General features: G+C 29.3%; 60 protein-coding genes and 1 pseudogene (2 of these 61 cut by a window edge). 5 read left to right on the top strand and 56 right to left on the bottom strand.

The genetic code is table 11. The features are described from left to right. On the bottom strand, nucleotides 1–1,190 hold the 5' portion of the coding sequence (locus T514_RS0109380) for a penicillin-binding transpeptidase domain-containing protein (protein WP_027624541.1). 874 nt of this gene lie to the left of the window's left edge; 1,190 of the gene's 2,064 nt are visible here — the first part of the coding sequence; its start codon is at nucleotides 1,188–1,190; its stop codon lies off the left edge, out of view. A gap of 349 nt (nucleotides 1,191–1,539) precedes the next feature. Between T514_RS0109380 and T514_RS0109375 the strand changes: the two genes are divergently transcribed. Beyond that, a complete protein-coding gene (locus tag T514_RS0109375; RefSeq protein ID WP_027624540.1) occupies nucleotides 1,540–3,567 on the top strand; it encodes an oxidoreductase in 2,028 nt (675 codons plus the stop codon). A gap of 147 nt (nucleotides 3,568–3,714) precedes the next feature. Here T514_RS0109375 and T514_RS0109370 read toward each other — a convergent pair whose 3' ends face one another. From T514_RS0109370 to T514_RS0109265, 21 genes and pseudogenes are all read right to left on the bottom strand, one after another. Beyond that, nucleotides 3,715–4,275: a TVP38/TMEM64 family protein gene (locus T514_RS0109370; RefSeq protein ID WP_027624539.1), complete on the bottom strand. Its 561-nt coding sequence runs from the start codon at nucleotides 4,273–4,275 to the stop codon at nucleotides 3,715–3,717. Nucleotides 4,276–4,398: 123 nt separating this feature from the next. Further along, nucleotides 4,399–4,572, bottom strand: a complete 174-nt coding sequence (locus tag T514_RS26575) for a hypothetical protein (RefSeq protein ID WP_156939862.1) — start codon at nucleotides 4,570–4,572, stop codon at nucleotides 4,399–4,401. Nucleotides 4,573–4,649: 77 nt separating this feature from the next. Continuing rightward, the gene (locus T514_RS0109355; protein ID WP_027624538.1) at nucleotides 4,650–5,375 is read right to left on the bottom strand and encodes a phosphatase; all 726 of its coding nucleotides are present in this window, start codon (nucleotides 5,373–5,375) and stop codon (nucleotides 4,650–4,652) included. Between the two features lie 66 nt (nucleotides 5,376–5,441). Beyond that, complete coding sequence (locus T514_RS0109345) at nucleotides 5,442–5,999, bottom strand: hypothetical protein (protein ID WP_027624537.1); 558 nt, start codon at nucleotides 5,997–5,999, stop codon at nucleotides 5,442–5,444. Further along, nucleotides 5,986–6,327 carry a DUF5643 domain-containing protein gene (locus tag T514_RS27305; protein WP_278246520.1) on the bottom strand — a complete coding sequence of 114 codons (342 nt, stop codon included), beginning with the start codon at nucleotides 6,325–6,327 and terminating at the stop codon, nucleotides 5,986–5,988. Before T514_RS27305 ends, T514_RS0109345 begins: the two co-directional genes overlap by 14 nt. Before the next feature lie 211 nt (nucleotides 6,328–6,538). Next, nucleotides 6,539–7,438 carry a transglutaminase domain-containing protein gene (locus T514_RS0109340; protein WP_027624536.1) on the bottom strand — a complete coding sequence of 300 codons (900 nt, stop codon included), beginning with the start codon at nucleotides 7,436–7,438 and terminating at the stop codon, nucleotides 6,539–6,541. A 79-nt stretch (nucleotides 7,439–7,517) separates the two neighbouring features. Next, complete coding sequence (locus T514_RS0109335; protein WP_027624535.1) at nucleotides 7,518–8,060, bottom strand: GNAT family N-acetyltransferase; 543 nt, start codon at nucleotides 8,058–8,060, stop codon at nucleotides 7,518–7,520. Nucleotides 8,061–8,135: 75 nt separating this feature from the next. After that, nucleotides 8,136–8,441, bottom strand: a complete 306-nt coding sequence (locus T514_RS0109330; protein ID WP_027624534.1) for a DUF6506 family protein — start codon at nucleotides 8,439–8,441, stop codon at nucleotides 8,136–8,138. 11 nt (nucleotides 8,442–8,452) lie between these two features. Further along, nucleotides 8,453–8,977 carry a hypothetical protein gene (locus tag T514_RS0109325; RefSeq protein ID WP_027624533.1) on the bottom strand — a complete coding sequence of 175 codons (525 nt, stop codon included), beginning with the start codon at nucleotides 8,975–8,977 and terminating at the stop codon, nucleotides 8,453–8,455. 123 nt (nucleotides 8,978–9,100) lie between these two features. Next, complete coding sequence (locus tag T514_RS26090) at nucleotides 9,101–9,328, bottom strand: WecB/TagA/CpsF family glycosyltransferase (protein ID WP_084284457.1); 228 nt, start codon at nucleotides 9,326–9,328, stop codon at nucleotides 9,101–9,103. Continuing rightward, nucleotides 9,321–9,707 carry a hypothetical protein gene (locus T514_RS0109315; protein WP_027624532.1) on the bottom strand — a complete coding sequence of 129 codons (387 nt, stop codon included), beginning with the start codon at nucleotides 9,705–9,707 and terminating at the stop codon, nucleotides 9,321–9,323. The genes T514_RS26090 and T514_RS0109315 overlap by 8 nt, the downstream gene beginning before the upstream one ends. 40 nt (nucleotides 9,708–9,747) lie before the next feature. Further along, entirely contained in the window at nucleotides 9,748–10,701 is a 954-nt protein-coding gene (gene fmt, locus T514_RS0109310) for a methionyl-tRNA formyltransferase (RefSeq protein ID WP_027624531.1), read from the bottom strand. 164 nt (nucleotides 10,702–10,865) lie between these two features. Beyond that, entirely contained in the window at nucleotides 10,866–11,132 is a 267-nt protein-coding gene (locus T514_RS0109305; RefSeq protein ID WP_051541977.1) for a hypothetical protein, read from the bottom strand. 144 nt (nucleotides 11,133–11,276) lie between these two features. Next, nucleotides 11,277–11,762, bottom strand: a complete 486-nt coding sequence (locus tag T514_RS0109300) for a hypothetical protein (RefSeq protein ID WP_027624529.1) — start codon at nucleotides 11,760–11,762, stop codon at nucleotides 11,277–11,279. A 280-nt stretch (nucleotides 11,763–12,042) separates the two neighbouring features. Further along, the gene (locus T514_RS0109295; RefSeq protein WP_027624528.1) at nucleotides 12,043–12,492 is read right to left on the bottom strand and encodes a DUF6557 family protein; all 450 of its coding nucleotides are present in this window, start codon (nucleotides 12,490–12,492) and stop codon (nucleotides 12,043–12,045) included. Between the two features lie 293 nt (nucleotides 12,493–12,785). Continuing rightward, on the bottom strand, nucleotides 12,786–13,337 hold the full coding sequence (locus T514_RS0109290; protein WP_027624527.1) for a VanZ family protein: 552 nt from the start codon (nucleotides 13,335–13,337) through the stop codon (nucleotides 12,786–12,788). A gap of 91 nt (nucleotides 13,338–13,428) precedes the next feature. Continuing rightward, on the bottom strand, nucleotides 13,429–14,775 hold the full coding sequence (locus tag T514_RS0109285; RefSeq protein WP_027624526.1) for a B12-binding domain-containing radical SAM protein: 1,347 nt from the start codon (nucleotides 14,773–14,775) through the stop codon (nucleotides 13,429–13,431). 67 nt (nucleotides 14,776–14,842) lie between these two features. Continuing rightward, nucleotides 14,843–15,052 carry a helix-turn-helix domain-containing protein gene (locus T514_RS0109280; protein ID WP_027624525.1) on the bottom strand — a complete coding sequence of 70 codons (210 nt, stop codon included), beginning with the start codon at nucleotides 15,050–15,052 and terminating at the stop codon, nucleotides 14,843–14,845. 10 nt (nucleotides 15,053–15,062) lie between these two features. Further along, nucleotides 15,063–15,515, bottom strand: a complete 453-nt coding sequence (locus T514_RS0109275; protein ID WP_027624524.1) for a DUF2975 domain-containing protein — start codon at nucleotides 15,513–15,515, stop codon at nucleotides 15,063–15,065. 490 nt (nucleotides 15,516–16,005) lie between these two features. Then, a pseudogene (locus tag T514_RS27685) lies at nucleotides 16,006–16,770 on the bottom strand (helix-turn-helix domain-containing protein); the annotation flags it as partial. A gap of 313 nt (nucleotides 16,771–17,083) precedes the next feature. Then, nucleotides 17,084–17,635, bottom strand: a complete 552-nt coding sequence (locus T514_RS0109265) for a helix-turn-helix domain-containing protein (protein ID WP_027624522.1) — start codon at nucleotides 17,633–17,635, stop codon at nucleotides 17,084–17,086. 173 nt (nucleotides 17,636–17,808) lie between these two features. Here T514_RS0109265 and T514_RS0109260 point away from each other — a divergent pair, with 173 nt between their 5' ends. Beyond that, a complete protein-coding gene (locus T514_RS0109260; protein ID WP_027624521.1) occupies nucleotides 17,809–18,636 on the top strand; it encodes a hypothetical protein in 828 nt (275 codons plus the stop codon). Nucleotides 18,637–18,745: 109 nt separating this feature from the next. On the opposite strand, the gene T514_RS0109255 is transcribed toward T514_RS0109260, so the two are convergent. The 6 genes from T514_RS0109255 to T514_RS0109230 form a co-directional block, all read right to left on the bottom strand. After that, on the bottom strand, nucleotides 18,746–19,099 hold the full coding sequence (locus T514_RS0109255; RefSeq protein WP_027624520.1) for a DUF2185 domain-containing protein: 354 nt from the start codon (nucleotides 19,097–19,099) through the stop codon (nucleotides 18,746–18,748). 148 nt (nucleotides 19,100–19,247) lie between these two features. After that, complete coding sequence (locus T514_RS0109250; protein ID WP_027624519.1) at nucleotides 19,248–20,123, bottom strand: AraC family transcriptional regulator; 876 nt, start codon at nucleotides 20,121–20,123, stop codon at nucleotides 19,248–19,250. 18 nt (nucleotides 20,124–20,141) lie between these two features. Next, entirely contained in the window at nucleotides 20,142–21,257 is a 1,116-nt protein-coding gene (locus tag T514_RS0109245; RefSeq protein ID WP_027624518.1) for a C45 family autoproteolytic acyltransferase/hydrolase, read from the bottom strand. Between the two features lie 84 nt (nucleotides 21,258–21,341). After that, nucleotides 21,342–23,225 (bottom strand): MutS family DNA mismatch repair protein, encoded by a 1,884-nt coding sequence (locus T514_RS0109240; protein ID WP_027624517.1) that lies wholly within the window; start codon nucleotides 23,223–23,225, stop codon nucleotides 21,342–21,344. Nucleotides 23,226–23,259: 34 nt separating this feature from the next. Next, on the bottom strand, nucleotides 23,260–23,754 hold the full coding sequence (locus T514_RS0109235) for a GNAT family N-acetyltransferase (protein ID WP_027624516.1): 495 nt from the start codon (nucleotides 23,752–23,754) through the stop codon (nucleotides 23,260–23,262). A 16-nt stretch (nucleotides 23,755–23,770) separates the two neighbouring features. Beyond that, nucleotides 23,771–24,364, bottom strand: coding sequence for a GrpB family protein (locus T514_RS0109230; protein WP_027624515.1), 594 nt, complete (start codon nucleotides 24,362–24,364; stop codon nucleotides 23,771–23,773). Nucleotides 24,365–24,752: 388 nt separating this feature from the next. On the opposite strand from T514_RS0109230, the gene T514_RS0109225 reads away from it, so the two are divergent. Further along, a complete protein-coding gene (locus tag T514_RS0109225; RefSeq protein ID WP_027624514.1) occupies nucleotides 24,753–25,121 on the top strand; it encodes a hypothetical protein in 369 nt (122 codons plus the stop codon). Between the two features lie 156 nt (nucleotides 25,122–25,277). On the opposite strand, the gene T514_RS0109220 is transcribed toward T514_RS0109225, so the two are convergent. From T514_RS0109220 to T514_RS25670, 4 genes are all read right to left on the bottom strand, one after another. Further along, nucleotides 25,278–26,021 (bottom strand): hypothetical protein, encoded by a 744-nt coding sequence (locus T514_RS0109220; RefSeq protein WP_027624513.1) that lies wholly within the window; start codon nucleotides 26,019–26,021, stop codon nucleotides 25,278–25,280. Nucleotides 26,022–26,057: 36 nt separating this feature from the next. Continuing rightward, nucleotides 26,058–27,128, bottom strand: a complete 1,071-nt coding sequence (locus T514_RS0109215; RefSeq protein WP_027624512.1) for a suppressor of fused domain protein — start codon at nucleotides 27,126–27,128, stop codon at nucleotides 26,058–26,060. 82 nt (nucleotides 27,129–27,210) lie between these two features. Beyond that, nucleotides 27,211–28,506 (bottom strand): DUF4272 domain-containing protein, encoded by a 1,296-nt coding sequence (locus T514_RS0109210; protein WP_034868688.1) that lies wholly within the window; start codon nucleotides 28,504–28,506, stop codon nucleotides 27,211–27,213. 19 nt (nucleotides 28,507–28,525) lie between these two features. Then, complete coding sequence (locus tag T514_RS25670) at nucleotides 28,526–29,908, bottom strand: hypothetical protein (RefSeq protein WP_051541976.1); 1,383 nt, start codon at nucleotides 29,906–29,908, stop codon at nucleotides 28,526–28,528. Nucleotides 29,909–30,383: 475 nt separating this feature from the next. On the opposite strand from T514_RS25670, the gene T514_RS0109200 reads away from it, so the two are divergent. Together T514_RS0109200 and T514_RS26940 are read left to right on the top strand one after the other, a co-directional pair. Next, nucleotides 30,384–31,865, top strand: a complete 1,482-nt coding sequence (locus T514_RS0109200; RefSeq protein WP_027624509.1) for an ISLre2 family transposase — start codon at nucleotides 30,384–30,386, stop codon at nucleotides 31,863–31,865. 299 nt (nucleotides 31,866–32,164) lie between these two features. Continuing rightward, entirely contained in the window at nucleotides 32,165–32,305 is a 141-nt protein-coding gene (locus T514_RS26940) for a hypothetical protein (protein WP_169735814.1), read from the top strand. Nucleotides 32,306–32,402: 97 nt separating this feature from the next. Here the strand turns inward: T514_RS26940 and ltrA are convergent, their stop codons facing one another. The 24 genes from ltrA to T514_RS0109065 form a co-directional block, all read right to left on the bottom strand. Further along, a complete protein-coding gene (gene ltrA / locus T514_RS0109185) occupies nucleotides 32,403–33,692 on the bottom strand; it encodes a group II intron reverse transcriptase/maturase (RefSeq protein WP_027624507.1) in 1,290 nt (429 codons plus the stop codon). A gap of 782 nt (nucleotides 33,693–34,474) precedes the next feature. Then, entirely contained in the window at nucleotides 34,475–34,873 is a 399-nt protein-coding gene (locus T514_RS25665; RefSeq protein ID WP_156939861.1) for a DUF3592 domain-containing protein, read from the bottom strand. 13 nt (nucleotides 34,874–34,886) lie between these two features. Then, the gene (locus T514_RS0109170) at nucleotides 34,887–35,543 is read right to left on the bottom strand and encodes an ABC-2 transporter permease (protein WP_027624505.1); all 657 of its coding nucleotides are present in this window, start codon (nucleotides 35,541–35,543) and stop codon (nucleotides 34,887–34,889) included. 5 nt (nucleotides 35,544–35,548) lie between these two features. Then, nucleotides 35,549–36,400 (bottom strand): ABC transporter ATP-binding protein, encoded by an 852-nt coding sequence (locus T514_RS0109165; protein ID WP_027624504.1) that lies wholly within the window; start codon nucleotides 36,398–36,400, stop codon nucleotides 35,549–35,551. Nucleotides 36,401–36,403: 3 nt separating this feature from the next. After that, the gene (locus T514_RS0109160) at nucleotides 36,404–36,778 is read right to left on the bottom strand and encodes a GntR family transcriptional regulator (protein ID WP_027624503.1); all 375 of its coding nucleotides are present in this window, start codon (nucleotides 36,776–36,778) and stop codon (nucleotides 36,404–36,406) included. Nucleotides 36,779–37,016: 238 nt separating this feature from the next. Then, complete coding sequence (locus tag T514_RS0109155; RefSeq protein ID WP_027624502.1) at nucleotides 37,017–37,670, bottom strand: hypothetical protein; 654 nt, start codon at nucleotides 37,668–37,670, stop codon at nucleotides 37,017–37,019. 133 nt (nucleotides 37,671–37,803) lie between these two features. Continuing rightward, a complete protein-coding gene (locus tag T514_RS26565; protein WP_156939859.1) occupies nucleotides 37,804–37,962 on the bottom strand; it encodes a hypothetical protein in 159 nt (52 codons plus the stop codon). Nucleotides 37,963–38,006: 44 nt separating this feature from the next. Then, a complete protein-coding gene (locus T514_RS0109145; RefSeq protein WP_027624501.1) occupies nucleotides 38,007–38,348 on the bottom strand; it encodes a hypothetical protein in 342 nt (113 codons plus the stop codon). A 388-nt stretch (nucleotides 38,349–38,736) separates the two neighbouring features. Continuing rightward, entirely contained in the window at nucleotides 38,737–39,012 is a 276-nt protein-coding gene (locus T514_RS0109140; protein WP_027624500.1) for a hypothetical protein, read from the bottom strand. A gap of 366 nt (nucleotides 39,013–39,378) precedes the next feature. Continuing rightward, entirely contained in the window at nucleotides 39,379–41,145 is a 1,767-nt protein-coding gene (locus tag T514_RS0109135; RefSeq protein WP_051541974.1) for a diadenylate cyclase, read from the bottom strand. 571 nt (nucleotides 41,146–41,716) lie between these two features. After that, nucleotides 41,717–44,920, bottom strand: coding sequence for a tetratricopeptide repeat protein (locus tag T514_RS0109130; RefSeq protein ID WP_027624498.1), 3,204 nt, complete (start codon nucleotides 44,918–44,920; stop codon nucleotides 41,717–41,719). 9 nt (nucleotides 44,921–44,929) lie between these two features. Next, nucleotides 44,930–45,355, bottom strand: coding sequence for a hypothetical protein (locus tag T514_RS0109125; protein ID WP_027624497.1), 426 nt, complete (start codon nucleotides 45,353–45,355; stop codon nucleotides 44,930–44,932). Nucleotide 45,356: 1 nt separating this feature from the next. Beyond that, nucleotides 45,357–46,358 (bottom strand): hypothetical protein, encoded by a 1,002-nt coding sequence (locus tag T514_RS0109120; protein WP_169735813.1) that lies wholly within the window; start codon nucleotides 46,356–46,358, stop codon nucleotides 45,357–45,359. A 54-nt stretch (nucleotides 46,359–46,412) separates the two neighbouring features. Beyond that, the gene (locus T514_RS24290) at nucleotides 46,413–47,162 is read right to left on the bottom strand and encodes a hypothetical protein (protein ID WP_051541973.1); all 750 of its coding nucleotides are present in this window, start codon (nucleotides 47,160–47,162) and stop codon (nucleotides 46,413–46,415) included. Nucleotides 47,163–47,753: 591 nt separating this feature from the next. After that, entirely contained in the window at nucleotides 47,754–48,083 is a 330-nt protein-coding gene (locus T514_RS24285; protein WP_341350168.1) for a phosphorylase family protein, read from the bottom strand. A gap of 521 nt (nucleotides 48,084–48,604) precedes the next feature. Then, complete coding sequence (locus T514_RS27155; protein ID WP_207640930.1) at nucleotides 48,605–49,423, bottom strand: hypothetical protein; 819 nt, start codon at nucleotides 49,421–49,423, stop codon at nucleotides 48,605–48,607. A gap of 206 nt (nucleotides 49,424–49,629) precedes the next feature. Further along, nucleotides 49,630–49,788: a hypothetical protein gene (locus T514_RS26555; RefSeq protein WP_156939855.1), complete on the bottom strand. Its 159-nt coding sequence runs from the start codon at nucleotides 49,786–49,788 to the stop codon at nucleotides 49,630–49,632. A 172-nt stretch (nucleotides 49,789–49,960) separates the two neighbouring features. After that, a complete protein-coding gene (locus T514_RS0109095) occupies nucleotides 49,961–50,761 on the bottom strand; it encodes a hypothetical protein (RefSeq protein ID WP_027624495.1) in 801 nt (266 codons plus the stop codon). A gap of 324 nt (nucleotides 50,762–51,085) precedes the next feature. Beyond that, complete coding sequence (locus T514_RS0109090; RefSeq protein WP_027624494.1) at nucleotides 51,086–52,051, bottom strand: hypothetical protein; 966 nt, start codon at nucleotides 52,049–52,051, stop codon at nucleotides 51,086–51,088. Further along, a complete protein-coding gene (locus tag T514_RS0109085; protein WP_027624493.1) occupies nucleotides 52,038–54,047 on the bottom strand; it encodes an AAA family ATPase in 2,010 nt (669 codons plus the stop codon). The genes T514_RS0109090 and T514_RS0109085 overlap by 14 nt, the downstream gene beginning before the upstream one ends. A gap of 637 nt (nucleotides 54,048–54,684) precedes the next feature. Beyond that, nucleotides 54,685–55,572, bottom strand: coding sequence for an AraC family transcriptional regulator (locus T514_RS0109080; protein WP_027624492.1), 888 nt, complete (start codon nucleotides 55,570–55,572; stop codon nucleotides 54,685–54,687). A 286-nt stretch (nucleotides 55,573–55,858) separates the two neighbouring features. Beyond that, nucleotides 55,859–56,353, bottom strand: coding sequence for a DUF7832 domain-containing protein (locus T514_RS24275; RefSeq protein WP_051541971.1), 495 nt, complete (start codon nucleotides 56,351–56,353; stop codon nucleotides 55,859–55,861). A gap of 85 nt (nucleotides 56,354–56,438) precedes the next feature. Beyond that, nucleotides 56,439–57,266, bottom strand: coding sequence for an NADAR family protein (locus T514_RS0109070; RefSeq protein ID WP_027624491.1), 828 nt, complete (start codon nucleotides 57,264–57,266; stop codon nucleotides 56,439–56,441). A 106-nt stretch (nucleotides 57,267–57,372) separates the two neighbouring features. Further along, nucleotides 57,373–57,671, bottom strand: partial view of a peptide deformylase gene (locus tag T514_RS0109065; protein ID WP_027624490.1) — the 3' portion only. The gene runs 112 nt beyond the window's last position; only the last 299 of its 411 coding nucleotides appear in the window; its start codon lies beyond the right edge, outside the window — the gene reads right to left on this strand; its stop codon occupies nucleotides 57,373–57,375.

Here is a 57,671-nt window from a genome sequence, read left to right as displayed (position 1 = left end):
TTAATGCTTTCAGGGACATATGTAGTAAATAGATTTGGATCAAAAGACGGTGAACTTACCATAGCTAAAACCTCTCCAGTCTTAGGATTTATAGCTGTAGACGCTCCTTTTTCTCCATTCATGCTTTCATATATTTCCTTTTGAAGTTCTGTATCTATGGAAAGAGTTATGTCCTCTCCATTTTTAGGTTGTGTTTTTGCTATTTGTATTTTTTCTGATTCTACTCCATCTTTTTGTTTGGATATATAAATAAACTTACCATCTTTAGCTCTTAATTTACTTTCATAAACTTGTTCTAATCCTCTTTTTCCTATTTTGCTTGTGGAACTATATCCTTGCCCCTCTAATTTTTTAAGTTCTTCTGCTGTTATATCTCCCACATAACCTATTAATGAACCTATAGCTTCTCCACCTTGATAGATTCTACTTTCCGATTCTTTTTGCATCACTCCAGGGATTCCCTTAGATTCTCCAATTATGTCACCTCTATCTATAGATACATTAACAATAGGTACAAAATATTCAGGATTACTATTAGCTTTTAATTTGTTTTCTATTACTGAAGGCTTTATATCTAAAATTTTTGCTAACTTTTTAATATTCTCCTCTTTATTTATGTTAAAGTCCACAGGTTTAACACCAATAGTTATTACCATATCATTTAAAGCAAGACCATATCTAGTTCTATCATAAATTTGACCTCTTTTAGCTGGAATGGTTTCTACCCTAACCTTATCTCCAGATTCCATCTTAGGAAATATCATTTTTTCACTCCAATTAATAGTCCAAACTTTTTTATTATCTACCTTTTCTTTAATCATAGGTGCCTCATAATCCTTAACAGTTATATCTCCTGCTACAGTTTTCATAGTTAAAGAAAAAGGTATCTTTTCTGAATTTTTATTAGTACTTTCTACATTTATAGAAATATTATTTGCTTCTATTCCACTATAAATCTTGGAATATCTATCTATAAAATCCTTCTCAGAAATCTTATCTTTTGCTTCCTTACATAACATGCTATACATATTTTTATAATCTTTTTTCTGCCAATAATCTTTATATACATTAAAAGTTTCTAGGGAGCTTTTACCTTTAAAAGAGCATCCTCCTAAACTAAAAGTTACTGAAACCAGTATCATTATTGCAATTAATACAGTAAATGGTCTTTTAAATTTTACTTTTACCATAATTAACTTTAGTGAAAGTCATATGACAATTAATAAGCCCTCACTAAAATCCACCTCTTTTCTATATAATTTTTGCATTTAAACTTGCTTACTTTGAAACCTTACAAAGTAATTATCGTATGTAAAAAACTTTTTTTCATTGTAATAATCTTCAAATAATAGATTTAATCATAATGTAATTATACCACAATAAGTAATACTTTAAATTTATAGTTAGTATTTTCATAGTGAAACCTAAGCCAAAATTCCCATATCTAATTAGGTATATTATGGTTTATATTTTATTTGATTATTCTTTTGCAATTATGTAAAATAATACTAAATAAAGGATTTGGAGGGTGATATGTATATGAGTACAGAAAACAAGTATGCCAAATTATTTGAACCTATGAAAATTGGTAAACTAACCATCAAAAATAGAATTTCAATGGCACCTCTTGGATTGGTATCTATGTGTGGTCCTCAGGGTGAATTTACTAAACGTGCTCAAGATTATTATGTAGAACGTGCTCGAGGTGGCACAGGCCTTATTATCACAGGTGTTACTACTGTAGACTATAATGAGATGGCACCTTTAGGACAACCTTGTCCTACACATGATCCACATGCATTCTCTTTGGCTGCATCTTTAATGAATGAGCGTATTCATTCCTATGATGCAAAGATATTTTTACAACTAAGCGGAGGATTTGGACGTGCTGCTATGCCTCATTTGATGCAAAATGCCATTGCACCATCACGAATCAGCAATCGTTGGGATCCAAATATAATTCAAGAAGAGATGACTGTTGAGCAGATACATACTCTTATTGATTCCTTTGTTAAGTCTGCTGTAATTGCTAAAAAAAGCGGATTTGATGGAGTTGAAATCCATGCTGTTCATGAAGGATATCTCCTAGATCAGTTTGCCATCTCCTTCTATAATCATCGTACAGACGAATATGGTGGAAACTTAAAGAATCGTTTACGTCTTGCCTGTGAAGTAGTTCAGGGTATTAAGAAAGCCTGTGGAGAAGACTTTCCTGTTTCTCTTCGTTATAGTTTAAAGAGCTTTGTTAAAGACTATCGTCAAGGTGCTGTTCCTGGAGAAGAATTTGAGGAAAAGGGTAAAGATATTGATGAAGGTATTGAAGGAGCTAAAATTTTAGTAGCCGCAGGTTACGATTCCCTTAATGTGGACGTTGGAACCTATGACTCCTGGTATTGGAATCATCCACCAATGTACTTTAAAAAAGGAATGTATAGACCTTTTGGCGAAATCCTTAAGAAAGAAGTAGATGTACCAATTATTCTTGCTGGAAGGATGGACAATCCTCATATTGCTGTTGATGCTATTGGTAAATCATGTGACATGATCAGCCTAGGTAGACCGCTTCTTGCTGATCCTTACTGGCCAAATAAAGTTCGTACTGAAAATATTAAAGATATTCGTCCATGTCTATCCTGTCATCAGGGATGTATTGGTCGTTTCTTCTATGGATTACCACTATCCTGTGCAGTAAATCCTGCTTGTGGTAGAGAAGAAGATTATGCATTAAAACCTGTTCATGAGAAAAAACGTCTTCTCATAATTGGTGGAGGATTAGCAGGTATGGAAACAGCCCGTGTAGCAGCAATACGAGGCCATGAAGTAGAATTATGGGAGAAGTCTGACAAACTTGGTGGTGTTGTTATCCCAGGAGGAATGCCTGATTTTAAAGAAGACGATCATGCTCTTATTCGTTGGTATGAACATCAGCTAAGTAAACTTCCTATAACTATTAGAATGAACAAAACTGCTACAATTGAAGATATCAAGGCTCATGAGGCAGACATAATTGTAATTGCTACAGGAGCTAATCCTATTAATCTTAATTTTGCAGATAACGGAAGTGAAGCCGCAAAATCAAAGACTCTATGCCAAGCAGTAGATGTATTAAACGGTGAAGTTATTCCAGGGCAAAAAGTTGCAATCATCGGAGCTGGTCTAGTTGGATGTGAACTTGCACTTTGGCTCAATAAAAAGAATTTGGATGTAACTATTGTAGAATCTACACCAGATATCTGTGGTGGTGGAAAAGATATGTGCTTTGCTAACTACGATATGTTAAGGGACTTATTGAAGTTTAATAAGATAAGAGTTATGACAAATACCAAAGCATCTCAGATTACATTTGAAGGACTTTTAGTAAAATGTACTGATGATAAAGGTATTGAAAAAGAAGAAAACCTATCTGTAGATACAATAGTAACTGCAGTTGGATATAAATCAGAAAATAAATTATACAAGGAACTACAAAATGAACCTCGTCTTGTTTATCAGGTAGGAGATGCTCGTAATGTTCATAACATCATGGCAGCTATATGGGATGCCTATGAATTGGGACGCAGTCTTTAATTAATAATTACAATATATAGAACAAATTTAAATAGATTATATAAATATGGGATATAGGCATAATGTAAATGCTTATATCCCATATTCTATTGTATATTTAAGAAGATTTATAGCTTGGAATATCAGTATACACAAGCAAATTAGTAATTAATCCTCTCTTTTTTCTTTTCCAATTGTAAGTTTTATAAGTATTAATGCAATAACTGTTATAGTAAGCCTTATCCAATTATCATAAATATTAATTATGTCATAGCTAACCAGTGCCTCTAAAGCTATAGAAGGAGCCTTTCCTATAAAGGTTGCTACAGTAAATATAGTACTATTAACATTACTTATTGAAGCCGCTAATGTTATAATCCCTGATGGTATAAATGGAATTATTCTTCCTTGAAGTATTAGAAATCCTGCCTTTTTGCCATCACTACTTACTATTCTAGAGAGTAATTTATGTTTATATGTTAGTTTTTCTATTCTCTTCTTAAAACCTAATCTATAAACAGTAAAAGTAATATATGCTCCTATTGTCTCACCTAACAGTGATATTATAAAACCCTTAACAGGACCAAAGAAAATTATGTTAGCTCCCGTTACAAATACTGATGGTAATATTCCTGCTAATGAAATACCTATACTTATCAAAAGACTTATAGGAATCGCCATGGAACTGTTGTTTCTTAAAATCTCCAATACGTTATTTATATTGAACATTTATTTCTCCTTTGCATTTTACTATTTAATCCATTAACTGGTTTTAAACATAGTGTAATTATATCATTATGTAATAAAAAAAACATATCCTCCCACATGGAGAGAACATGTTTTTTTATTTTTTTATTTACAACAAGCTGATTTTTCTATGCAACATTGTGCATTTTGTGTGCAGCATGATTTAACTTTATTATTAGCTGCATTGTTAGCATCTGTTCCACTTGAAGCAAATACCGCAAAGGATGATGCCCCTACTATTCCAACTCCAACGATTAATGCCAAAATCTTGTTCTTCATTTTACTTCCTCCTCAATTTATTGTTTATTAAATTTACAAATTTATAATATCAAAATGTTTTGAAGATTCTATGAAGATCATTTAGCACATCGTGTATTTTTAATTTTATTCTTAAAATCTATTACTGACCTATTAATAATAAGTTCTTCAGGAAAATGGACTTCTTGTAGTATTTCATAAGCGAGATTAAATCTACCAACATCTGTATCTATATGTGCGTCACTTGAAATGATAATTTGTACATTATATTCTTTGCATAACTTTAACATATGAATATTATTTTCAATTGCGTTTTTGCGACAATTTACTGGGTTTATGGAATTATTGTTTAATTCTAATAATGTATTGTATTTTTTTGCAGCCTGTACAATTGCATCATAATCCAATGGACATAAACCATCATCTGGATGACTAATTATATCAATTTTAGGATTCTTAATAACCTCTATAACAGCATTTGTATTTTGTTCTATTGTTCCAGGTGTATAGCAATGATTATGGATTCCTGCAATTCTAACATCCAATTTATCTATTATTCTATCTTCTAAACTAAGTTTTCCATTATAATCTAAAATATTAATCTCTGCACCTAACATTAATTCTACTCCATACATTTCTCTTGGAACTACTCTGAGGTTTTCAAAATAGATATCAGCACAGGTTCCTGGAATACCTTTGGCATGTTCTGTGATACCTAATAGTTTTAAACCTTTTTTTGAGGCTTCTTTAGCCATTTCACGAATAGTACTATATGCATGCCCACTTACTATAGTGTGTGTATGGATGTCTAATTCAATATTCATATTATCCCTCCATTTACCCATCCATATTTTTTGTTATGGAAAATTACCTTTCTCATATTCACTATATTAATAAATCTTTTCTTCATAAATAATTTTTCCTTCTTTATTTAAACCTCTTAAATATTTTATTTCATGTTTTTCTTTATCTTCATTCCAGTAAAAAATAAACATTCTACTTTCATCTAAATCATCCCTTGATGTATTTGTTGTATTATCTTCTATTAACATTGTAGTTATATTAGAGTCATTTACATAACCATAGATTTTCATTATGCTTGTGTCTCCTTTTGCATGTGAATTTCCCCAGCTATATGACACTTGCTTTGAATAATCTATAGGAGTTCCGGCTACTTGATCACCAGGATACCATTTGATTACACCTTTTTTAACAGTATTTGCTGAAAACCACTCTTTATATCTACATAAATATATCTTTCCTCCATTTAAATCTATTGTTTTAATTATTTTAGAGGGCCCATAATGATAAGTTCTCTCTGATAGTTCATGAGCTTTTATAGGTGAAAAACTTCCATAGGACAAAATAGAATACTTGAAGCATATTACTATAAGCACTATAGCCATAATCCATTCTATAATAGCTCTATTCTTATCATTTATTTTCATTAATTCCACTCTCTTTCCCAAGTGAAATTTTCAATTCATTCTCCCTGTCATACCATTCAACCTTAAGTTTTATATACTTTGCATCTTTCTTAAGTTTATCAAAATGAATTAGTCCATCTTGTCCCCATACCTTACCTGAACTCCCTCCTCCATGATTTCTATATTGTTTTCCTTTATCATCAAATATCTTTATTATCCCTCCAGGAAAAGACCATCCTTGCTCTTTTGTTATAACGGCATATCTAATATATGTTTTATCTTCAGTATTAATAATTCTCTTAATAAAGATAGTGTCTTCATCTATTTTAAACCCTTTCCCTACTTCAATTACTTGTGCTTTTTTCCCCTTAACTAATGCCTTAATATCTTTATCATAATATTTACTCTCTGGTAAGCTATTAACTCCACTTACAATCAGTATAATTAAACAAATAACTATTATTCCTCTCCTTAATCCCTTTATTTTTCTCCCTCCTTAACCCTATAATAAAAATTTTATTAAACACCTTAGCATACCTAACACTTTCTTCTATATCTAATCAAGGTTTTTGAATAAAAGTATTTAAGTCCACTATAATATGTTTTCCTTTGGTTTCTTTTAAGAAATTAAGGTATTCCAAATTTTCTGTATTTTCTCCCTGGACTTTTATACGATACAAAGTGTTTTCAATACGGCGCTCATATGGATTAAATCCATTTGGAGCCAGATAAATATTTCTTTGCTCTTTCAAATATCCAAATTTACAAGGAACCATTTGTGAATTAAAGGTATTTATCAGATTTGTACTCATACAAAACATATTCCTAGCCATATATTGAATGCGCTGGTTATTTAAGTCTTCAAATGATATAGATAAATCATTATATCCAACCTCTTTGTTACATACCAAATACCCTTGATTCCCAAGAATTTCTCTTATCTCCCAAGGAGAAAGAATATTTTTATTTTCATCCATAAAGTAACAATTACAAGTAGGATCAAGCATAATCCATTTATTTAACTTATTAATATATGCAATAGTTACAACATGGCTATCAATGTCATATGGATTAAATGATAACAAGTGAAGAATTCTAGATTTAATTCCTATAGATAAAAGACATTCTGATAAAATAATAGCTAGTCCAAAACAAGAAATTCCTTTCTCTTTTCCATTTTTATATGAATAATTAAGTAAATTCAATGAATTAAATGGCTGTGGCCCATTAAATCTTCCATTATGATAATTGTTTTCAAACACCCAGTTAAGCAAATTAATAGCCTTCGATAGTTCATCATCATTACCTGCAACCTGCTCTATCATATACTTTTCTTTTAATAATTCATATTGGGGTTGATCATGTATATATTGAAATTGTATCTTATCCGCTCTTTCTCTAGTAAAATCATTAAAAGATTTTAACGCACCGCAATTCATATTAAAAATAAATTCTTCCAATCTTAATTTCCACCTCACAGTACATATTAAGCATATGTAGAATCAAAAAATCTTAAAATATCTCTTCTATAACATAATCTTAACTATTTTCTGTCTTCCACCCATCTTTTGAAATAGCCATTTCATATAAGCCCCAATACCCATTTGATGATTTTCTTGCATTTTCAATTAATTTTACTTTTGTAAATCCTACATTTTCGTAACATTTAATTGCACTTTTATTAAAATCAAATACTCCTAGTGTTATCTTTTCAAATTTTAAGTCTTCAAAGCCAATTCTTAATATTTCTTTTAAAACCTTAGCTCCAACGCCTCTTCCTCTAATATTTTCTTGTCCAATTAAGAATCTGCAAACTCTACCTATTTTATTATTTTTATCTGTTTCACGCAATTCAACAGTTCCAATAATTTCCCCTGTATTAACAAGTTCTATTTTATAAAGAAAAATATTTGAATACTCCTTTTTAATTTCATCTAAAAAGTAATTTTCAAGTTGTACAAGTGTTAAAGGATAGTTGTACATAGGTCCGGCCCACTGTAATAATTCATCAGCAGATTTGTCTATGTTCCATTCTATAATTTTTTTCAAATCTTCTCTTTGCATCAATTGGAGTCTTATCATTTTTATACCTCTTGTTTTCATTTTGATTTATACTTTTCCTCAATGTTTTAATATAATAAACTTAGGATTCTAATATCATCCAAAATTTGAAAAGAAACTATCAAATAAATTATCCTGTTCAGATTTATGGGTAACATAACCAATAGCTATTTTATTATGAGTTAACTCTATGATCTTTTCAGCATTTTTCTCACCAAATGCTCCACATAATTCAATTGCACCAACACCATCTCTTTCTAAAAAAGAGATTTTATCACATGCTTCCTCAAAGCTTCTCACTGTGAAGATATAAGTAATCTGTTTCTCTGTTTCAAAACAAGCCTTATGTTCTTCTGGATTATAATGACTCCCCATAAGCAAAAATGCAAATTTTTTCTTCATATAAATTCCCCCTATAAAACATTTACTTCCCTCATTTTAAATGCTTTTTCAGCAATCTCTCTTGCAGTTGGTTCATGTCCATATTCTTCTACATCATACCAATATATTAGATCTGAAATATCCTTATTTGGTATACTTTTTCCCATTAATTCCAAGTAATATTCTATATATATATCTACTTCTTCTACCTCGTCTATTTCTTGTGGCCATTCTAAATTAGCAATGATTTCTATTATTTCAGTAGTTTCTTCAATAGTTATATCCTTAATTATTGGTGGATTAGGTAATGCCACCATCTTAGATATCTCCTCAAGAGATGTGCTTGCCAAATAATTCGCAAAATCCATAGGTTCATATTCTTTTTCAACTTTCGAATTAAGACAATCTATCTTTTCATTTAAAATTGTCTTTTCCTTTTTAATATAATACTCTTCATAATACTCATCAAATAACTCTGATATTTCATCAATAAGTTGCATTAATTCTTTTACTAATTCATTATTAATTTTAGGTGGTTGTAACTCTTTTCTTAACATAATTCATTTATCCTTCCCTCGATTTCGATTGAATTTAATATTTAATAAATTATTAATTCTCTTTTATTATTTTCGACTATTAATGTGAAATCTTGGGTATTTTTGTGTTTTAATTTATTATTTTCACTTTTCATTTTTACTCAACGCTTCAACAATTGCCCTATATGCAAAAATCTTTAGCTTTTTCTGTCTTTCCTTTCGTGAAGGCTGATTAATTCTTCTATATAGCCATTCTAAATTTAATTTTTTCCAAACTTCTGGTGTACGCTTCACTTTTCCTGCAATTACATCAAGGCTTCCCCCTACACCAAAAACTACTTTAGCATTAAGTTGATGTTTATTTCTATATATCCATTAGGTGCATACTATCCCTAGGAGTAAAACTTATGTGTGAAGAATCAATATTTTTAAGTAAAATTTGTATTTTACTTTGGTTGCCAAAAAAATTACATAATCCCTCACTCTCCATTAAGGTAAAATAAATTGGATGATGAGTCTTCGGCTGTCCTTTTAAAGATACAAACGTATCATATAGCCACTCTTCTGTTCGCAACCTTTTATGATAATATGTATTAAAGTAATTAGCATATCTATCATTCTTTGAAACACTTTTTTCTGATAATGTTTTTGCAAAAGCATATGCCTCTTCTTTTGGTAATCTTGTTATGCTGTGGAGCGGTAAGCCTCCAGATTCCCTATAATTCGTTATATATAAATCATTAATATTCATCGTAGTTATCTCCTCATAAAGAAAACTTAATTAAGTATGATTATGATAATACAATGCCTTTTTCTATTTTATTTCCTTTTAAAAATTCTTTTACCTCAAGAGGTTTCCCCCCTGGAAACTGTAATATTTCTATAATCAGAATACCGTTATTGGTGGCCACTGCAATTCCTTCATTATTTGCATCTATGATATAACCAGGTGGTTTAATAATATTTGCCTCTAATGACTTGGATTTGAATATTTTAATTGGAATATCTTTATAATAAGTGTGCGCAGTTGGCCATGAGTTTATATTTTTATATGGCCAAGAACTCAATCCTCTTATTAAATTATGTATGTTAATACTACTGTCATTCCAATTAATCTTTGCCATTTGCTTGTTTAACATCTGTACATAAGAACTTCCATCACTCTGTTGTTTTACCCCACAAACTTTACCTGTGATAATTCCATTTATTGTTTCCTCTAGCAGTTCAGCACCGTTTATTTTTAATAATTGATACAATTCTCCTGCTGTCATAGATTCAGATATGTCAAACTCACTTCTCATAAGCATATCACCCGTATCTATACCAGTATCCATTAGTATAGTTGTATTTCCAGTTTTTATTTCCCCATTTATTAAAGTCCAATTTATTGGTGCTGACCCCCTATACTTTGGGAGGAGAGATGCATGTAGATTAATACATCCGAGTCTTGGTATGTCAAGTATATGCTTAGTTATGATTTGACCATATGCTACAACAATAATAAAATCAGGTTTTATTTCTTTTAATTTATCAATAACTACAGAGTCTGTTCTTATTTTTTCGGGCTGAAAAATTGGAATTTGATTCAATAGTCCAACCTCTTTGATTGGTGAAATTGCTACCTTTTTCCCTCTTCCACTTGGTTTATCAGGTTGTGTTACAATAGCACAAACATTATATTTCTCTATCATTTTCTTCAATGAGGGAACTGCAAAATCAGGAGTTCCCATAAAAACTATTTTCATTATTCATACCTCCCTTTGATACTACAAAATATATTTTGTAGTTATTCATTAGTTACACAATAATTTACAATTATTCAAATATCCTAAATTTATGATTGATAGACTATATATGAAGATTGTAAAGTAATTTTATTAATTGAATACCAAGAGTAATATCTTTATTGTTATGGGTGCAAAATACTATTAACAAGATATTTCGCCTTTTCATAATCATTTTTATTTACAGAAATGACATATTGTTTTTCATAATCCATCTTCATTCCAAAACTTCCGAATTTGCCCCTTGTCGTACCTCGTCCTGCCCATTCTCCTGAATGATTTATAACTTTGTAGGTATATTTAATACCTTCCTTTGCTAAAATTTCTCTTATTTTTGATAATTCTTCTAATGAATATCCAATATATACATCTCTTTTATTAAATAAAAACAATACACATATCTCCTTTTAATTATCCTTACTTTATAATATCTTTTAAAGCAACCACCTTTACCTCTAAAATCTTTGTTTAAAGAATTTCATTTTGTCATGTATTATGAGAAAAATGTGAACTAAAGATTATCCCCTTAGTTTGTATTACAAATTGGAAGTTGCTTTTAACTTAACGGGTATAAATGTTTCCATTTGTGACCATCCTTGTGCTTTTATAATCTCTGGTGGTGTAATAATATGTCCCATAGCATAATGATTTTGGCGAATATCCAGTTCCAAAGTATCAGAATTTTTAATGTATTCCAAAACTTTATTATATAACTTAACATTTGTTTCTTCATCCCCATCTTTGTAGACATAAGTTATATAGTACCCGCCTTCGAAATCAACGACTTCGTTGCCGCCATCATCCATATCCTCACTCAATGCCCACCACCATATCATCCCTTGTTTTTCTTCATCAAAAAACAAAAAGTCTCTGGGCATAAAACTATCTCTTTCCGATGGCTTAATTGCAGAAAAATACTTATCAAACTTTCCTAAAATACCATTGAAAGAAAAGTTAAATTCCTTATCTACACCAGATGACGCTGCTTTGAACGGTGGCAATGATATTATTCTAAACTCCATAAAAATACCTCCTGTTATTTTCTAAATCACTAATCTATCTTCGTGTTATATAAATAATCTATACTTCACATTTTTTGCAATTACGTCATATACACTATAACTATATCCTCATAATAGATTCATTATAATTATACCATAAATGTTAATTTTTAAGTTAATGCTCATATGTCTAATATAGTAATATCACTTATATATAAAATATAAAAAATAGCAGCTCCAGTTTTTGACTGGATGTTGCTATTTTGTGTTGTTTTATTAGGTTTGTTTAAAAAGATTTTATCTAAATTATTAGTCTTCCTTCTTCATCTCTTTTCTGCTCAAACCCAAAAAAAGTCATCTCCCATATACAATGAGCAATTATGTTGGGCTTGGTAAACCTTCCAAACGTTTCTTCACCGATATAAAAACCTAACCAACTTTCAAAACTACATGCATCCAGTGCATATAGACTACATTCATTATCTTCTCCAGTTACTTCATAAAATAGTGTGTTATCTTCTTCATCAAAGTTACTAATACAATAGGTGTCTCCATCTTCATCTTCCTTAAACGCAGTTATATATATAAACATATTAGTGATATTTTTACTTGGAGTAATTTTTAATAGTTTCTTATAAAAATTCTTATAGTTATTATATAAATTTATGTTTTTTATCTTGTTAAGCTTCACCATAAATTTCCAAACATCATCAAACTCAGTTTGATTTATAATATCTTTTAAAGTAATCACTTCTACCTCCAAAGTCTTTATCAAATTCTTCTCTATCCATTTACCTAATTCAATTTTTATCTTAGCATTAACCTAATATGATTATGTTCTTTCTTACCCATATTTTTCTTCCATAAATAGTTATTCTAAAAATTACTTTATATAATTTTACAATTACATCATCTCCACTACACTTATATTCCTCTTATTTCCACACAATTTAAAAATATTGTGCAAGAAACTTACTGAATATTATGCTTAATTTCTACGTTCTTTTTGTTTAGGGTATCTTCTTGTATATGCAATAAAGATATTCAGAGCCTCAATCTCACCATGAATAATAAATATAATAGAACAGGTAATCCTATGATAGCAGATAGTATTGTGATTACAGTACATACTTTTTTCTCATCTTGTAATAGTAACAATAAAAACTTATACCCTAAAATACCAATCCATCCACCAAAACAATTTAAAATTATATCATCAATGTCCGATACTCCGATGCCTAAAAGCCCCTGAATGATTTCAACAAATAAACTCACTATAAATATAAACAACAGATTGGTGATTCCTCTTTTATCTTTTTTGAGTAATGGCAAATATATACCAAGAGGAATAAAAATAACGATATTACCAACCACATTACTAAAAGCAAATTTTTTCAAATTCGCAGTGCTGCCAGATATATATTCCGTTATACTATGAAAAGGAATGAGATTGATTGACCTCAATAAAGTCCTTTGACTATTAAACGGTTCCAAAAGCGAAACTCTTGATAATATCAATAATTTAATTAAAAAAAGTATGTAACAAATAAAAACACTATATAAAAAGACTGTTTTAATTCGTTCTCGTTTATTCATAATACCTCCATTTTTCATTTCATCACCTCTTATTCTCTGACGTTCAGTTTATAAATAATCTGTAGTTCACCTTAAAATATAATTCCATAGCCTACTTTATACAATAAGCTAACCATCTAAAAAATCTTCCTATATTTTCAAAAGAAATTATAGTGCACAATACTTCTGTCAGCTTTCCAAACTTCCTATAAAAGAAATTAAACGCTAGAAATGGAATCCATTGCTTTTTAGATTTTGGTAGTCTTTTTATTATATTTTTAAATGTGTACACTTCTTTATATATCCATAGATAACCATTATATAATTCTTCTGCTGTCATATTCTTAGGTTTATATACAACATGCGCAGTATTATAATTTGACAAATTAAAGTCTACAATTCTATTTTTCTCTATCAATGATGAGTATAATTTTGTACCAGGATATGGGGTAAGAATATGTGAGGTTACCGTTTCTATCTTATTTTTAACTATCCATTCTAATGTATTTTTAAATACAGAAACATCATCTTCATCTAATCCGAAAACAAAACTTGCATTTATCATTATTCCTCTTTTATGAATTTCATCTACAAGTTTCTCATATCTCTTTACACTATTTTGCACTTTGTGGACACTATCTATTGACTTACTATTTATACTTTCAAAACCTATAAATAAACTTTGGCAACCAGCCGCTTTCATTTCATCTAATAATTCAGGCATATCTACTATATTGGAAGTGACTGCTGCGTTCCACTTTAGTTTAAGAGGTTTTATTTCCTCTAATAATTTTCTTGTCCATTTGGGATTCCCAATAAAATTATCATCAATAAACATTATATGCTTTGTTTTTAATGCATTTATATCTTTAATCACATCGTCTATGGGTCTATTAATATAGGTTTTAAGTACATTTTTGCAACTATTATAGCAAAAATCACATTCAAAAGGACATCCCCTGCTTGTACTAATTATATTAGTATATAAATACTTTTTATTATCAATAATGTAGTAGTTAGGTGATACTATTTCCCTTCCGGAAATATTTTCCATATCATAATATATCTTCTTAAGTAAATTATTCTCTTTATCCTTAAGGATTTTTCCCCAAATTCTCTCAGCCATTCCCACACATATTGCATCAAAACTATTAAGAGCCCCCTCTGGATCTGCTGTAATATGTATACCTCCCGCAATTACTGTTACCCCACGCTTTTGAAACTCCTTTGATATTTCCATCGCTCTATTCATAACATCTACAGTAACAGTTATTGCTACCAAATCTACAGGTTCATCAAAATCTATCTTTTCAACATTTTCATTCTCAATAATAATTTCATGCTCTTTCGGCGTAAGATTTGCTATGGTTAATAAAGCTAACGAAGGAGACATTCTTGTTTTTAACTTTGTATCCATAGGTCTGGGCAGCATTGCAGGTTGAATTAATTTAATCTTCATAAATTACCTCCTCAAATAAACTTTACTCAACATTTAACCAATCTCTTTATGGTATTCAACTTCTCATTTACGTATCATTTCTGTATTCTAAAATATCACCTGGTTGGCATTCCAAAGCTTTACATATTGCCTCTAAAGTTGAAAATCTAATGGCCTTTGCCTTTCCGTTCTTTAGTATAGAGAGGTTCGCCATGGTTATTCCAACCTTCTCTGTAAGTTCTGTTACACTCATTTTCCTTTTAGCCAGCATCACATCAATATTAATTATAATAGCCATATTATTCACCTCACACTGTTAAATCATTTTCTGATTTTATATCTATTGCCTCTTTTAAAAGCTTTTGAAGAACAGCAGCAAAGACTGCAATCACAGCAGAAGTAAAAATAAAAATCACTGGGAATCCCATGAGACCTGGGGCGTCGTCTGCATCTGCTATAGGAAATACGAATGGTATGAGTACTGCATATATAATACTGATTGTGATTGCACAATATTTGATATACTTTAAAGCCTTTACAGATAATTCCGAGAAAGCTTTGTTCTTGTCAATATAGCTTAAAAGTTTTAAAGCTTGATATAGGGCAAAGAAAAATGTTATCGCCGTTGCATACACACCAATTAAAATGGGATAGTGTAAATAATCTGCAGCTGAAGGCAACCAAAATATACACAGGGCAAGAACCGGAATTCCAATAAGAATCACAGCTATCCTTAAGAAAATTGTTGAACATTGTTTCATAAAAAGCACCTCTCTTTTAATTTATATGTATATGATAATACATTATTTATTGTTTATCAATAAATTTTTATTGACTTATATAATATATTTATTGACTTATTTTATTTTGCAATAAAAAAACTCAATAGTAACACGAGATGCCACTTTGTAAATTGAAAAGCAATCTTTGTAACTGACAACTGAATATTTGTAAACGAAACGCCACTTTTGTATCCGAAATCCATGTTCTGTAAATGAGATGCAGTTTTTGTAACCAACATGCAGTTTGATTTTTCACATTTATTGAAGTATTATATTAAAAATAAGCATGCCAAATGGAGGTCGACTCCCTCTCGATTTTTTTGTAATCGGAGAATCCACCCCTTAATTCCTTAGACAGCTTAATGGTTGGCGGCATGCTTTTTTATTATTTTTTTAGAAGAGTAGGTTTTAGCATGATGTCACTGGCGGCAACCGGTGCGCATCCAAGTTTATGTAAAACTTCTTCTCCGTGATAAAATAAGAGGCATTTACCACCTTTGCTGCCAATCACAGAATCCATTTGTACCACTGCAGTATCAGGGTTCTTTTCAATAAACGCACTAAAAGCTTCGTAATTGCGATCAATGCGGCAGCCTTTATCCACTTTGAATTCAGGCTTCTTATAACGCTCACGAAACTTGACTTTCCTTGGAAGATCAATGCTCCTGACATCAAAAAGACACGCATCGATATAATTATAAATGGTCTTTTCACTACACATAAGCTCGTCCTGATGGTTGATATAAATCTGATTTACAGACTGGCCATTTTGAATAAGTGGCGAAATAATCTTATTCAACCTAGCGATTTCATCTTCAGATACACACAAGCCACTTCGTGACTGTGATATAGATTCATGCGCTTTGACGTGAGCATGCTCTGCATCATAAATATTTTTTAAAAGTGTACATTTACCAATGGTCTCACAACCGTTACAAACATAAGGAACTCTGAATCTGACAGTGCAGACTTCTTCAATAAAATCTGAGCAGTTTGAATTACAAGAAGTACAAAGCTTACAATAGCTAGCCGATTTTCTGGTGCATTCTTTGCCACAGACGTTCTTATTTCTACAGTTAATACGCTTCTTACAAGCATTGAATGGAAATCCAGGGTAACCTGTAGCAATTTTGGGACTATACTTTCGGACTTCTCTAGAAATAGTAGTAGGATTTTTTCCTAGCCTACGGCTGATTTCTTTAAAAGAAAGACTCTCTTTCAAGTATTTTTGCAATTCAAGTCTTTAAAAAATTTAGACATATATATCCTCCGTTCTGCCGCCAACAATCATAGGATATATAAAACAAAACTAATGAGCAAACAAAAAGACTGGTAATTAACCAATCTTTTGTAAGCTAGGATGCAACCACCTAGAGGATAAATATTTATTATTATTAATACAACATAGCTGGTATCGGAAGGGTTGCATTTACATTTACAATTGAAGTTGCAATAAAAAATAGCAGCTCCATTCTCTGATTGGATACCACTATTCTATATTATTTTATTAAGTTTGTTTTAAAATACATGTTCGCTAAATACATATTTTATTTAGGATAAAACATTAATACAAAAGCCTTTGTTATAGTATCTGTTTCATTAAAATAAAAGTGTGGTTTATCTGCTAAAAAACGTATAACCTCTCCTTCAGATGCTGTAAATTGTTCTTCATTTAAGTTTAAAGTTAACATTCCTGCTGTTATCAGTGCATACTCTTCAACGCCATTATAATGAGCTGCTTTTTCTGTTTTAGATTTTGGCATATATTCATTAAAATATATTTCAATTCTTTTGTCCTCATCAAAATTCAAAAGTGGATAACAGTTAAATCCATTATCTCCTATTGCATTTTCTTCTGTTATCTTGTAAATATATGCAGATTGCATTTTATCTTCATATAATAAATAATTCAAAGGAATTTTTAAACTATTAGCAATATTCCAGAGCGTTGTTATAGATGGGTTTCTTATTCCTCTTTCAATTTCACTTATCATGCTTTTGCTGACCTTTGCATTAGCTGCCAATTCATCAATAGTAAGTCCTCTGCCTTTTCTTAGCTTTTTTACATTATTTCCTATACTAACATTAATATCTCTCATTTAATCGCCTCTTTCTTATATAAAACTCTTGAAATAATTCTAATCAGCCATTATAATTCGATATATAGAATTTAAATTCCGAATACAGAACAAAACTATTATTACTTTAGTCAAACAATTATACTATACTTTTTAATTAAATTATATCTATCATAAACAAAAGAGGTGATTTTGTGAAGAAAATATTATTTGTTACAGATTTATATTATGAAGCTAAAGGTAGGCTTTATTATGATGAAGATTTTTTTCTTACCTCAAAGCTTAGAGAAGATTTTAAATTAGTCATATGTAATCCAAAAGATATGACTGATTTTATTAATGACTTTGACTTAACCATATTTAGAAATACGGGACCTGTATCAAACTTTCAAAATGAATACAATTTATTTAGGGAAAAGGTAAAATTAAATAATATAAAAACATATAATTCATTTAATGGTAAAGCAGATATGAAGGGAAAAGACTATTTAGTTGAATTAACTAATAAAAACTTTCCTGTAATCAAAACTATTGATAATTTAAATTCTATTGATAAGCTTCTAAGTGTAGATAAATACGTAATTAAGCCAAAAGACGGTGCAGATTCTATTGGTATGAAATTCTTACCAATAGAGGAGCTTTATGAAAATATAAACTTGGCTGATAGAAATACCTTAATTCAGCCATTAATAAATTTCAAGTATGAAGTATCTTTTTATTTTATTGACAAAGAATTTCAATATGCTTTATTTGCACCAGATAAAAATAAAAGATGGGAACTTAAAGAATATAAAGCTACTAAAGAAGATTTAGAATTTGCACAAAAATTTATTGAGTGGAATAACTTGGCCCATGGTATTCAAAGGTTTGATGCCTGTAGGACTGAAGAAAATGAACTTTTATTAGTGGAATTAGAGGATTTAAATCCTTATCTTTCACTTTTAAAAATATCAGATGAATTACGCAATAAATTTATTGATTCTCTAAAAAATTCCGTAAACAAAGTTCTCTCTTCTGATTAATAATATTTATAACTCAATAATTAAATAAACAAAGGTATTGTTTACCATAGCAATATCTTAAAATACCTAAAAAATTAAGCAGGCATTATAGCCTGCTTACAACACATTATTAATCTTCTGCTAATTTCCATTCATCATCAAGTACAAGCTCACCATTTTCATCACGAATGTATGCACTTCCTGGTGCTGAATTAAGTAATGGTATTATATCAGGATCATAATTACATATAGTGTTAACTTGATAAACACCATGATTTTCAGGGTTATTCATATATTCATAGTCCTCATCACCAGACATAAACCTCCAACCACTATCAGGATTGCCATTTTGATATGGTCTCTCCCTATACATAAATCCAACCTTACAACCATCAACCATAATTCTATCAGTTGCAAGACACCCTTCCTGTGAATCAATAATCCTTTTGATTTCATTTCCAGGTATATAAAACTTTTTTTCCATAAATATTTCTCCTTTTAATGCATCATAATTTACTATTGTGAAACAATTATAACATATTATTAAAGGAAAACGCTGGAAAGTAATACCTTTGACTTATAGACAAAAATAGCAGCTCCAATTTCTAATTGAGCGCTGCTATATATTCTTATTACATGATAGGAAAATAAATATCAATCTGTGATTTGTCATTCTTAACACCTAAAAATCGTTCCGTATAACATTCAAAGTCGTCGCGCATATCAAGTTGATTATTGCTGCTTGGAAACCATGTCCCCCAAATGTATCTATAAGTCATGTAAAGAGTATTCACTGTTCCTGTATGAATAAACTTTGCGTATTTTCCACCAGGAAACTCTTTAATTAACATATTACTAGGTACAATACTATCTTTATCAACCTCTATACCAATAAACTCCGTAGTTACACTATCCTCATTAAATACTTTTGCTTCACAACTATTGTTCACTTCAAAGAAGCCATATCTATTGGAATTAGAAGCTATATTTTTCATCTTTGCAAGCTGATTATTAAAATTCTCCCATTGTGCACTACTTTGGTTATTAGCAACACTTGTTTCAAACCGAATCCCCATTATTGTTTTACTAGGTACCATAATTATTTCAGGTGTTAAAGTTATTTTGCTTTGTCGATGTACTAATTCAATTACATCTAGTTGTGGTTTATTACCAATCAGTGTATTTATACGATTCTTTCTATATTGCTTAGGTGTTACATCATATCTATTTTTAAAAGCACGGGTAAATGCTTCGTGAGATTGAAAATGCAATGAAACAGCAATATCTAATATTTTCTTTTCACTATATAATAGTAACTTTGCCGCTTCAGTAAGTCGCCTAGAACGAATATATTCTCCAATAGTTTCTCCCATCATCGCATGAAAATAGCGGTGAAAATGATAATATGAATAGGAAACCGCATGGGCAACATTACAAGCAGTAATAGGCTCATATAAATTATTTTCAATGAATATAATTGCCTGCTCAAGTATTTTTTCTCCATCCAATGCGGTTTCCTCCCTTCCTTATCTTAAATAAGTTATATCATAAAATGATTTATCTGCTCTTTCATATGGTAATTTAACTATATATTCTTGTTCTTCATTTGAATTAATTGTAAATACTCTCCACTCATTACATTGTGGTGAACCAAAAGTCATTTTAATAGTTCCATCAGTTACATCAAATATCATGGAACGAAGTACACCAAAGAACTCTTCGTAATAATGACAACATAATCCTTGTGGATATGAAGTTGAAAGTAATCCTTTAATGTCATCACAAGAAAGTTTTTTCTTCTCTTCAAAAGTTTTTACTATGACATCATTGCGTAATTCTGAATTTTTTATAAGCATCTTTTCATATGTTTTTAATTCAGGAAATAACACATGATTTGTTACACTCAAATAATTCTTATTACTATTACTGTCCAATATTTCATAGAATTTATGTCCATCCATGCATTGGAGTAATGCTATTTTATTATTCTTGTCAGCAAGCATTAAATTAATATTATATCCTATAGGTGCTTCCATGGCAAAGTGAATTGCCTCCTCAACATTCTTACAATTTTCAAGAATACTTCTAATAACAATCCAAAACTGAAATCCTGTTACCCCTGGCTTTTGTCCACCCTGAAAATTTCCAACGGGCAATCCATTACTTGCTTTACAAGCTGCTAGACCATGTTCATTCATACCATCACATCTTCCAAAGAGATTTAGTAAAGAACCAATGTGAGAATATTTCCCCTTAACCTTTGTTTTAGCAAAACACATTTCTTCCATAGTATCATTGAAATCATAATTTCTTGCCATGATTGTATGATTAATTTCTGTTTTAGAAGGTAATGCTGCCATTAAACTGCAACCACGTTCCAAATATGTCATAGAATAAAAGATTACCTGTTCATGACTAACTCCAATAGTATCTGCAAAGCCTTTGATTTCTTCATTGACACCACTGCAATATTTATCCAAAAGTTCTGTAATCGCTAAGAGTTTGTCTTGCGGATACGTATTTGATGGCAATAGTGCCATATTAAGTATAGTTGGATGTGCTAATACCCATTGTCCGATTTGTACACCCACTTCATAGCTTGTACCTTCAAATTTTTTAAAATATGCTGTTACCTCTTTCATAAAAAACACCTTACCTTTCCTTTATAATATAATGCAAGGTGTTTTTTTATATTTGATTTTTATTGCGGATTATATTAAAAAAGATTAATTCGCCTCATTATTTTCTCCTGTTTCAATACCCGCTAACTTCATTAAGTACATAGCATTTTTTGTAGGTGAAACCCCAGCTTTTAACTTATAATCAAAATAAATTTTATTATCTCTATAATATTCGGAAAAGTGATAGTTCTTAATTTTTGAATCTTTACTCTTTCCCATTTCTCCTAACTCTAAATCATGGGTAGATATAAATCCTAGGTTTCCTTCTCTACTTAATTGTTTTACCAAAATCATAGCTCCAGTGTGCCTATCTTTTGAATTAGTTCCCTTAAAAATTTCATCTAATAAAAATAACACTCTTTTTTCTTCTTTTGAAGCATTAACAATATTTTTAATTTTTAATATTTCTGCATAAAAGGAAGATATACTTTTTCCTAGATTATCACTGACCCTCATACAACTATAAAGATCCATAATGGTACAATAAAATTCACCTGCACATACAGGAGCTCCTGCATATGCTAACACAATATTAACTCCTACAGTTCTCATAAATGTACTTTTTCCAGACATATTAGAACCTGTTATAAGCATAACTCTATAAGGCTCCTCCAAATTCAAGTCATTGCATACTCTCTTTTCACCTAAAAGAGGGTGCCCTATATTTTTACCTATAATCTTTGATGATCCAGTTACAACTTTAGGCATAGTCCAACAAGGGTTATCATACTTTATAACTGCAATACTGCACAAAGCTTCTAATTCTCCTATTGTATTTATCCATTTTTCGAAATCTTCTCCGCATCTTCTCTTCCACTTTTCAACGGAAATAGTCCAATGATATTCTAGCATAAGAACAGAATTCACAATAGAATATAGCATATTACGCCTACTTGCAATAGATCCACAAATTTTAGAAAAATCATCTATGTGTTTAGAAGCATTTACTCCATCATTGTCATAAAGATTTTTATATAAATTCACAATATATTCAGATTTAAATTTATGCTTTTCTATATGTTTGAGCATATTTCTATATGTTTTTATACTATCATTATATCTTTCAGCAATAATTAAGTTTTTCATTCTATCTTCTCTTTTTATCCATAGAATAATACCTTGAATAAAAGTTAAAAAAACAGGGACATAATATGGAATTAAATAAAATATTTTTGGTGCACTTCTACCTGTGTCGAGTAAAGCGGCTAGCATATAATCAATTATTCTAACTATCAAAGTTAAGGTAGCTACACTGGTTATCGCCGAGAGAATTCTCAAAGGCCAAACTACTTGTTTCTTTAATATATAGTTATTTCTCTCCTTCATCCATGAAAAAAGCTCTTTAAGATTTTGTTTGTTGTTGTTAATTATTTTTCCTTCAGCCTCAATCCTTTGTCTAAAATATAACTTTTGCCCAAGTTCCTTAACAGCAGATTGTCTATCATATATTTTTTGCTCATTCTCGGGTTTTTCTGTTAATATTTCTTTAAGCTTTTGCCTTCCAATATAAGTATTAGATACATTTATCCATTGAAATAAAGACCCTTTACCGAAAATATCAAGATCATATGAATAATTATGATTTTCATCTATAAACTCTTCACCTATATCCTCAAAGGATTTCCACTCTCCATTTAATCGTTTTATTGAAGCTTCATTTACTTCATATAATGCCGTTATATACTTCTTTCTATTTTCCATACCTTTATGTAAATTGGCCAAATAACAAAGTAAAACAATAGTCACTAAAACCACTAAATCAGATAAGTAATTTTTTCTTAAGGTATAGGTTATTATTGAAATTACTAATCCAAGTATAAAAGTTGCAACTTGCAAAGTATTTATATTCTCTATACGTTTTTGTTGCTTTTTTAAGAGTAAACTATATTTCCCCTTTCTCTTTTCATATTCTTTTAATGATGATGTCAAATGTTGTTCCCTCCTTTAAAGGTTACTATTTAAATTAAATACTTTTCTTCATAATAACAGCGGGTAGATTTTTTCCTGACCAATTTAATTCTACATTTTTTAATTTATAAAACCCATTCCTAATCCAAAAATTCAATACATTTTCATCATAATTAGTAACTACATCTATTCTTATACACTCACTTTGTAATGATTTAGCATATTCTTCTAAAGCCTGATAAATTAACTTTCCACATCCCTTATTTTTATAATCATTATGTATCATCAACAGTGATAAATAGGTTTCTTTCCCAATTTTAAAATCTATTATACCTATTATTCTATTTGAACTTTTTTGAACTACTTTACAAGAGTAAAAATTGAGTTTTTTCATAGATTCTAACTCTTCCAACATCCATTCATCTGTAACCTTATTACTGCCTATATGATTCCTTAAAAAGTTCTTATTAGAATTATACACCTGAACAATTTCATTTATATCCTTATTTTCTACTAAATCTACATCAAAAGCTTCTGATTGAAAAATCATATTATCCCACCTTATATTAATGCATTGAATTTGGATTATATTTGTTAGCATATTCTTCTTTTGCCATTTCTGTATATTTTAAAATAAAATCAGATTTAGCATTTGTATACCCATCTCGGTCATGTTCATATTTTTGTATAAGTTTTAATTTAAGTTTCCCATATTCTTTAGCAACTTCTTCATGTTCCATAAGGTAGTCTCTAAAATACAATTCATTCCAGTTACCATAGCAGCGAACATGTAAATGATATACTTTTTCTGCAAATCCTTCTTTCGTATATCCTTTATTAAATATCATATTTATACATGGATTTTTTTCACATGACATTAATAACCAACCATTATGTAATAGGGCCTCTATTAATTGTTCAATATTGCTTTCATTATCTAGTTCCAACAATATATCTATTGTTGGCTTAGCAATCAAACCTTCAACCGAGGTACTTCCTATATGATTAATACGCATAATATTTTTTCTACCAATACAATTTAAAAGTTTTTCTTTTTCAATTTCATACCAATCTTTATAATCTGTATTATGTTCTTTTAATATTATAGGGAATAATTCCCACAATTCTTCTAACGTCATTTCTGACAATTCTTTTGCCATATATACATACCCCCAATGAAGAAACTATAAAATAATCTTTACTTCGTCATATTTTACTATTATCAATCAATTATAGCATATTACTAAGGACAATTATGGTAAATATGATAAAAATGAGTTTAGTATTATGCTAAATCTACATTCACTTGAAATCTGTAAATATCAACAATTAAACATGGTAGTAAGGTGCATTAATTTATAATCACTTTTAAATTTTGAAATATATGGTTGTTTCATATGGTTATGATGTTATAATTGCATTAGGGAATGAAATATAGATTAACGGAATTGTTAAAAAAGCAAGGTAAGGATAAGCATTATTTAGCACACTAGTTATATAAAAAAAGTATGATTAACGATTACTCAATAGTAAATTGGAGGGCTAGAAGTGATTAAAAATAAAAAAGTTAGAACACAGTGGGCAGGAGAAGCTCTTCTTAACTTCATTTTATATTTTCTAACATTTTATTTCTTTATAAAACATGATAATTTTAGAACTATTATTCTTTTGATTTTAATTTATATTACAGCATTAATTTTGGACGTTCTAAGAAAGAAGTGTATTATCTATAATATACTCCCAAAAGATATAGGATCAGGCGTTAAAATTATTTTAGTGTCCGGTTCGGTGATTTGTGTTCGAATTGCTTCCTATGCTAGATACAAAACGATTAATGAAGGTGGCTTTTATTTTATATTTTTTACACTTTATCTTATTTATACCATTTGGGAATATAAAGAATTTATAAAATCATAAATAATAAGAGTGACTATCTTAAAATAAAATTTTGAGACAGTCACTTTCTTTAGAGCTTATTGTTCATAATCCTATTCAATTTCTTCTTTATCATTTTTTCGATCTGGTAACTAATATTTTATAGCCATCTATAAAAATATATTTTGTTACTATTTATTAGCTAAATTTAAGTTCTTTTATAAATATATTTAAAATATTATTTTCTATATCAAAATTATACTTCGCATCTAACTTCCATAACTCTATAAATGGCTTAAAAGGATCTTCTATTTCACTTTCTTCTTTATATAATGGCCATAAAACATAATATACTATTTGATATAGGCATGTCATTTGATATAGGCATGTCATTTGATACAGTGGCTCTTCAAATAATACAGCATTACTTTCCTCTGGTATCATCGTATCCATATAATTATGCATTAATTCATAAAAGCCAGTATCAAAATTAAATTTTCTTGATTTATCTGTTGTTTTTTCTGGTAAGCTACCTTGTATAACTTGAATTTTAGGTGGATTATTTATAAACATATGAAAATATTCATCATCTAAAGCTTTTGCTAACTCTATTACTTTATAAAGAAAATCTTTAGTAATTTTTTCAATATTATCTTTTGAAGTTATTTTAGGTTTTCTAACGATAAAATACCAATCACTACCATCATATTCTTCAGAAGTTGCTTCATATATTTCTAAAACTCTTTTTAAAATTTCATCACCTTTATTTAAAACCTTAAAGAACTTATTTAGTCCAGTTCCATCTGGTCTAAACATACTAAAAAATCCTTCTGGAACTCTTCTAAGTGGATCATTTTCATCTGAAACTTCTTCCCAAATCTCTATAAATTCATCATCTTCAATAAGAGATTTCCAATAGTCTACTACCTGTAATTCATCCATTTTAACCAATACCACCCTTTAACTGCTAAATTAATTTCAACCAATAACTTGTACTATATTTCCATCTTGATCTCTTATTTCTGTTTTTTCTATTTTAAACTTCACCTTTTTCATTGTGTTTAAAGTAAAATTTTTTTCCTTGGGAATTAATTGTAAAGCTATTTCAAGTGCTGTTTCTTCACTTATCATAAGTTCTAAATTGTTTTCGTTAACTTTCACTGATGGTTCTTTGGAATAATTAATAATTATATTGCTTTCTTTACCAATAAGAGTTAACTCTCTCTCCTTTAAAATGCGACCCTTTAAAACTTTTCCTATAGTTTCAGCTTGATGTGCACCTATAGTGATTTCATAGCTTTTACCTGTAAATAGTCCTTTGCTCTCTTTCCAAGAAAGCTTATCATTAAATAAAGTTCCTGTGCTTGATCCGTCTTTTTCAGCACCTTTTCCTATTAATGTTTTTATTTCTTCATTATTTAATAAAGATGCCCTATTTAAATCAGTTATGTATAGAGGCATATATTGAGAAAATACATTTAAAACTTCAGTACTATTCCAACACTTTATTGCATCTTCTTCATCTACAGTTATTCCTACTATTTGTAAAAATTCAACTCTTCCATTTTGTGTATCTATAGCTGACAATTCTGGATCTTCTACAAAAGCTATAGAACCTATTAATGAGTCTGTTCCAGCTGCAATTGGTCCATTGGCATTTAGATAGTGTCCTGCTGCAAAATAGTTTCCTGTTGAAAACACATATCTTGCAATATTTTGAAGAAAATTCAATGCCCATTTTGGCGGTTCAGTATCTGAAGCTTCTTTCTGTAATCTAAAAGTAAGTTCAAATCCGTATCCACTATAATCTGCGTCTTTCCATTCTTTTTCATAAAGCTCTGAAAATCCATATGTAACAAAATGCCAATGTGGAATAGGATCCTTCCTTTCATAAACACTTATTCCTTCTAAAGGGTCGTTCCCTCCTAAGAAATAAGGTATCATTGTACCATAATGTTTAGGCTCTTGATTTTCATATATTTTTTCCAATGCATCATCAATTGCTTGCCACCCTATAGCTTGTACTTCTTCATTATCTTTTTTGCACATGAAATACCTCCTACGTATATCAAAATTAATTCATCATTTACGCTAATCCATTAACTCTGTTTATCTTTGAACAAATTGGATTTTAAGTATCTGTACCAACTTCATCCCATTCTGCTGAATTTTCATATCCAATTAACCAGTTTAATGATTTATGTCGTTCCATTACTACTCCATTATCCATACCTGCAGGTGCTGGAAGATTATGAAATCTAGTATCAACACAAGCCCAGTCTAAACAGAAAATCAGATCACACTCATCTAATAAAATTTCTTTTGTCTTAGGCTTTGATTTTTGTAAAATTTCTTCAATTGTATTACAGTTCTTTAATAATCTTACTGTTAGCGGAACATCACAAATATGGTCTGGAAAATCTAATTCATCAACTAATCCTAATGCCCATTCCATAACAAATAAATTTTCATATTTCCATGAATATGCAATCTGCTCTTCTTGTGTAGAATTCTCATTATGAAGATATGCCTTTTCTGCTGGTGACAAGAATTTTTCTGCATCAAATCTTTCTATAAATTCACTGACAAATCCATATGCCTCTTTTACATTCATCTTCTCACCTAACAAGCATTCTGAATATAGTGATACAATCATCAAAGCCACTGCTCTCTCTGCAATTTCTTTTGGCAACCGACATTTAGACTCTTTCACTGTTTCAATTAATGGATACCACACAGGAACATATATAAATTTTTCTTCTATAATTTTACGACTTTTTAGCCTACGATTAATTTGTTCTTCCTCAAGCTGTCCATCTTCTGCTTTCATAGAAAAAGTCTGTTCTGGCAAATAACTTATCAAGCTACTATTACCACCATCAGAAAGAATAAGTTCCATAGCTCTATCTTTACCCTTACAGTACAATCCATCTTCTTTTCCTGTCAATAAGATAACACCTTGTAGTTCTGGCAATGTACGAACAAACATTTCTTCAATCATAAACTGTTTATTAACTCCATCCTCAGGGATAAAAGAATACTCTATGTTAACAAATCCACATGTTTGTTGAAGTTTATATAAAAGATTGGTTTTTATATCTATGTGTTCTGTCTTTACTTCATAGAAATGTCCATATGTTCGCTGAACCTGATCCTTAATGAAAGCTTGTATTTCCTCATCCATACTTGTAGCAAATGCAGTAATATAAACTTCTATATCTCTATTATGTAGTTCTATAGTATTTCCATTCCCACTAGGACTAATATTGAATGTATCACAAATGACATTCATGATTCTATCCAAATCTCTCTCAGCACATAAAATATACGCTTTACCAGAGTATGGCTCTTCTTTTTCTATATTATTGTCTTCCTGAAATATTTCCTTTTGTTTCTTTTTGTTTTTAAATATATCTAAGATTCCCATTTTATCCTCCTTTATAAAATTATAATCTATTAATAAATTCTTCTATTTCATGGAAATTTTTTCGAAATAATGAACCACATGCAACATTATAGAAACCATCATTTTTAATTAACGCTATAATATCTGTTTCATTATTACCATAAAATTCAACAGACATCCATGTATTCATAGAAATATGTTTATTTTTAAAGTTATTTCTTATTTTATCAGCACCATCTTCTTCTATTTCATACATTTCTTCAGATGTATAAGGAAGACCTAGTGATCCCTGCATATATGCCATAGCTATAAAAAATTCTGTTAAAGTTTCACTTTCTTTTACCCATTCTTTATCTTCATCATATGCCATATAAACAGGAGGATTATCAATAGTTAAATCCTCATACTTTATTCCCCATACACATGCTCTCTGATTTTCCTCATAAAATACAAGATATCCATTATCACATATATACAGCTCATCAGGACTTATAAGCTTGTCCTGAGTTAAATTCAATTTTTCATTTTCTCCAAGTTCTAAATAATAATCAACAAGAACTTTAGGAATATTCTCAAACTCATCTTTTATATTTTCAATATCATATGGTGAACAGCCGCATCTATGGAACTTATCTATACCAAATAATTTTTTTATTTCATAGAAGTTAGTATTATCTGGACTTAAAGGCTTTAAGCTTTCTTCCTTATTTTTTGCTAATATTTCTATAAGCTCATCTATAGAATCTGCAAGAACTCCATTTGGATCTTCTTCAAGATTGCCAAAGCAACCATATTCTGTATCAAGCCATTCAACTTTTCCTGTATCATTATTAAATAAGATAAGCATTTGTCCCCTAGAATCCTCTAACTCTCCTATCCATATTCTAGACCCAAAGTCATTTCCACCTGTCCAATCCTCTAATTTTGCTTCTATAAATTCTTCAAAGTTATCTTTATTATCTACTCCAAAAAGTTCAACATCAACATCCCCTAAAAACCATTGTCCCCATTTTTCAGTTGCTTTTATTTGATATGAATGAAGAACTCCTCTTAGTTTACGTAAATCAGTTTTTTTATAAAATTCTTTTAAATTATTATGTAATTCAAACTGAATTAATTCTTCACTTCTTGAAAAATCAATATTTTCATTATAATATCTATTCTCAAAGTACTCTTTTGCCTCTAGTGAAAAAGGACTCTGACTTTTCCACACAAAACTAATTTCATCTTCATCCATACCTTCTACAATTATTTCATACATTTGAGAATCTACACATATACTTACTTTTTCATTATTGCTTTCAATATCTTCTCTATATTTATAGAATTCATCATTTGATACTATAGTTCCTAATTGAATATGTCCATAATCAACTAAATCTTCAATTTTACCAACTAATATTTCTTTATAATACAAATTCATATACTTTACCTCCATCTCCAAACATAAGTTCAAAATCATCTATTGTTGCTGTTTCTAACTAAAACAGTATGATGAATTATAGAATATTTATCCCGCAATCTCTGCAGAAGTAATATCCCCATTAATATTTCCACTAACAATAATAGAATGTCACTAGAACATATCTCCTCCTGCTGATTAGTATATATTCCAATAATTTCATACATAGTTTACAATATTAATTATTATCGGTTAATTATAACATATCATTAGGGGAAATTATGGTAAGATCATATAAATAAAACACTACAAAATTCATTGTTGAATAATGCAGTGTTTTATAGTTTCCAATAACTTAGAGTATAATTTTAGTAGGCAAAAATAGTAGTAATTACTGCTTAGAAAAATTAAAAGGAGATACAAAAAGTATCTCCCATGTACATAATATATCCATTATAATGTAAGTTGCTGAGACTATACAGAAATGGGTAGTATTATGTACAATACAAGTTTAAATGATAAAGACATAACTTTCAATGATTTAGAGAAAAAAATATATAAATATGCATGTGATGAAGCAAGTAGGTTCATGAGAGAGGTGCTAACGCACCTAGGCCGAAGGTTGATGGATGAAAGAGATACCAAGGTTTATAGAAGCAAAGGTTTAAGACATACGTGTATAAAAACTATTATGGGAAATGTAGAGTTTGATAGACGTATATATGAGTATAAAACTGATGAAGGAAAAATAGCTAGAAAATATCTTTTGGATGAGTATTTACAAATGGATACTATAGGTCATATTTCTAGCACTTTAGTAGAAAAAATAGTAGATAACATAGCTAACGTATCTTATAGAAACACTTCAAATAATATTAAAGAATTAACAAACCAAGAAATCAGCCATACGGCAGTATGGAATGTAGTACAAAAATTAGGTTGTAAAATAGAAGAAAAAGAAGATAGAAAAATACTGCTAAATAAAAAGGGCCAGTTAAATGGAACAAAAGAAGTTAATGTTTTGTTTCAAGAAATGGATGGTATTTGGTTAAGTATACAAGGAAAAGATAGACCTAAAAGGAGAAAATCTAAGAAGAAAGAACTTAAACTTGGAATAACTTATGAGGGCTGGAAGAAGAGAAATGGAAGCAAAGATGCTTATGTAGTTGAAAATAAAATAGCTTGTGCAAGTTTTAGTAATAGTAAAAAGTTCAAAGAATTAAGTGATGCTACTATTGCAGAAAATTATAATACAGATGAAATAGAAATAAGAATTTTAAATGGAGATGGTGCACCGTGGATAAAACAAAGTGTAGAGGAAGAAGGAGTATATTATCAACTAGATCCATTTCATAAGAGTCAAGCAGTATTAAGAGCTGTACAAGATAAAAAGGAAGCTCATAAGTTAATAAAGATGTTAAGTGAAGGAAAAGTAGAAGAAAGCTTTGAATATGTAACAAATTTAATGGTTAAGTACACTGAAGATGAAAATAAGTTTAAAAAGTTAGAAAAATTATATACATATCTTTTTGAGAATAAAATTGGATTAAGGCCATATCACTTAAGAGAAGAAATACAAATGCCAAAAGCTCCAGAAGGTCTAGAGTACAGAAATCTAGGTACAATGGAGCATAATATCTGCGATATACTAGCTCAAAGAATGAAAGGAAGAAAAATGAGTTGGTCTATTAGTGGTGCCAATAATTTGGCTAAAATATTAGCTGAAAAAGCAAGTAAGCGAATATATGATGTGATAAATGAAGTGTGTTCAGGAATTGTTTCAGAGGATAAACTAGAAACAATAACAGAGATGATTACACTAACAGCAGCTGATGTAAATAAGAAAGTAAAGAAAAGTAAGTATTATACTGTACAACAAGCAAGTGTACCATTTACAGGCTGCGCCATGACTAATGGTAGAAAAGCCATACAGAGTTTTTTTCAACAAAGAAATTTTAGTGAACTTATTTATAGATAACTTTAAAATTTTGTATAAATAGTTAACGGGATAAGTACGCCCTTTCGGGCTGCGGGCGAAGCCCTTTGGGAATGAAAAGTTTAACTTAATTTATAATGGATAAATTTAAAAGTAAAATTGCCCACAAGAACTTGACACAAACTTCCAATAAATACCCCTATATACCTTTTCATAATTATGGTACAATATCCAAGTATAATTTGTTGCCGTAGAAGGATGGCTACGGAGGTTTTGAACATTTTATCCTCCTTGGGCTATTGGTGAACTATTTCACTATAGCTAAGGGGGTGGTATTGGATATGTTTGATACTTTTATAAAGTGTGCATCAATTGTTTATGTTATTAAATTAGTCTTAAAACATAATCTTTTTGTAAATCACTTAAAAATTAAGATTAAGTTTCTTGGTATTGATATAGAAGTTAGAAGCAAAGTAGAGTAGGTTAAAGGGCTTTCACCCTTCTTCCCCTCATCAAACCGTGCATGCGATTTTCCCGCACACGGCTTTCCGATATTCTTCTTCCTAGCGCATTCATCATTCAAGTAGCCAGTCTAACAATCCCAAGTTTATCTATTAACTGTCTTGTTTGTTCCATACCTGAGAATTTATTTCTTTTCCTTCTTTTATTATTTATCCAGATGTTAAACCTTATAGTAACATACCAATCTATTTTAGCCAGCCATTTATACGCATATCTATTTCCATAGTAATTCTTAAAATCACTAAGTTTCCTGTTTAAAACCTTTATTCTATTTGGAATGTCATCATTACAGGTACTTTTTAGTAGTGTCTGTTTAATCTTTTCTTTCATACTTTTCATTGATTTATTGGAAGGATAATTTGTTATTACCAAAACGCTTCTACAATCCTTGGTTTTCTGCTTGATTTTCTTATTATGAAATCCTAAGAAATCAAAGCCTTCTTTGCCGTCCCATAAATCTATGATTCGTGTTTTCTCAGGGTGTATGGTAAGTTCAAGTTTCTCCATTATTTTAGTTACTATAGCTTTTGCTATCTTAACATCTGTCCAATTCTTACATATGATAACAAAATCGTCTGCATATCTAACTAAAGTCCCCAATTTAAAATAATACCTTTCCCAAATAGTATCAAAGTAATTAAGATATATGTTGGAAAGAAGCGGACTAATAACTCCTCCTTGCGGAGAACCTATTGTTGATTTGATATTATTACCATTCTCTATTACTCCAGCATTTAGCCATTTTCTTATTAATTTAAGAATACGTCTATCACTTATTCTCTGCTCTACCAATATCATAAGCTTATCATGACTTATATTGTCAAAATAAGACTTGATATCTGCATCTAAGACCTTATATCCATTACTCTTACAGCATTGATTAATCTTATCTATAGCATGAAGTGAACTTCTTTTAGGTCTGAAGCCATACGAGCATTCTTTAAAATTCGCCTCAAATATTGGTTCAATAACTATCTTTGTAGCCATTTGAACTACTCTGTCTTTAATAATTGGAATTCCTAATGGGCGTTTCCTTCCATCTTTCTTAGGTATGTATACTCTTTTGACAGGTAATGGTATATACTTGTTTTCCATTAATTCTGTTTGTAGCTCCTTTAAGAATTTATCCTCTCCATAGTCTATAATATCCTTGATAAAAACATTATCTACACCTGCTACGCCTTTATTTTGTTTAACTAAAAGCCAAGCCTTATACAGGATATCTTTTCGGTAAACTTTATCATACATAGCATGAAACCGTCTTTTCTTGTTTGATTTGGCACTTAGGTATAATTTTCTTTGAAGTTGTCGAACTTTATCTATGGTGTTGTTAGCTTTCGCATTCACTCGCTCTTACCTCCTTAGAAAATATGAATAAAGCAAAGCTCCTTCCCTAAACATAGTTATGTTGTCTATATTATCATAGGTACTATGAGCTCCTCCGACTCCTTCTTTGCAGAATATCAATTTCGCTGTTATGCTTATATGAATTCTCTTTATGAGTAAACCATGCAAAGGAAGGTCTCTCCAGTTCCGAACTATACTATAAATACATGTCGCCTCCCTTATACCGGAGAATTCTTCGGTGCTGCAATTCAAGTTCTTCGCACCTTCTATAGCCTTAGCCCATTTTCCCAAAGCTCGGCATTCTCTTTGTCCTCTTTCGAGGTGGCGCTTACGATACGGCAGAGTTCATTTTATATTACGACCTGTATTCTTGTTAGCACTCTTACGAGTTACATTATCCTCACGCTTCATACCCAGTATTTCTACTACGCATGATGGTTAACTACAAGGCTCCTTGACGATTACCTTGACTGGACTTTCACCAGCAAGCATAGTTCAGCTTTGCTGGACGCACGAAAAAAGCACTCCATCCCAGCAAGAATAGTTGTGCTTTTTTCTAATACAAATAAATTAAATCCAATAGCCCTAAAACAAAATAAATGTTCTAAGACTCAGCTTAGTGTTACCAGCACTAAGCTTTTCTTATTTATATTATATCAAAATCTATATAAAAATAAACATTTATTTTTATAATTTATTTAGTTTATGGTAATGCTTTTAAACAAATTATACTGTATAAATTTATAATCAATTTTTCAAAGATAATTCTCAATAGCTTCCATTTAGTTACTACCCCTAAGATAAAATGTAATTGCCATACACACAATCCCAATAATAAAAAATATACCTGCTTTTTTCAAACTTGCTGTGAACAGATCACTAGGATTATCTTTATAGTAAGCAATTCTTATTTCGTCCCCTACACAGGCATTCATTGAAACTTGAATTCTACTTGAAGATACATAATCTTTTTCACCTACTCTAAATCTTACAATAGCCCATCTAGAATTATTTTTCTTCATTGCTTCTGGTACAACGGTGTTTGTATCAATGATTGTTGCTGTTGTGTAGCTTATTAGTTTCTTATTCATCATAAGACTAATATACTGATATGCAGAATATATCAAAGAAAATGTTGCTGCAACTCCAAAAAGGAAAATAGCTTGTGCACTCTCTTTCACTATAATCACCGTCCTAATACTCTTTGTTTTTAATAATATTATTTGATGCTATAGTTCCAAGGCTAATGGATGCACATATCATCAATAAGGATAAACCCGCAACCATACCGGTAGAACTATTTTGAATATTAGCTATTACTGCCATGCCATTCCCTAAATAGTTCATAATTAGTGGTATAACAAATGGAGATATGAACATTATTCCTGTACTAATTAATTGCAACTTAACATAACCAAACTTAAATGTCATAGGAATATAAATTCCAAAAAATATTTCTATTAATCCAAAAACCAACAATATGTTTTTTATATCTACCTTACCTACATGAGTCACTGGTACCTGGGATAATATTAAAAATAAAGCTGTAGTTACTATAAAGGCAAATGTAACAACAATGTATTTTGCTATAACAACTTTTTTGCTTTGTATAGATGTTATTCTTAGATAAATTTCACCTTTTTGCTTCATTTCCTCCATAGACACTGAATGGTATACCATAAATGTTATCATCAATACCAATATGCTATAAAGAATATTTCCGCTGTTTTGAAATACAGGAGTTCTATAGGAAATGAATATGGGTGCTATCATAGTAAACACCAAAATAGTTAGTAAATACTTCTTTATTAGTAAAAAATCCTTCTTGAATAAATTGTAAATTACCTTCATATTTATCACTCCCCTACCATTGTCAAAAATATATCCTCTAAATTTGCTTTTTCCATAATAATATTGGAATTTAGTGATTGTATTTTATCAAACTCTCTTGTAATACCTGTGAAGCCATACCTTGATTGATCAAGTATTTTAAAAGGAACTTCCTTTATTTTTTCTAGATCATCTAGTGAGCCTTTTATTAAACGATGGGATTCTATTAAATCATCTTTTCCTACTTGCTCTACAATCTTTCCCTTATCAATAATTATAATTTCGTCAGCGCATCGTTCTAAATCACTAGTAATATGTGTTGAGAAAAAAACACTTCTTCCTTCTTCTTGTACAAATTCATTTAATATATCCATTAATTCTTTTCGTATTTCTGGATCAAGTCCAGAAGTTGGTTCATCCATAATAAGAAAATCAGCACCATGAGATAAAGCTATTGCCAAAGAATATTTAAGCTTCATTCCTTTTGATAAAGTTGATATGGACTGCTTTGGATTTAATCTAAATTTTTTTAAGTATTCTTCATACGTTTCTTCGTCCCAAACACTATAACAAGCAGCAATTACATTTTTCATTTCATTTAAAGTTAGATTTTCATAAAAAAATCCGTCATCTAAAACAACGCCTATTTTATTCTTTATAGAGGAATCATCATCTCCATATTTGTTTGAAAAAAATGTGATTTCTCCACTATCTTTTTTCAATAACCCTAATAAAATCTTTATTAATGTGGTTTTCCCTGCACCATTTTTCCCAAGAAATCCTGTGATGCAGTTTTCTTGAATATTAAAAGATATATTGTTTAGTCCAAAATCTTCAAATTTCTTTGAAACATTGCATACATTTAATACATCACTCATGACTTATACCTCCTCATATATAATATCCATCATATCCATAAGCTCTTTTTTACTTATTCCCATACTTTTTGCTGTGGACACCATGTCAAACATTTTATCCTCCACCATTAATCTTTTTGTATCTTTCATTAGATCTGTGTTTCCAGCTAATACAAAAGTCCCTTTACCTGCTTGACTTTTAACAAACCCCTCTTTTTCCAATTCATCATATACTCTACGAATTGTTAGCACACTTACTCTAAGATCCGTTGAAAAATTACGAATAGATGGTAATAACTCTCCATTTTTTAGTTCACCTTTTAATATTGATGATTTTATTTGATCTTTAATTTGTTGATATAAAGGTTTTTCCGAAGTATTTGAAAGAACAATATTCAACTTATCACCCCTAACTGTGTATGTGTATACATCACATTATATACATTAAGCACACTTATGTCAATAAAAAAAGCCCGAGAATACTCGAGCTAGGTAAAATAGTAAAAAAGCAGCAGTACCTGTTTGTAATTGGATGCTGCTGTTTTTTTGATTTATCAAGTTTGTGTAATAAATATATTTATAAGTAATGAATTATAAATTATATTATTAATATGGGCATACTGTAAACAGAAACTTTCTATACTAATTTAAAGTGTTTAATAATTTGATTATATCTATCCTCTAAATTGCTATTTTCTTCTCTAATGAAACATTTAAACCCACTATCCAAAAACTCATTATAATGTTCTAAACTATTTACTTTTTCAATACATTTTTTAAAATTCTCTAAAGTAATCTCAGGATTTTCTGTTTTCATTATTTGCTCAAGGATAAATAATTTGTCTGGATCTTTTCTATTAAAAAATTCATCTACAGACATACACTGTGGTGATAATAAGATGGCCACATGATTATAATCTGATATTTTACGCAAAATATCCACTGGAATATTAGTATCAACAATAACCTTTTGACTTTTTGATAATTCTATTAAATCTTCAATTTCAAAGGGAGTAATTTCAACTTGTCCACCTGTAATCCATGCATCATATTCTTCTGGCGTTCGAGATACATACTCATTCCAACTTTTCATAGTTTTAAAATAGCATAAATTAGGACATTCTTTAGGGTTTACTTTTGTTAGAACTTTATCAAGATTGTAATTTTCACCACAAAAATAAAGACCTAACCTATCTGATATCATTTTTACAACAGTTGATTTTCCAGCATAGGCAGTACCGTTGATAAAATAAACATTATTTAATTTATGTTTTATTTCTTCATAATTCATAAATTTTTCTCCCATTCAAATTACTATTTATTTAGTTGTTTACATCATTCATATGCCATATTTTAAACATTAGTTTAAAACATTCAAAATATTATAAAAAAACATGTTATTTCTTCTGGACTTGACCCAAAATCTATATCAGCTCACAAATTTCGTCGGGCAACCGTTTATGGGGAATAACACTCTCAGCCTGGTCTTTTCCTTGTCCAACTGTTGTAGAAACATAAATCAAGTGTGCATCTTTAGAAATGTTATTAACTATCTCACTTACACCTATTATCAATAATCTCATAAATATTTCTCCTTTTTAAAATGTTGTGTATTAACTATAGTATTCTATCCAGCAATTTTATCATCAAAACAATTCAAATCATTGTCATAAAAAGCGGTATATTCCGCACAATAGCTACCCTCATTGTCATAAATTCTAATCCAAACTGAAATATAATCAAGAGGTGGCTCATAAGAATAGCTTTTACTAAAGGATACACCCTCATTTTCAAAGGTATAGGTATTTATTACAGTGTCAAAATCTGCCCACATATCCTCTAAAAAATGTTCCTTATCGTCCTCGTACCAGCTTTTTAGACATTGAGTCATGTTCTCTCTTGTTTTATCAAGCAACTTGTTTTCTACAATAAAATCTTCAAATTGGTTCGTATCAATTGGAATTTTCATATCATCATCTCCCATATAGCTTATATAAATAATCTTTACTGCATATAAATTTACAAATCCGTACTAACTCAATACATCTAGTATATATTTATTGGAACATAAATATCAATAAAAAGAAAGTCTGCGTCAAGAGTCAACACAAACTACTAGTAATTAATTGTAGAAATAGTTCTGCTTATAGTTGCTAACTACCTATTATTAGCCAAATGGGTATATATAAAACACGTTCAATTTTATGGATAATCGGAAGTTGTACTTTTAATAAAACTTTGTATAACTATTTGTATCTGCAACGCTCTAAACCAGACCTGTAGTGTTTAAATATTTTATAATAATTTTTAGATATTGCTTTCTTTCACAATCAAACTGCAAGATTTTACAAGTTTAATTATTGCTGATAAAACAATGAAAATACAAAAACACCATAAATTAAATCTTGGATCATAAAATAAAAAACATCATTAACTTGATTAAGTATATCTTGCTCTGAAAGAAAAACCACTACTATAAGTATAAAAACTAATAAAGAAATTAATATTCCTACTGTTAATTCTTTAAGAAGAATTTTATTATTTATTTTTATAAACATTATAGTTAATATTAACGTTACAGATGATAAAATGAAAGGCAAAGAATTTATGAGCATTGCAGCATAATTATTCAAATATTTATATTCATTACACCATTCATATTCTATAAATGGTATAGATGAGTTGAAAACAAATGGTACTACTACCCATAAAAACAGAAATAATAGTATTACTATAGTTTTTAAAGTTCCAGTTTCATCTTACCCTCCAATATTCTCATCATTAAAAAATACTCAAAAGAATCTACTTATGGTTGCACAGTACACTAATAATCTTTTGTAAAACGTTCCTGCCATTCACGACGTGCTCTACTGCTTCTTATAACTATGTTTGATATTTCCAGTAACCACCCTAAATCAGCCCCTTTTCGTAACAAGGGGCATGTTCGGGAATGAACATGTTTACTGTTGCTAAAATTGATTACATTTCTATTACTCTTATCAAGATAAGTAATAACTTTCATTCATCTCAGTGTTAGATTCTAAATCACTGTATAGTATCCTTACATTACTGTTCAAATTACCAGATTCAATTTCGACTCTCAATTTATTAATCTCTTTACACTCTTCGCTAGTAAGATAAAACTCATTTGAAGTAAAGTATTTCATAAGCTGATTAAACATTTTGACGCTAGGCTCTTCACAAGTAGATAGTTCTCTAAACTTTTCGATGTTTTTCAATATATCCGAATGTTCTATTTGCGGTCTTAGGTCTGGTATCAAATTAATCATTCCATCTTCTGAGATAATGACAAGCATTGTAGGAATAGTATTTTTGATATACTCATGATACCTTATTGCTGAGTTATATCTTGCTCCCCTTGATGAATCTCCTTTATCTGTTGCGAGACCATCCAAAATGACTCCGGTTGCGTAACAGTTAGATTGAGGATCAATTAAAAGTGCACCATCTATAGCTGTCACTTGATTTATCATGTCTAATGGTAATTTTTGCGGTTCAATTTCAAAGCACTGATTTCCAAGACGTACAGATTCCTCTTTTGCTTCCTGAGAAATAACTAGCATAGTCCCATGTTTTTGTTTAGTAGCCTCAGTAACAATATCCCATAAAGAGTCAATTTGTCTTTCACTAATTCCACTAAACATTCTACTTGCATCTGAGTAGAATTTTGATCTTTTAATCACTTCTTTAGGAAGAGTTGGATTACCATACTTAACAATCATCATGGGTGAATCATTGTGTAATAGCATCCACTCGTAATGATCAATAAATCGAACTTCAAATACTGACTCTTCCACAGGATTATAAGCCCCTTTAAGCTCACCTAATCCATAAATTCTGGATGAGTCAGTTATAATAGATGCATCATCCCCTGACATTTCCAAAAACTTTCGAACTTTTCTGTGATCACTAATATTAATTGGTCTCTTAAGTTGTAATTTCATTCTTATATTTTTATGACCTTGCTTAGCTATAATGATACTGCCTACACCTTCTACGCCTTCATATCTCATTGATGCTATCTCGTTACATGTATCATATAATCCATGTACACCATGAATATTGTCACCAGCAGTTGCTGCTGTGAACATCAGTTTTCTTGCAGCGTTTCTAATTAGTTCGTCATCGCTAACAGTTATACTCTCAAACCCTCTATTTGGATCGAACAAAGCCATTGAAGCTGCATTCAAGTACTCCATACAAAGTGCTTCAAGAAGAGAAGTATAAACAAAATATCTATTACTATTGTTCTTTCTAAGTGAATAGTTACGTTCATATGCTTGTTTATCAATTTTTAAAACTACAAAAACTAAATATCCCTCTACTCTTACAGGAACAGAAATAAAGACTTTCTTTTCTGAAGAGTAGTCAGATTTTAAGATAATATTTTCAATAGCTTTTCGATAGGAATTATTACGAACTATTTTATCGTAATTTTCTTGAGCGAGTGGATCAGAATGTAACATATTTGAATTTGGATCAACTTTTCTTAACTCTTCTGCCAGTGTATTTATCTCTAAATATTGAATAACAGTGCTTTCAATCTCGCTCTCCTCATCTGAATCAATCTCGACACATACTGGAAACTTGTCGTCAGATTCTTCGTCTAGAATACCCACTAACTGTATTTCTGGTTTTAAATCCTTATCAAATCTTTCAAATAGGTACTGTGCTTTTATTTGTAAAGATATCCGCATATATGTTTGATATCCCCACATAAAATACTTAATATAATGTTTACTCATTACATCAACTCTTTCTATAGATATTAGTTACCACTTTATTACTTATCAAAAGGTTAATCTACAATTTGACATTCATCAATCATATTCTTTCAATTTTCATGACACATAACATTTAGGAGTATTTCTGAAGTTGAAGGTATTATAAACAAGCCCCTTATTCTTCTAGGGAGCTTGTTTATAAAAATAACTTTAATAATACTACTTTCCTCAATTTCAGAACGATGCCGTATTACCTCAACATTATGGAATTTCACTCCAACCTTTTCCCTTCTTAAAATAAGAATATATTTTTTATTTTACTTATTACATGAAATTCTATTAAAAAACTCAATAGAATTAATAATTCATTTACTATATTTTAACATACCATCCATTACATTGGTAGATAAACTTAAAAAAGGACTCACTTATTCCTTGGTATATTGTTACTTATAGTCTTTTAAGTTCTCAAATCATTTCAATTAATCTGCCAAATATTATATGCAATATAAATAAATATAAAACATCTATACTCTTAACTTTTAAAATAAGCAAAGAGCATCTATACTCTTTGCTTATAATCCCATTATTTCTAATCTAAATTTAATTTCCACTCATTTTGGTCTATTACATTCTTTATCCCTGTAAGTCTTTCAACAAATAATCTTGCTTCTTTTGCGAGCTCAGCACTATTTATAGGCTCTATATTATAAAATTGATGTACTACTTCTCGATAAACATTCATTAGAATCCATACAAATGCTTTATTATCAGCATTTATACTATGGTCAGCCATAACTGCATATTCATTATGTAATATCATTACAACAGGTACATCTAGTGCATTTCGCTGAAGAAATAATGCTGATACATGCTCATTAAAATATCCATCTGGTATAGATTTTACTTGTTCTTCAAATGTGTTAGAATCCATAACAAAGAACTCCATAATATTCATGCTGAATTTCATATCTTGTTGAAAGAAGAAATGAGAATTATTCAAAATAATTAACGCTAATGCAAAAGCAACTCTATATTCTGAATTAGATTTAATAGCATTTATTTGTATAACAGCACCATTGACCCAAGATACTGTAAAAACTATAGAACCATCAGAAATCTCCCTAAAATAAAACCCTTCATGCAATTGTACTATTTTTTCAGCTAAAATATCAAGTTCTTTAATATTAAGCAAATCACCAGATTGCTCTATGGCAAAAGCTAACATATTCAATAATGTACTTTTACTTATGCAGCATTCTATTAATTTATTGATAACATTTAAAAAAACTTTTTTACCTATTGTTTTATTCTTCTTACATATAATTGAAAAATCTACTATTTGAAATACTATATTTCTGGCATTGCTTGAGGCAATATAACTATTAAACATTGCTTCATATAAATCTAATATCTCACTATCTTCTATTTCTACCTCTACATTCTTTAGCTGATTAACAAATTCATCAATTGAAAAATCATCGCCATTTGCAATATTTTTTATTAACTCTATATTACTAGCAACAATATTCAAATTATTAAGTTTATAGTTAGTTTTACAACTCTTAAATAGATAATATAATGCCGTATCATAAAAGTTATCTTTTAAATAATAGTTAATTGCGGCATCAATATCATTTGAATATTCTTCCATATTGCCTAATCCTTTGTTTGCTATAGATCTCTCAATAAGTGCCTCAGCCACTCTAAAATTATCTTCAACACTTTTACTGTAATTTATCGCTTCATTAGCCTTAATGATTGCCATTTCGTATTGCTTCTGCAAATTATAGATGTTTGCTAACAATTCATTTGCTCTTCCAATTTCTCGATTATCATTTAATTCTTCAGCTATACTCAATCCCTTTAAGTACCGTTTTTCACACTCTGCAAAATTCTTTTCATCTCTATAAATGTTTCCTAGATTTATAATATTCATCGCTATCTTCTTATATAAACTCAACTTCTTACATATGCTAATTGATTCTAAACAGTAACTTTTAGCCTTATCGTAATTACCTATTCTTCTATGGCATAATGTTAGATTATTTAGTACAGCAGCTTTCAAAATTGGCATATCCATCAATTTATCATCATTAAATAGTTTTTCTAAATATTCTATAGCTAAATCTTCTTCATCAAGATTGGCTAAACAAGAGCTATAATTTAGCATACCACAACTAATACCTCGTTTATCATCTAATTTCTTAAACAATTCAATAGCTTTTCGTGAATATATAGCTCCTTGTTTATATTGATTAAAGTAAAGATATATCCTCGAAAAATTAATGTATACGAAAGCCCTTGGTATTTCTTTGTCAGGCAGACTCTCCAAAATTCTATTCATAAGCTCTAGACATTCCTCAGTGTTTCCATCTTCGGCTAAGAAACTAGCTTGAAATACTAATGACAATATATAAAACTCTTTATCTTCACACTTTTGAAAGCACTCTATTGCTTTTTCAATACAAGTGTACGCTTCTTTATTATCATTTAACTCCTTATAAACATTACTTAAATGATAATTTATAAAACCATATTCAAAACATTCTATCTCCTTATCAAATACCTCCAAGCCAGTATTCAATACTTTTGCAGAAAGTTGTATAAATCCTGTTAAATATAAGAAATTAGATGTTTCTATTAAATAATCTTTTACTTTTTCATTTTCTAGTCCTAGTAGAAGTATAGTCGCTTCTATACTATCACTATTAGCTAAACAAGCATTCCCAATTATTTGCCTATAGTAGTTTATTAGGCCTGTACCTTTTAATTGCTTAACCAAAAACTCCTTAAATGTAGGATGAAATATTTCATATGTTTGGTCATTTATCTTTAACAAAAATTCTATTCTTGAAATAGTCTCCATTAACTGCATTGGTGTATTCTGCTGCCCTATTATGTCACAATATGATTGCATTAAAATTGGAAAATTGATAGGAAACATAGTTGTGACTATGCAATTTAATAGCTCCTTTTCATTTGATGAAACAGAATTCCAAATTGATTGTTGATATTCATTAAGTCCTTTAGGTAATGGATTTATTTGATATGTAGAAAAATAATATAAGTAAAGTGGATTACCTTGAGAACATTCTACTAATTCCTGCATGCCAAACTCGTTCATATTTACTATATTATTTTTAATAAAAGATTCTATTTCTTTTTCATTAAATGGCTTAATTTTGTACGTCTTTATATTATAATTACCAAGTATGCTCACATTTCTTGAGGCAAATATAAATTTATTTCTAAATTTCTCTATACTGAGAAGGCTTTTAACAACATCGGGATTACTTTCACAGTCATCAATTAAGAATAACTTTCCACTTATTTGAAGTAAACTCTCTAATACATCAATAATATCGCTATTTTCTCCATAATTGTAATCTACTTCGATTGATTTAATTAGATACTTAATAACCCTTTCAGCTGATTTGTCTTTAATTGATATATATACAGCTTCTTTGTCTTTTGATAGTTCATTTAACAATACTGTTTTACCTATTCCTGGTTCACCATATAATATAATCTGGCACTCACTATTAATTAACTCATTTAACTCTTCGACTATTCTATCTCTAGCAACTAGCTTTCTTTGATTACAATGTTCACTTAATTGACTTAAATAATCTACTTTTTCCAATTTCTTGATTTTTAGCTCAACATCATCTAATTTAAATCTTCCATCCGCACCAGCAATCTCAATTATTGAGTTATTAAATATATATTGATTCCCAATAACATTATTTATATCTCTAGTTGTTGTTTGAGCTCCAGTGGCTTCTTTACACATAGAAATCACCTACTTATTAATAGTAATTTGTGAACCATTTATATTATTAATATCACGTCCAGCTTTTTGTTCCTTTACATTAAACACAATCTCAGCCTTCTTATTCATCTCATCAATGATACTTTTACTATCAATTATTAATTCTTTAAGTTGTTCTATGAATTCAGCTGGCATTTCATTTCCTGTAAACTTCTCAAATATATCTTCTACATCTCTGTATGGCTTTGTTTTATTTATGGCACTTTTTTCGCATATATTTTCTAAGTATACTTCCGCCTCTGCATCATTAGTAAACCATTTACCTAGTTTTGATTTAAATGGAACTGCTAAAGTTGCTTTCACGACATCCCAAGTTAATCCTCCTACTATAGCTGATACAGCCCAATTATTAGCAACCCATGTACTAAATTCTTGCAATACACTACCATCAATCATTTCAATTCCTCCCTATTTTTTCTTTTACAGCTTTGTCTAAATCAATCTGTTCAATAAGCTTATTTTCTGTGAAATACAACTCATCAGGATAAAAACTTCTCATCGATTCATGATTATCTAATAAATACTCTAGTATATTTATCTCATAATCATCATTTAGTAAATCCAGTTTGTTTTGTTTTTCTAATCTGAAATATAGTGTCAAATTACATATCGCCTGTATAATAGCACTATCTTCAAATTTTTTATTTAGTTTATCTCTATAATCTCTTAAGAAACCTTGTCTAATAATTTTATCATACGTAATAGGATAAAAATACTTTAAGCTCTTTTCTCTTTCTTTAAGCAAATCATTTAACTGAGCCTTTATATATGCTCCTTTATCATTTTTATACGCATATTTTTGTGACTTAATTTTCATATAACTCACTACTAGTGAATTATCAGGAATGTTATCTTCTGTGTATATATTTATTTTAGATTTAACTATCTTATCTACATCTTCAATCAAGTGTGCTTTAGTACCAGTGTAGATATTACATTTACAGAATTTAACTGCATTTTTAAAGTTATAGTAATTTTCACCAACATGTGAAATATCTTTAAAATATACAATATTGTAAAATAATGGATTAACCCATTTTTGTACGTGTCTAGGGATCGTTCTATCAATTAAACAGTCAACGTCTTGATAGAAACAGAGTATATAACCACCATTCTTCTTTTCAATTATATCTAAACCTAATGCATCGCCATTTCCATTAGATGCTTTTATCCAATTATTAAAGCATCCAACAGCGTTTTTAGCATTTTCTTCATCATTAAATATTAATGCTATCTCTAATGGTGTATTTTCTAAAACATTATTAGGAATACTAATATAACCTAAACCATACATATTAGCTTTTCTAAGATAATTTTCAAACATTATATCGCCAACAATCATTATAGTTGGTTTTAATCCGTATTCATAGCCAAACATATTCTTATCACCACATTTCATTAAGATTAAATACTAATTAACTTAAGATTATTCCTTTATTTAACATTGATTTTATTACTCTAAATTGCCAAATATTGCTTTTGTTATAAAAGTAAACTTTAGCTTAACCTTTTCAGTTTCTTCTTTGGTCATACTTGATAGAATTACATAAACTTTTGTTGACTTATAAAAAGTTAAAGCAAGTGTTTGACATTTGAATCCATCTACAGGACTAAATTGATAAGTAAATATATCAGTATTAGCACCCCTGATTTCTGTTCCCCAATGTGCCTGTTCTTTTTCAATCATTTTAGCTGCACGTACGTGAAAATCTGACCATTTTTTATAGCCCGGATGAGTAAAGATTCTTGAAACTATTTTACAATCTCCCTTAAAGTTTTTATTTCGTTCATAGAAGTATAATGCCCTAGCAATAGCTTCGAACGAATGCATAAGTTTATTAGTATCTACAGTAACACATTGAACAGGAAATTCTTTCCCATCTATTTTCAAAATATCCTCTCCATCAATTTTAATCATATTAGGATTTCTATATCTTGAACGTTTGACCTTTGTTGCATTGTGTACATATGCAATAGCATTATTACCTACTCTTCCACTCAAGCATGCCATCAAATATTCATCTTCATGTGACTTCGCCATATTATGTTCATCACAAGAAGGAACCGTAATTAAATTGTTACGAAAGGATTGAGCATATATTTCCTTTACATCCTTTTCCTCGGGGAAAAGACATTTAGGTGGTACATGCTCTCTTGATGTTGCTAATTTTCCACACCAATAACAAACTTCGTCTTTATCCATTCTAATTACCCCTTTATAACTATTATTTTGACATTAACTATCTATTTAACTCTATTTCCCATTATCAAATTTAAAATCGTTATATCCTGCAAAGGTATATCACAAACCCCTGCTAGGATGTCGCCAATTTTTGCTCGACCTTTTGTATAACTATTTTTTCTAAGTCTCATTTGATTTTTATCTACATATAGTAGGGTTTGCGTAGTGATTCGGGAATATTTGCTTATCATCAAACCAAAAGTTCATACATCGAATTGCTTTTAGATCGTACATAAAAAAACATTTTATACGTAATCTTTACTATTTCTATTGCTAATTTCAACTTCACATTCTAGACATAACTTGTCCAGGTGTGTGGATAATTAGAAGTTAATAACTATAGATATTAACTACATCCTCAATACGGATAATGTCACAAATTTATAAAAACATACATTAACTAAACCTAGTTCTGTGTACTCAGACAAATTGGCATTTATCGAACAGAATATTTTTATATTGCATCTTAACTTATAACTCTATACTTACTTCAACTGAAAACCAGAATAAAGTTTCTCTAATAAATTTCCTTTCTACTTCCCTTCGTGAATTCTATTCATCACAACTTATGTCATCACCACTATAAATCATTTGTCCCAAAACAACATTCCTATATTCTGCTATTGCACAAAATGCAGAACATTCCATTTCTGCTACCAAACATCCTTCATCTTTTCTTAATTTCATCTTATCTTTAGTTTCTCTATAAACCGAGTCCGTACTCCATGTCTTACCAAGAAGATAACTGCATTTATGAGGCTTCAAAACATTCTTAATTGCTCTAATTGCTTTTTTATTAATAGAAATTTCTCTGCTTGGTTCAATAATATTATCTAATACTTTATCAAATTCAAGTATGGGAAATTCTTTATTAAGCATAATATCCCCTATCTGTATTAAGTATACAATAATACAATTGTTAGCTTATAAATTACTATTTGTCTAAAGATTATATGAATAATCTTTACTTCACAGTTTATTACATCAATGACACTTTTTAAATAGAATCTTTATATGCTTTAACTTCTTGTTATTAACCTAATAGGTATAGTTATACCTTGTCCAATTATATGAATAATTGGAAGCTGATAATAGGCTTTCATAATTCTATTACTGATATATAGTTAACATCATAATTTGTTAATTTTTCGCCAATAACGTTTCACACCTCCGACGTCCACTAAGCTTAAATAACTCCTATATCAGTCTTGCGGACCTTGCTAGACATTCGAATGGCCACATGAACTCTAGCAAGTTTTTAGGCCAGCTCTCTGCGGGAAATGCATTGTTATTTAGAATGGTACGCCTACACATACAAGTGTCCACGGACGGCTGTGCCTGGCTAAATTATACTACATTTATTAATGGAAAGTATTATTTTATCCCAATATCTAAAAATTGAATTATAATGACTTTTCAATCACAATTAATCTTGAATCTTTCAAAATACAACTATGTGAATATCTCCTTGATCCATCTTTGATAATAAATATTTTTTTCTCCATTAATCCAGAGAAACAAATGTAACATTTTTGTACTCCTACTCCTTCTTCTGGAATATCTTTTAATATATCTTCCAAATATGTATAAACAGAAGGTGCAATTGACACATCACATATTTTATATTTTTTCCCGATTGGCATTATTTTTAAATAATATCTCTTTATTTCATCTTCAACTTTAAATGGTCTTACTGAAATATCGCATTCCCCATAAAAAATTTTCTGTATTTTCAAATCATCGTCATTAAATTTTGTAAGCAGATTCTTATGTAGTAAATATTTCTTCTTTTGTTCTTTAGTTTTGAAATTTAAAAATTCTACATCTCTCTTTTTATTACTACCAGCATTTTCTTCCCCCATACCTAATGTTCCTAATCTTTTCTTCAGCATCCTGTTCATACAACTAATAAGTCTATTTTTAATATCTGTTGTATCTAAATTGCCATAAAATTCTTTGGTATCTGTCTTATTAGCTTCATCCAACTTATATGAACATTCCGGATTATGCTTTGACATATCTGTTTTATCCACTTTAAAATATCTTCTTTCTGCCCCCTTAACCACAGTTATTGGAGCTGAGTGGCATAAAGGACAGAACATATGGTTATCATACTTTTCCTCAGTTGTCCTTCTATCTACCTCAAAAGAATCCCAATAAATACTATCTGGATAGTTTTTATCATTTTCAAAATAAAATTCATCAAACTTTTTATTTCCCATATGAAACACTCCACTCTCATAAAGTTTTTACAACTTTATTTTATCATTCTCAGTAAATAATGCTAAAAGCCTTTAATTATCAAATACATATATTATAAACAAAACCTTACATATTTCTCTTTTATTCATAGAGTCCAGACTCTGCCTATAGCTATACACAGTAGAAATATTCAACATTCCTTTTATTTTATGATGACAGTTAATTATTATATTTTTTCACATAAATCAAAAAATATTTTTGTAATTCCAAATAAACCATTAACTTCATCAATATACCAATTTTTAAATAAATGTAGTTTTGATTCTATATTTTTCCCATCATCCAAAAACTGTAATGCATCTTCAAATGAAAATATTTCATGCAAATTATGAATTTACTTTGTTGTTTGTAAATTTACAGTTAATGTTTATTTCATTACAAAATATGGAAGTTTTAACTTGAGATTATAATATGCTTTTTATGAACTATCCGTAAAAGCATATTATAAAACTATTTATTTGAAATATATTACTCAGTTTAATAAACAGATTTTGAATTTATTTTGATTTATATGATTGTCTAAGCTTCATATTTATCTTATCACAGTCATTAATCATTTCAGAAATTTTTTTATTGTTCACAGATTTTTCCCATACACCGTCATTATTAGTCATACTAATAATCTTTGACTCCTTTTTAAATATTTCAAAATTATTTAGCCTATCTATTCCTCCATCTGGTTTAATATAATAAGTTATGAAATCACTTCCTATATCTTCATCTTCAATCTTTTTCAATAAAATTAGCAATTGATTTGCATAGTGATTAGGAATATACAAGTTACATTTCTTATGGATTTTAAAATTCTCATTATATTCTTTTTTTATATTTGCTCTTAAATGGGCATCACCACCTATTAAATGTAATCCCTCATCTAGTTCAACAGATACTCCACTTGGAAGTGTTAATTTCCAGGCTTGTGTTTTATTTGTTTTATAGTCTTGAAACAAAAAAAATAAATCTGAATCGGACCAATGTGAACTATATCTTGATTGTAATTCAATAAAAATTTTACTTTTTAATAAATCAGTATTTTCAATACTATATGATAAATCTGAGTTGTGCTTACTAATTTCCTCTTTTATATCTTGAAGTAATGACATTACTTGATATTCTCCACAAATTCCTACTAACGTGTTTGATGTTAACTTCATCATTTTAGCTGCAGATTCAAAACTTGATTCTAGAAGATTTCTATTATTATCTCTATTTACTACACGAGTATCAGCTGACATAATATAATAATTATCATCTTTACTAGTCATATCTCTATGAATTATCATCCCAATAATTGACATTGAATTTCCTCCATTCTTAATGTTTTATCTAGTTGACATATAACTGAAGCTATTTCACAATGGTATTCCCAACACCATGAATTAGTTTGCATTCTTTTTTACTTCTAATTATAGATAAAATCTGTCCAATAGTATGAATAGTTGGAAGATGGTACCATGACAAAATTGGTGAATACCTCCAGTAATCCATATATTTCTCTTTATATTTTATCAAGCTCTTTTATTTTATTTCAAGGGTAGCTATATAGTTTCTATATACATTTTTATCTGGTTATACTTGTCTACTTTTATTTCTCGTAACTATATTTAATTCTTCCTATTTTCTTATAAATGTTGTCTTACTATATCTTTAGTAAGTTTTGAAAGCGGTTGTTTATTCAAATCTTCTTCTAGGTAATAATTACCTATCAATACACGTTTGATATCTTCTGCTACAATTTCGGATACATCCGTACTTGATTTACTACTCCATTTACTCAAATATTTATTTAAATCATTTCTATATAAAGTATTATAGATTTTTATTCTTATAAGTAAATCACTTAGATAATTATTATGAGCTTGGTATAATTCTTCAAGTCCTAAGGCATTCCAATTCTTTTTAAAATCTTTACTTATATAAACTGTATCTATTTTTACGTTTTTAATACTTCCACTAAAATTATAATCAAATATTAAATGTTCATCAGAATTCTGAATTTCATAAGGATTAACTCCAAATTCCTCAGCAAGTTTTACTTTATTACAGGAAGGACATACTGGTATCAAATTATAAAATGATATTGCTAGAAAAGGATATTCACTCTCTGGATAATAATGGTCCAATTGAGCAGTTCTTTTTATATATTCTATACCTTTTTCATCTACTAGCTTTGTATTTGAAATAAAATTTCTATTACAATATGGGCATACATTCATTTCTAAAGTATTTACTAAATCTAAAGCATTATATCCAATTTTAGTAAAATGTTTATCTCCTAAATTAGAAAACTTCTCATATATATGTAAAAAATAATGTGCTAAAGAGTAATCGCTCCTTTTTACTCCCTTATTATTTTCATCATTATATGAATTCTTTATATTTCCTTGTACAGCTTTAATAATTTGGACGAGTTCTTTTGGTTTGGCCTTTATTACCTTTTCTAAGTCATATTTATTAGATGTAACTTTACAGACCCATTTATCAATATCAATATACTTATATTTTATTTTAGGAGTATTTAGAAATTCTTTTACAGCATCATAATGTCTATCTATAATCGAAGTATCTTTCAACTTAATTGGTATCATTTCCACGCCTCCCCTTCTTTAGAAGTACTGATAAAATCTCCTCTCTCAAAGAAATATCTATATTTTTTTCATCCATTAGTTTTTTAATTAAATTCTTTTTCTTATTCTCCTCATCAAGCATATCCAAAAATTTTTCTCTAATTAAAGGCTCTCCTATTTCATTTATTATAATATTCATTTCTTCAAATGAATATTGAGGTTCATTTCTAAAAATCTCCTCTCCTTTAATATGTTTTATTATGCTTGATAATATATCATCAGCAAATGTTCCAATTAAACCATTGTCAATAAAAAAAGTATCTCTATATAGGTTATAAATATTTTGAGCAAAAGTTTTGGGCTTCTTATTTAGATCTACCGCCCTTATGATGTTTTTACCATCTTGCTCAAATTTCTCTAAGAAAAGGACATGATTACTAGTCAAATCACCTGCAATAATTGGAGAATGACTTGTCATAATAACATGAAAACTGCAATTAGAGTATTGGTTAAGGAATTTATTAAGATGTTCAATAAATTCTTTCTGTAATTCTGGGTGCAATGAATTATCTGGCTCATCCATTAAAATAATTAGAGATATATCATCACTACCTTGAACAGAACGCATGTTATTTATTGCTGAATCTATGTATGTAAATATTCTCAATAAATTTTCCTGACCAGAACTGAAATAGAACTCTTCTGAGCCATAAAAATATTTTATATCATCCGGCATACATATTGAAATAATATTTCCTATATCTGTATTATTTCTAATAAAAAGATATTGTTCTAGAAATTCACTTGCACTTTCTAAATCCAATTCAAAATATCTATTATTAAAAGTTTCTCTTCCTATCTCATATATAAAACAGTATGAATTTATTATCCTATTGACATCGCTAACTAAATCAAGTTCTTTATCATCTAATCTAGAATAAAATATTTCTATTTGAGATTCTTTAATTAATTTACTATATTCATTAATAATGTCATCAAGGCTAATAATATTATTTAAATATCTTTTTATAATGTTATTTCTTCTTTCTTTATAATAAACTAATGTCCTTTTCCTCTTTTCTTCAAATTCTTCATTGTCAGATACTATATACTTATCTGCCTTTACCTTATCAATTAAATAGTTTTCAATATTAGTGATATTATACATAGAAAACACTAAATGTATATCTAATATGTTTTTTAACTGATTGTCACTGTTATTATTAAATACTAAACTTAGACAGTCATTTATTATATCAAATGCTTTAAATTCATCTTGCTTATATTTTCTAGCAAGACGATTAATAATATTATAAAAATATACTCTAATTTTATTAGGCGAATTAAAATTAAAACTATATTTATGATTTGCTAAAAACTCTATTTGCTTTATTTTGCTTATTAATCTATAATTGGTAACACTTTTACTCAGATTTGTACTCAAAAATTTTCCATATTCCAAAAAAGATTCAGGGTTATTAATAAGTGCAAATGGCGAATAATTAAAGCCACAATTGCTTTCATATCTATACGAAGACAGGTTTACACTATTATCAGTAAAATTTGATATATAAACAAGGCTCTTTGTCTCTAACTCATAAAATTCATCTTTTATTGGAAATTTTTCAAGCAAAAATCCATCTTTAACTATCTGAAATTCATATTCTGGAAATAACTCTTTTGCTTCTCTATTCTTAAATTTGATTCGTTCATCAGAGAAGTATAAAAAAATTATATTTTCTTTTTTTATCCCTATTATCATGTTTTCTTCTACACTTCCATGCAAAAAACTAAAAATACTGTTAATAATAGTGGTTTTCCCTACTCCATTTTTGCCTACAATTAAATTTAAATTTGTAATTGGATTCCTAAACAAATTTACAACTTTTATCGGTTCTACTCTCAGGTTCTTATCTCCATCTAATGTAAAATGAAATTCTTGTGATAGGTTAATTTCGAGACCTTTAAGTATATAATGTTCTAAATAATTAAAATATAATAATTCAATTGATTCCATAATGTATCCCCTTTTGATTACTACATATATTTAATAAGTAAAAATTAGTCACTCCGTTCCAATTTTTACAATGGATCAGGTCTATAACTAATAAACAGAAATTCCGTTTTACATTTTTTAAGTGCTCGACACCACTCCATAGCACAAATTGGAATCAGTTTCTACTTAATAACAGACATTGCATTTTGTTGCAAAATTTCTGTTAATTTGCTTTTTGTTAACCTATTATCTCTGTGTAAGCCAAAACATCACAAATGGCTTTCAACTGTTGTTCATTAATTATCTTATTCATCTTTTTCACCTCCTCTTTATATTTGCAGCCTAAAATTTCATCAACTATTTAATGTATTATATCGACATTCGCATTATAGGCATTATCTCCACTACTCCTCATTCAACCTTCACAGAAATCACATACATTTTTCATAGCTTGTCCCACATATATACAACTGCATTAACCAAGTTACTATCCCAAAATTTTATTCTTTTCTAAACTTAATGCAATTTACCTAATATTTTACTACCAATTGTTACCTTTTTCAACTTAAAACACCATATTCTCTTCCATTTCTTCTAAAAATAAAAAAGCACTATTAAAGTTTCACCTCTTAATAGTGCTTTTTCCGTATATAATAAATTACTTTTTTTCTACTGGTACATAAATTTCCATTACAGTATCTTTTCGTCCATGACATCTCTCATCATAAAATTCAAAGTCAAGTTTATTTTCATCAAAAGCATATTCACTATCTTTAAACCATTCCTCAAATATATATTTCCAAGTCTTTTTTATCGCCTCTGGAAAATCTTCATTATCCAAATCATTAGATGTATCTACTGGAGGTGTTGTAAAAACAGCATAAGTTGCTTCTGGAACTTCCACTGTTACCATTTCATTAGTAACATTATCAAAGTTGTCAACTATAACTCCAAGTAAATATATTGCATCCCCACTTTCTCCATTTGATGGAACACATATTCCTACTTCGCCATGCTTTGGTGGATTTAATATTTTATACATTTTACTTTCTAAATTTTCACCATCATAATTGCTCCAAAATGACGCTATATCTTTAGTGTAATTGCCATTTGTAATATTAGTTTTAATTCCATATCCTGCAACCTTGAATGCAGATTTCTTTATAATAACAGGTTCCATAATACACCCTCCAAATTCTATATTTAATTTTTCATTAAAATAATTACCCATACACTTTACATATTGCTTAGGACTAAATCCAAATTCCTTCTTAAATGCTTTTGAGAAACCATTATGTGTTTCAAAACCATAGTCAAGTGCAATATCTATTATTCTTTCACCTTTAAACAAATCAATAGCTGCCAACGAAAGTCTTCTCTTTTTTACATATTCCATTAAAGTTATTCCTTTATTAATATTAAATATTCTTGAAAAATGAAAAACAGAATATCCACATTTGTTTGCTATTACTTCTGGTGTTAAATCACTTTTTATATTTTCCTCAATAAATTCAATGCATTGTGATATTGCATTACTATAATTCAAATTATCACCAACCTTTCCCCACGTGGTAATTTTAATATATCATTGTAATAGGGACAATGTTATTCCTAAATTGCTAAAATTATTTATCCGATGACTACCCGCTCTAATACTCCCATCTTCTTTAAAGTGGCAGTAAAGAGCGGCTACGTCCCTGGATAACGATTTCTAAGCTTCAGTGGGAGTAAAAACTGCCTCTGAAGTCAAGAACTCTGTTTATTAAATAAATAAAAGACTTAAGCTCTATATTTTATTAGCTTTAAGTCTTTATTTCCTAACCTTATTTATTCTATCTCACACGTCCTATTTTCCCTTTTTTAAAGTCACTATAAGCAGTATCTAACATATCACCAATACTTTTATAGTTAGTCCATTTATCTTCAACTTCATATATACTGTATTCTATATCAAACTCACACAAAATCAAGTCTGAATAATCCCTTAAATAATATTCATAATAAGCCCTTGTAAATTCAAGTCCTTCCTGATTAAAATCTTCACTCCACAGCTTACCATCACAATTTTTAAGTAAAAATTCCACTCCTGTCATCTGTTCGTTCCTTACTTTCTCCAAGCCTTCCTTTGAATATTTGTTATGAATACTTCCTTCCAAGTTATGTTTAATAATCCATGCCATATACATTCCCATATGGGTTGCGGCATACACTAACCCAGCTTCAATATGCTCACTATTTTCTTTATTATCCTCACAATTAAATCGCTTGCAATATCCATTATAAGCATCATCAAAATGCCAATTTACATTATCAAAATTATCTTCCATTTCATTGCTCCTTATATATCAATATTTTAAATTAATTTTAAATCTTGGTATGAATTTGATTTTTTAATTAACCAGGGGAGATACGTTAAAATTTCACTTCATTCTCAAACTTCCATAACCTTGCTAACTCATCTCTTATTATCATCAACGCAAATCCAAGTAAGTTTTTTCCTTTCCATTCTTCTATTTCACATAATCTAGCTTCATTTTCACCCATACCAATTCCCCATATTTTATCATACGGACTAGCCTCAACCAAAATCTTATTACCAGTACTTAAAAGATATTTTCGTAAACTTTCTGCTTGTGAAAACTTATAATAATTTCCTGTTAACACAATTGGCATTTTAAATTGATTCCATACTTTTTCATCAAAATTTTTAACCTCACGTCCTAGCTGTTTTATTACTCTTTGATCCCTTGATTCCATAATTTTACTATTTGACTCTTCATCACCAAATAACAATGCTTTCTTTGACATTAAATATTGTTCCATACAACAGTAAGCAACATGTCCTACATTAAAATCTTTCATATACCACTGACTAAGGCATTCCTTCCCAACTCTATCCTTCTTATTAGAAGTATGTCCCCAAAAAAATATTTTATCTCTTTCTATTTTGTTTAATTTTTCAGTTACTATTAAATCAATAGAATACTTTGTGCTTATTCTATTTTCCCAATTATATACCCAAAATTTATTATGTCTTTTCAAATTAAAATCTTCCAAACTCCAGCAAATTGGTTCTGGAAACTTTTCTTTAAACTCTAGTTTTTCTTCATCACTTAATGAATAAAGCCAACTATAAAATTTATTTCCATATGATTCTCCATACCCCATTCTCCATCCAATACTCCCCTGTGGTATACCAGGATATTTTAACCACAAAGGTGCCATTACTTTAAACTCCATATTACTTTCTCCTAAAAAATAATTTTTAGATAAATTTTACCATATGTTTTATATTATATTCAAGCAACAACCTTTTCTTATGGTAAGTACTGTTTTAATTATTCAATTAGATTATTATACCTTCAAAATGATCCATTTCATGTTGAATTATTTGTGCTGTAAATCCAGTAAACACTTGCTTTTGCCTCTTAAAATTTCTATCAAGATACTCCACCTCTATCATTTCATATCTCTTTGTTTTTCTAAAGCCAATTAAAGACAAACAACTTTCTTCTGTTTCATAAAGCTTTTCTTTCTTTAATATAACTGGATTTATCATAGGTACAATAAGGTTCCCTACATTAAATACCAATATACGCTTTTTTACTCCAATCATGTTTCCAGCCAATCCAACACAATACTCTA

This window comes from Clostridium lundense DSM 17049 (assembly GCF_000619945.1).
In the GTDB taxonomy this organism is placed as follows: domain Bacteria; phylum Bacillota; class Clostridia; order Clostridiales; family Clostridiaceae; genus Clostridium_AO; species Clostridium_AO lundense.
This window is presented reverse-complemented; position numbering and strand designations above follow the sequence as displayed.

Coding starts and splice junctions, on each gene's coding strand:
- T514_RS0109375 (WP_027624540.1), top strand. CDS start 1,540: ATGAGTACAGAAAACAAGTATGCCAAATTATTTGAACCTATGAAAATT.
- T514_RS0109370 (WP_027624539.1), bottom strand. CDS start 4,275: ATGTTCAATATAAATAACGTATTGGAGATTTTAAGAAACAACAGTTCC.
- T514_RS26575 (WP_156939862.1), bottom strand. CDS start 4,572: ATGAAGAACAAGATTTTGGCATTAATCGTTGGAGTTGGAATAGTAGGG.
- T514_RS0109355 (WP_027624538.1), bottom strand. CDS start 5,375: ATGAATATTGAATTAGACATCCATACACACACTATAGTAAGTGGGCAT.
- T514_RS0109345 (WP_027624537.1), bottom strand. CDS start 5,999: ATGAAAATAAATGATAAGAATAGAGCTATTATAGAATGGATTATGGCT.
- T514_RS0109335 (WP_027624535.1), bottom strand. CDS start 8,060: ATGATAAGACTCCAATTGATGCAAAGAGAAGATTTGAAAAAAATTATA.
- T514_RS0109330 (WP_027624534.1), bottom strand. CDS start 8,441: ATGAAGAAAAAATTTGCATTTTTGCTTATGGGGAGTCATTATAATCCA.
- T514_RS0109325 (WP_027624533.1), bottom strand. CDS start 8,977: ATGTTAAGAAAAGAGTTACAACCACCTAAAATTAATAATGAATTAGTA.
- T514_RS0109315 (WP_027624532.1), bottom strand. CDS start 9,707: ATGAATATTAATGATTTATATATAACGAATTATAGGGAATCTGGAGGC.
- fmt (WP_027624531.1), bottom strand. CDS start 10,701: ATGAAAATAGTTTTTATGGGAACTCCTGATTTTGCAGTTCCCTCATTG.
- T514_RS0109300 (WP_027624529.1), bottom strand. CDS start 11,762: ATGGAGTTTAGAATAATATCATTGCCACCGTTCAAAGCAGCGTCATCT.
- T514_RS0109290 (WP_027624527.1), bottom strand. CDS start 13,337: ATGAATAAACGAGAACGAATTAAAACAGTCTTTTTATATAGTGTTTTT.
- T514_RS0109285 (WP_027624526.1), bottom strand. CDS start 14,775: ATGAAGATTAAATTAATTCAACCTGCAATGCTGCCCAGACCTATGGAT.
- T514_RS0109280 (WP_027624525.1), bottom strand. CDS start 15,052: ATGGCTATTATAATTAATATTGATGTGATGCTGGCTAAAAGGAAAATG.
- T514_RS0109275 (WP_027624524.1), bottom strand. CDS start 15,515: ATGAAACAATGTTCAACAATTTTCTTAAGGATAGCTGTGATTCTTATT.
- T514_RS0109265 (WP_027624522.1), bottom strand. CDS start 17,635: ATGAGAGATATTAATGTTAGTATAGGAAATAATGTAAAAAAGCTAAGA.
- T514_RS0109255 (WP_027624520.1), bottom strand. CDS start 19,099: ATGGAAAAAAAGTTTTATATACCTGGAAATGAAATCAAAAGGATTATT.
- T514_RS0109245 (WP_027624518.1), bottom strand. CDS start 21,257: ATGAAAGAGGTAACAGCATATTTTAAAAAATTTGAAGGTACAAGCTAT.
- T514_RS0109235 (WP_027624516.1), bottom strand. CDS start 23,754: ATGATTTTTCAATCAGAAGCTTTTGATGTAGATTTAGTAGAAAATAAG.
- T514_RS0109230 (WP_027624515.1), bottom strand. CDS start 24,364: ATGGCAAAAGAATTGTCAGAAATGACGTTAGAAGAATTGTGGGAATTA.
- T514_RS0109220 (WP_027624513.1), bottom strand. CDS start 26,021: ATGGATGAATTACAGGTAGTAGACTATTGGAAATCTCTTATTGAAGAT.
- T514_RS0109215 (WP_027624512.1), bottom strand. CDS start 27,128: ATGTGCAAAAAAGATAATGAAGAAGTACAAGCTATAGGGTGGCAAGCA.
- T514_RS0109210 (WP_034868688.1), bottom strand. CDS start 28,506: ATGGGAATCTTAGATATATTTAAAAACAAAAAGAAACAAAAGGAAATA.
- T514_RS25670 (WP_051541976.1), bottom strand. CDS start 29,908: ATGAATTTGTATTATAAAGAAATATTAGTTGGTAAAATTGAAGATTTA.
- T514_RS0109200 (WP_027624509.1), top strand. CDS start 30,384: ATGTACAATACAAGTTTAAATGATAAAGACATAACTTTCAATGATTTA.
- T514_RS26940 (WP_169735814.1), top strand. CDS start 32,165: ATGTTTGATACTTTTATAAAGTGTGCATCAATTGTTTATGTTATTAAA.
- T514_RS0109170 (WP_027624505.1), bottom strand. CDS start 35,543: ATGAAGGTAATTTACAATTTATTCAAGAAGGATTTTTTACTAATAAAG.
- T514_RS0109165 (WP_027624504.1), bottom strand. CDS start 36,400: ATGAGTGATGTATTAAATGTATGCAATGTTTCAAAGAAATTTGAAGAT.
- T514_RS0109155 (WP_027624502.1), bottom strand. CDS start 37,670: ATGAATTATGAAGAAATAAAACATAAATTAAATAATGTTTATTTTATC.
- T514_RS26565 (WP_156939859.1), bottom strand. CDS start 37,962: ATGAGATTATTGATAATAGGTGTAAGTGAGATAGTTAATAACATTTCT.
- T514_RS0109145 (WP_027624501.1), bottom strand. CDS start 38,348: ATGAAAATTCCAATTGATACGAACCAATTTGAAGATTTTATTGTAGAA.
- T514_RS0109135 (WP_051541974.1), bottom strand. CDS start 41,145: ATGAGTAAACATTATATTAAGTATTTTATGTGGGGATATCAAACATAT.
- T514_RS0109130 (WP_027624498.1), bottom strand. CDS start 44,920: ATGTGTAAAGAAGCCACTGGAGCTCAAACAACAACTAGAGATATAAAT.
- T514_RS0109125 (WP_027624497.1), bottom strand. CDS start 45,355: ATGATTGATGGTAGTGTATTGCAAGAATTTAGTACATGGGTTGCTAAT.
- T514_RS0109120 (WP_169735813.1), bottom strand. CDS start 46,358: ATGAAATGTGGTGATAAGAATATGTTTGGCTATGAATACGGATTAAAA.
- T514_RS24290 (WP_051541973.1), bottom strand. CDS start 47,162: ATGGATAAAGACGAAGTTTGTTATTGGTGTGGAAAATTAGCAACATCA.
- T514_RS27155 (WP_207640930.1), bottom strand. CDS start 49,423: ATGGGAAATAAAAAGTTTGATGAATTTTATTTTGAAAATGATAAAAAC.
- T514_RS0109095 (WP_027624495.1), bottom strand. CDS start 50,761: ATGTCAATTATTGGGATGATAATTCATAGAGATATGACTAGTAAAGAT.
- T514_RS0109090 (WP_027624494.1), bottom strand. CDS start 52,051: ATGATACCAATTAAGTTGAAAGATACTTCGATTATAGATAGACATTAT.
- T514_RS0109085 (WP_027624493.1), bottom strand. CDS start 54,047: ATGGAATCAATTGAATTATTATATTTTAATTATTTAGAACATTATATA.
- T514_RS24275 (WP_051541971.1), bottom strand. CDS start 56,353: ATGGAAGATAATTTTGATAATGTAAATTGGCATTTTGATGATGCTTAT.
- T514_RS0109070 (WP_027624491.1), bottom strand. CDS start 57,266: ATGGAGTTTAAAGTAATGGCACCTTTGTGGTTAAAATATCCTGGTATA.